At 72.7% G+C, this 55,476-nt stretch carries 54 protein-coding genes and 1 pseudogene (1 of these 55 only partly in view); 19 read left to right on the forward strand and 36 right to left on the reverse strand.

Annotation, left to right across the window (positions count from 1 at the left end; genetic code table 11):
- From J4709_RS37690 to J4709_RS37705, 4 genes are all read right to left on the reverse strand, one after another.
- On the reverse strand, positions 1-811 hold an 811-nt coding region (locus tag J4709_RS37690; protein ID WP_372442203.1), incomplete at its 3' end, for a DUF6801 domain-containing protein.
- Positions 812-1,307: 496 nt separating this feature from the next.
- The gene (locus J4709_RS37695; RefSeq protein ID WP_208248395.1) at positions 1,308-2,312 is read right to left on the reverse strand and encodes a cupin-like domain-containing protein; all 1,005 of its coding nucleotides are present in this window, start codon (positions 2,310-2,312) and stop codon (positions 1,308-1,310) included.
- A gap of 53 nt (positions 2,313-2,365) precedes the next feature.
- Entirely contained in the window at positions 2,366-3,757 is a 1,392-nt protein-coding gene (locus tag J4709_RS37700) for a DUF6801 domain-containing protein (RefSeq protein ID WP_208248397.1), read from the reverse strand.
- 44 nt (positions 3,758-3,801) lie between these two features.
- Positions 3,802-5,409 (reverse strand): dolichyl-phosphate-mannose--protein mannosyltransferase, encoded by a 1,608-nt coding sequence (locus tag J4709_RS37705; protein WP_208248399.1) that lies wholly within the window; start codon positions 5,407-5,409, stop codon positions 3,802-3,804.
- Positions 5,410-5,819: 410 nt separating this feature from the next.
- On the opposite strand from J4709_RS37705, the gene J4709_RS37710 reads away from it, so the two are divergent.
- The 4 genes from J4709_RS37710 to J4709_RS37725 all read left to right on the forward strand — a co-directional run bounded on the left by J4709_RS37710 (position 5,820) and on the right by J4709_RS37725 (position 8,550).
- Entirely contained in the window at positions 5,820-6,434 is a 615-nt protein-coding gene (locus tag J4709_RS37710; RefSeq protein WP_208248401.1) for a DUF6801 domain-containing protein, read from the forward strand.
- A 54-nt stretch (positions 6,435-6,488) separates the two neighbouring features.
- The gene (locus tag J4709_RS37715; RefSeq protein ID WP_208248403.1) at positions 6,489-6,737 is read left to right on the forward strand and encodes an RCC1 domain-containing protein; all 249 of its coding nucleotides are present in this window, start codon (positions 6,489-6,491) and stop codon (positions 6,735-6,737) included.
- A gap of 203 nt (positions 6,738-6,940) precedes the next feature.
- Complete coding sequence (locus J4709_RS37720) at positions 6,941-7,321, forward strand: SSI family serine proteinase inhibitor (RefSeq protein ID WP_208248405.1); 381 nt, start codon at positions 6,941-6,943, stop codon at positions 7,319-7,321.
- A 50-nt stretch (positions 7,322-7,371) separates the two neighbouring features.
- On the forward strand, positions 7,372-8,550 hold the full coding sequence (locus J4709_RS37725; protein WP_208248407.1) for a DUF6801 domain-containing protein: 1,179 nt from the start codon (positions 7,372-7,374) through the stop codon (positions 8,548-8,550).
- A gap of 38 nt (positions 8,551-8,588) precedes the next feature.
- Here the strand turns inward: J4709_RS37725 and J4709_RS37730 are convergent, their stop codons facing one another.
- On the reverse strand, positions 8,589-9,545 hold the full coding sequence (locus J4709_RS37730; protein WP_208248410.1) for an alpha/beta hydrolase: 957 nt from the start codon (positions 9,543-9,545) through the stop codon (positions 8,589-8,591).
- A gap of 213 nt (positions 9,546-9,758) precedes the next feature.
- Here J4709_RS37730 and J4709_RS37735 point away from each other — a divergent pair, with 213 nt between their 5' ends.
- Positions 9,759-10,019, forward strand: coding sequence for a DivIVA domain-containing protein (locus J4709_RS37735; RefSeq protein WP_208248412.1), 261 nt, complete (start codon positions 9,759-9,761; stop codon positions 10,017-10,019).
- Between the two features lie 5 nt (positions 10,020-10,024).
- On the opposite strand, the gene J4709_RS37740 is transcribed toward J4709_RS37735, so the two are convergent.
- The 3 genes from J4709_RS37740 to J4709_RS37750 form a co-directional block, all read right to left on the reverse strand.
- Positions 10,025-11,161, reverse strand: a complete 1,137-nt coding sequence (locus J4709_RS37740; RefSeq protein ID WP_208248415.1) for a hypothetical protein — start codon at positions 11,159-11,161, stop codon at positions 10,025-10,027.
- Between the two features lie 144 nt (positions 11,162-11,305).
- Positions 11,306-12,628, reverse strand: coding sequence for a histidine--tRNA ligase (gene hisS / locus J4709_RS37745; protein ID WP_208248418.1), 1,323 nt, complete (start codon positions 12,626-12,628; stop codon positions 11,306-11,308).
- 161 nt (positions 12,629-12,789) lie between these two features.
- Complete coding sequence (locus J4709_RS37750; protein ID WP_208248422.1) at positions 12,790-13,131, reverse strand: ATP-binding protein; 342 nt, start codon at positions 13,129-13,131, stop codon at positions 12,790-12,792.
- Between the two features lie 12 nt (positions 13,132-13,143).
- Here J4709_RS37750 and J4709_RS37755 point away from each other — a divergent pair, with 12 nt between their 5' ends.
- Complete coding sequence (locus J4709_RS37755; RefSeq protein ID WP_208248423.1) at positions 13,144-13,512, forward strand: putative endonuclease domain-containing protein; 369 nt, start codon at positions 13,144-13,146, stop codon at positions 13,510-13,512.
- 52 nt (positions 13,513-13,564) lie between these two features.
- Here J4709_RS37755 and J4709_RS37760 read toward each other — a convergent pair whose 3' ends face one another.
- The 5 genes from J4709_RS37760 to J4709_RS37780 all read right to left on the reverse strand — a co-directional run bounded on the left by J4709_RS37760 (position 13,565) and on the right by J4709_RS37780 (position 18,673).
- On the reverse strand, positions 13,565-14,710 hold the full coding sequence (locus tag J4709_RS37760; protein ID WP_208248426.1) for an RNA polymerase sigma factor: 1,146 nt from the start codon (positions 14,708-14,710) through the stop codon (positions 13,565-13,567).
- A complete protein-coding gene (locus tag J4709_RS37765; protein WP_208248429.1) occupies positions 14,707-15,114 on the reverse strand; it encodes a YciI family protein in 408 nt (135 codons plus the stop codon). Before J4709_RS37765 ends, J4709_RS37760 begins: the two co-directional genes overlap by 4 nt.
- Positions 15,115-15,160: 46 nt before the next feature.
- A complete protein-coding gene (locus J4709_RS37770; protein WP_307801900.1) occupies positions 15,161-15,712 on the reverse strand; it encodes a pyridoxamine 5'-phosphate oxidase family protein in 552 nt (183 codons plus the stop codon).
- 97 nt (positions 15,713-15,809) lie between these two features.
- Positions 15,810-17,447 carry a multicopper oxidase family protein gene (locus J4709_RS37775; RefSeq protein ID WP_208248432.1) on the reverse strand — a complete coding sequence of 546 codons (1,638 nt, stop codon included), beginning with the start codon at positions 17,445-17,447 and terminating at the stop codon, positions 15,810-15,812.
- A 380-nt stretch (positions 17,448-17,827) separates the two neighbouring features.
- Positions 17,828-18,673 (reverse strand): NAD(P)H-binding protein, encoded by an 846-nt coding sequence (locus J4709_RS37780; protein ID WP_208248435.1) that lies wholly within the window; start codon positions 18,671-18,673, stop codon positions 17,828-17,830.
- A gap of 120 nt (positions 18,674-18,793) precedes the next feature.
- On the opposite strand from J4709_RS37780, the gene J4709_RS37785 reads away from it, so the two are divergent.
- Positions 18,794-19,186, forward strand: a complete 393-nt coding sequence (locus J4709_RS37785; RefSeq protein WP_208248437.1) for a winged helix-turn-helix transcriptional regulator — start codon at positions 18,794-18,796, stop codon at positions 19,184-19,186.
- Positions 19,187-19,196: 10 nt separating this feature from the next.
- Here J4709_RS37785 and J4709_RS37790 read toward each other — a convergent pair whose 3' ends face one another.
- From J4709_RS37790 to J4709_RS37800, 3 genes are read right to left on the reverse strand one after another with little or no spacing between them, the layout of a single operon-like run.
- Positions 19,197-19,601: a PPOX class F420-dependent oxidoreductase gene (locus J4709_RS37790; RefSeq protein WP_208248440.1), complete on the reverse strand. Its 405-nt coding sequence runs from the start codon at positions 19,599-19,601 to the stop codon at positions 19,197-19,199.
- A 58-nt stretch (positions 19,602-19,659) separates the two neighbouring features.
- Positions 19,660-20,499 carry a metal-dependent hydrolase gene (locus J4709_RS37795; RefSeq protein ID WP_208248443.1) on the reverse strand — a complete coding sequence of 280 codons (840 nt, stop codon included), beginning with the start codon at positions 20,497-20,499 and terminating at the stop codon, positions 19,660-19,662.
- Positions 20,496-22,016, reverse strand: coding sequence for a flavin-containing monooxygenase (locus tag J4709_RS37800; protein WP_208248444.1), 1,521 nt, complete (start codon positions 22,014-22,016; stop codon positions 20,496-20,498). The genes J4709_RS37795 and J4709_RS37800 overlap by 4 nt, the downstream gene beginning before the upstream one ends.
- A 176-nt stretch (positions 22,017-22,192) precedes the next feature.
- Here J4709_RS37800 and J4709_RS37805 point away from each other — a divergent pair, with 176 nt between their 5' ends.
- From J4709_RS37805 to J4709_RS55115, 3 genes are all read left to right on the forward strand, one after another.
- Entirely contained in the window at positions 22,193-23,320 is a 1,128-nt protein-coding gene (locus J4709_RS37805) for a serine hydrolase domain-containing protein (protein ID WP_208248447.1), read from the forward strand.
- A gap of 419 nt (positions 23,321-23,739) precedes the next feature.
- Positions 23,740-25,011, forward strand: coding sequence for a PucR family transcriptional regulator (locus J4709_RS37810; RefSeq protein WP_208248451.1), 1,272 nt, complete (start codon positions 23,740-23,742; stop codon positions 25,009-25,011).
- Positions 25,012-25,115: 104 nt separating this feature from the next.
- Entirely contained in the window at positions 25,116-25,724 is a 609-nt protein-coding gene (locus J4709_RS55115; protein ID WP_208248453.1) for a DUF4232 domain-containing protein, read from the forward strand.
- Between the two features lie 4 nt (positions 25,725-25,728).
- On the opposite strand, the gene J4709_RS37820 is transcribed toward J4709_RS55115, so the two are convergent.
- A complete protein-coding gene (locus J4709_RS37820) occupies positions 25,729-26,913 on the reverse strand; it encodes a DMT family protein (RefSeq protein WP_208248456.1) in 1,185 nt (394 codons plus the stop codon).
- A 191-nt stretch (positions 26,914-27,104) separates the two neighbouring features.
- Positions 27,105-28,316 carry an acyl-CoA dehydrogenase family protein gene (locus tag J4709_RS37825; RefSeq protein ID WP_208248458.1) on the reverse strand — a complete coding sequence of 404 codons (1,212 nt, stop codon included), beginning with the start codon at positions 28,314-28,316 and terminating at the stop codon, positions 27,105-27,107.
- Between the two features lie 316 nt (positions 28,317-28,632).
- Here J4709_RS37825 and J4709_RS37830 point away from each other — a divergent pair, with 316 nt between their 5' ends.
- Entirely contained in the window at positions 28,633-29,034 is a 402-nt protein-coding gene (locus J4709_RS37830; protein ID WP_208248737.1) for an ATP-binding protein, read from the forward strand.
- On the opposite strand, the gene J4709_RS37835 is transcribed toward J4709_RS37830, so the two are convergent.
- The 3 genes from J4709_RS37835 to J4709_RS37845 form a co-directional block, all read right to left on the reverse strand.
- Positions 29,018-30,622, reverse strand: a complete 1,605-nt coding sequence (locus tag J4709_RS37835; protein WP_208248461.1) for an AMP-binding protein — start codon at positions 30,620-30,622, stop codon at positions 29,018-29,020. The genes J4709_RS37830 and J4709_RS37835 overlap by 17 nt on opposite strands.
- 104 nt (positions 30,623-30,726) lie before the next feature.
- Positions 30,727-31,944 (reverse strand): PucR family transcriptional regulator, encoded by a 1,218-nt coding sequence (locus tag J4709_RS37840; protein ID WP_208248464.1) that lies wholly within the window; start codon positions 31,942-31,944, stop codon positions 30,727-30,729.
- Between the two features lie 226 nt (positions 31,945-32,170).
- Positions 32,171-33,775, reverse strand: a complete 1,605-nt coding sequence (locus J4709_RS37845; protein WP_208248466.1) for an MDR family MFS transporter — start codon at positions 33,773-33,775, stop codon at positions 32,171-32,173.
- 165 nt (positions 33,776-33,940) lie between these two features.
- Between J4709_RS37845 and J4709_RS37850 the strand changes: the two genes are divergently transcribed.
- A complete protein-coding gene (locus J4709_RS37850) occupies positions 33,941-34,534 on the forward strand; it encodes a TetR/AcrR family transcriptional regulator (protein ID WP_208248468.1) in 594 nt (197 codons plus the stop codon).
- Between the two features lie 20 nt (positions 34,535-34,554).
- Positions 34,555-35,220: a pentapeptide repeat-containing protein gene (locus tag J4709_RS37855; protein ID WP_208248471.1), complete on the forward strand. Its 666-nt coding sequence runs from the start codon at positions 34,555-34,557 to the stop codon at positions 35,218-35,220.
- A gap of 11 nt (positions 35,221-35,231) precedes the next feature.
- On the opposite strand, the gene J4709_RS37860 is transcribed toward J4709_RS37855, so the two are convergent.
- The 4 genes from J4709_RS37860 to J4709_RS37875 form a co-directional block, all read right to left on the reverse strand.
- Entirely contained in the window at positions 35,232-35,645 is a 414-nt protein-coding gene (locus J4709_RS37860; protein ID WP_208248473.1) for a VOC family protein, read from the reverse strand.
- Positions 35,646-35,693: 48 nt separating this feature from the next.
- Entirely contained in the window at positions 35,694-36,032 is a 339-nt protein-coding gene (locus tag J4709_RS37865) for a helix-turn-helix domain-containing protein (protein ID WP_208248741.1), read from the reverse strand.
- 169 nt (positions 36,033-36,201) lie between these two features.
- Entirely contained in the window at positions 36,202-37,938 is a 1,737-nt protein-coding gene (locus tag J4709_RS37870; protein ID WP_208248478.1) for a pyruvate dehydrogenase, read from the reverse strand.
- Positions 37,939-38,042: 104 nt separating this feature from the next.
- A complete protein-coding gene (locus tag J4709_RS37875) occupies positions 38,043-38,825 on the reverse strand; it encodes a DUF6585 family protein (protein WP_208248481.1) in 783 nt (260 codons plus the stop codon).
- A 172-nt stretch (positions 38,826-38,997) separates the two neighbouring features.
- Here J4709_RS37875 and J4709_RS37880 point away from each other — a divergent pair, with 172 nt between their 5' ends.
- From J4709_RS37880 to fahA, 4 genes are all read left to right on the forward strand, one after another.
- On the forward strand, positions 38,998-39,528 hold the full coding sequence (locus tag J4709_RS37880) for a MarR family winged helix-turn-helix transcriptional regulator (RefSeq protein ID WP_208248484.1): 531 nt from the start codon (positions 38,998-39,000) through the stop codon (positions 39,526-39,528).
- A 118-nt stretch (positions 39,529-39,646) separates the two neighbouring features.
- Entirely contained in the window at positions 39,647-40,843 is a 1,197-nt protein-coding gene (locus tag J4709_RS37885) for a homogentisate 1,2-dioxygenase (protein WP_208248488.1), read from the forward strand.
- On the forward strand, positions 40,840-41,682 hold the full coding sequence (locus J4709_RS37890) for a hypothetical protein (RefSeq protein WP_208248491.1): 843 nt from the start codon (positions 40,840-40,842) through the stop codon (positions 41,680-41,682). Before J4709_RS37885 ends, J4709_RS37890 begins: the two co-directional genes overlap by 4 nt.
- A complete protein-coding gene (gene fahA, locus J4709_RS37895) occupies positions 41,679-42,860 on the forward strand; it encodes a fumarylacetoacetase (protein ID WP_208248494.1) in 1,182 nt (393 codons plus the stop codon). The genes J4709_RS37890 and fahA overlap by 4 nt, the downstream gene beginning before the upstream one ends.
- 189 nt (positions 42,861-43,049) lie before the next feature.
- Here the strand turns inward: fahA and J4709_RS53940 are convergent.
- A pseudogene (locus J4709_RS53940) lies at positions 43,050-44,039 on the reverse strand (MFS transporter); the annotation flags it as partial.
- On the reverse strand, positions 44,018-44,878 hold the full coding sequence (locus J4709_RS37900; RefSeq protein ID WP_208248497.1) for an MBL fold metallo-hydrolase: 861 nt from the start codon (positions 44,876-44,878) through the stop codon (positions 44,018-44,020). The gene J4709_RS37900 and the pseudogene J4709_RS53940, both read right to left, overlap by 22 nt.
- Before the next feature lie 107 nt (positions 44,879-44,985).
- Between J4709_RS37900 and J4709_RS37905 the strand changes: the two genes are divergently transcribed.
- On the forward strand, positions 44,986-45,414 hold the full coding sequence (locus J4709_RS37905) for a MarR family winged helix-turn-helix transcriptional regulator (RefSeq protein WP_208248500.1): 429 nt from the start codon (positions 44,986-44,988) through the stop codon (positions 45,412-45,414).
- Here J4709_RS37905 and J4709_RS37910 read toward each other — a convergent pair.
- From J4709_RS37910 to J4709_RS37930, 5 genes are all read right to left on the reverse strand, one after another.
- Positions 45,391-46,200: a hypothetical protein gene (locus J4709_RS37910; protein ID WP_208248502.1), complete on the reverse strand. Its 810-nt coding sequence runs from the start codon at positions 46,198-46,200 to the stop codon at positions 45,391-45,393. The genes J4709_RS37905 and J4709_RS37910 overlap by 24 nt on opposite strands.
- A 32-nt stretch (positions 46,201-46,232) precedes the next feature.
- Positions 46,233-48,380 carry a DUF4132 domain-containing protein gene (locus tag J4709_RS55880; RefSeq protein WP_208248504.1) on the reverse strand — a complete coding sequence of 716 codons (2,148 nt, stop codon included), beginning with the start codon at positions 48,378-48,380 and terminating at the stop codon, positions 46,233-46,235.
- 54 nt (positions 48,381-48,434) lie between these two features.
- Positions 48,435-49,052, reverse strand: coding sequence for a hypothetical protein (locus J4709_RS37920; RefSeq protein WP_232384671.1), 618 nt, complete (start codon positions 49,050-49,052; stop codon positions 48,435-48,437).
- 92 nt (positions 49,053-49,144) lie between these two features.
- On the reverse strand, positions 49,145-49,966 hold the full coding sequence (locus J4709_RS37925) for an alpha/beta fold hydrolase (protein ID WP_208248506.1): 822 nt from the start codon (positions 49,964-49,966) through the stop codon (positions 49,145-49,147).
- A gap of 103 nt (positions 49,967-50,069) precedes the next feature.
- Positions 50,070-51,080 (reverse strand): nitronate monooxygenase, encoded by a 1,011-nt coding sequence (locus tag J4709_RS37930; protein ID WP_208248508.1) that lies wholly within the window; start codon positions 51,078-51,080, stop codon positions 50,070-50,072.
- A gap of 171 nt (positions 51,081-51,251) precedes the next feature.
- Here J4709_RS37930 and J4709_RS37935 point away from each other — a divergent pair, with 171 nt between their 5' ends.
- Positions 51,252-52,160 carry an NAD(P)-dependent oxidoreductase gene (locus J4709_RS37935; RefSeq protein WP_232384672.1) on the forward strand — a complete coding sequence of 303 codons (909 nt, stop codon included), beginning with the start codon at positions 51,252-51,254 and terminating at the stop codon, positions 52,158-52,160.
- Positions 52,161-52,169: 9 nt separating this feature from the next.
- Here J4709_RS37935 and J4709_RS37940 read toward each other — a convergent pair whose 3' ends face one another.
- The 4 genes from J4709_RS37940 to J4709_RS37955 form a co-directional block, all read right to left on the reverse strand.
- A complete protein-coding gene (locus tag J4709_RS37940) occupies positions 52,170-53,264 on the reverse strand; it encodes an NAD(P)-dependent alcohol dehydrogenase (RefSeq protein WP_208248509.1) in 1,095 nt (364 codons plus the stop codon).
- A gap of 12 nt (positions 53,265-53,276) precedes the next feature.
- Positions 53,277-54,524: a cytochrome P450 gene (locus J4709_RS37945; protein ID WP_208248511.1), complete on the reverse strand. Its 1,248-nt coding sequence runs from the start codon at positions 54,522-54,524 to the stop codon at positions 53,277-53,279.
- Positions 54,525-54,660: 136 nt separating this feature from the next.
- The gene (locus J4709_RS37950; protein WP_208248513.1) at positions 54,661-55,443 is read right to left on the reverse strand and encodes a crotonase/enoyl-CoA hydratase family protein; all 783 of its coding nucleotides are present in this window, start codon (positions 55,441-55,443) and stop codon (positions 54,661-54,663) included.
- A gap of 1 nt (position 55,444) precedes the next feature.
- A protein-coding gene (locus tag J4709_RS37955) for an acyl-CoA dehydrogenase family protein (protein ID WP_208248517.1) crosses the window boundary here: on the reverse strand, positions 55,445-55,476 show its end. 1,735 nt of this gene lie beyond the right edge of the window; 32 of the gene's 1,767 nt are visible here — the last part of the coding sequence; its start codon lies beyond the right edge, outside the window — the gene reads right to left on this strand; the stop codon is at positions 55,445-55,447.

Consider the following 55,476-nt stretch of genomic DNA (forward strand, 5'->3'; position numbering starts at 1 on the left):
GGAAGATGTGTGGATGGCGGAGCGTGACGTGAGCTATGTGTTTTTTGGAAATGGTCGGCAGCACACGGAGTACTATACTCAGCTTTCCCCTCCTCTGCTCCCCGCCGCTCTGCCGATCTGGCGTGGGGGTGGGGGTCGGGGTGGGCGTCGGGGTGGGCGTCGGCGTCGGCGTCGGGGTGCCGTCGGTGATGGTGAAGGACGCGAACGGGTCGGTCTGACCCGGGTCCTTGGTGCACTTGACGTCCTTGCCGCCGGCCCACACCTCGGTGCCGTCGGCCTTCTTCGGGTCGATGTGCTGCGTCAGACCCTCGATGGTGATCTTGCCCGGGCCCGCCTCGGTGAAGGTGAGCTGCGGGGCGTCGCCCTCGGAGACCAGGTCCCAGGTGGCGCCCGCCGCCGCCGGGATGTCGGTCTTGGCGATCACGACGTCCGTCGAGACGTCCAGGCTCGGGTCCTCGGGCACCGAGACCGTCGAGTCGGCCGAGGCCGTCCCCTCCAGGGTGGTGGCCTTGACCGCGTGCAGCCCGTTGGTGATCGCCGCGGTGATGTGCGCCGTCGCCTTGATGTGGAACGGCGGCGAGAGCTCGCCCACCGCGATCGTCTTCGGGAAGTCCGAGTCGATGTCGATCGCGAGGGGCTGGCTGCCGATCAGCGGGAACGTGCAGTGGAAGTTCAGCGACTGGTGGACCGGGTCCGCGAAGGCCGGGCCGGCGCCGACGATGCCGAACATCGAGAGGCCGAGTCCGCCGACGGCCGCCACGGCCAGTCCCTTGGCGCCGAGACGCTTGCGCTTGCTGAGCTTGTCTTCCAACTTTCTGCCTTTCATCTGGAAGAGACCTGGTGTGCCTGCGCCGAAGCACTGTCGGATCGAGCGACCCCCGAAGCTTCGATTCACCTCCGTGAGGGGCGTGGACACGCGGGCCGCGAGAGGCCGGGGACTTCGCTGGCCCTGGGAAACGGGGGGCGAGATCGGCAGGGATGTGGATCTTTATCGCCGCCGTGCGAGCCGGCTGGAGTGATCCAGATCTCGTCCGTTTCGTGGGGGTAAACTATCGGCGCCCGTGAGAGGTGTCTCCACGATTCACTGACAAAAAGCAGGGCGTTCCTGCTCACCGGTTCAACAGAACTCCGGAACTACGTGAGAAATGCTCACAACCGGCCGCCGGCCAGCAATAACGATCAATTTCCTATAAAACTCGCCGGACCTTGCTCAACCGATGACAAGAAAAGGCGCGGCGCGGTTCCCCGCACCGGAGAACTGTCATCCGGTGATGGGATTCCGCGCCGCGCCGTTCCCGCGGCACCGCTCAGAGGTGCTGGTAGGTGGTGTAGTCCGAGGCGAAGTCGTTGTACCGGAGGAAGTTGGTGAAGCTCATCGTGACCGTGGCGTCCAGGCCCTCGACGTAGTGCCACCAGCCGATGGGGATGAACAGCAGCTCCCCCGGCGCGAGCGTGCACTCCAGCACCTGCGCCTTGCGCATGAGCGGGAAGCGCTCGTAGTCGACCGCGCTCGCGTCCACCTCGGAATAGCAGTGCAGGTTGTTGTAGATGTAGGCGGTGTCGTGCAGCGGCACCATCTTGACCCGCTTGCGCCCGATGACCTGCGCCATGAAGTTGTTCGTCAGGTCATGGTGGTAAGGCGTCTTCGTGCCGGCCGGGCCGAGCCAGAAGAACCCCTTGTCCGGCGAGTCCCCGTCCAGGTACTCGGTGACCGGGTCGATGTCCCGCCACAGCACGTCGAGCGCCTCCCGGTTGCGGGAGGCGTTGTTCGCCGTCATGTAGAAGTCGTTGGTCGTCCCGGCGTTCTCGACCATGTCCACGTAGTCGCGGAACCGCATCATCCGCTTGTGCTGCGGCCCGTTGATCTCGTAGTTCTCGTCGGACTCCCGGCCGAACTGCACCTCGACCTCCTCGGCGCCGCAGCGCTCCCGGAAGTAGTCGAAGTCCCACTTCGTGCACGCGGGCCACGCCTTCAGCATCCCGGTGATGATGACGGGCCGGTTCTGGAAGTAGTACTGCTCGAAGAACTCGTCGCGGGACAGCCGCTCGCGGCGCTCGATCGTCCCGCCGTTCGCGCGCATCCGGTTCAGCCGCCCGTACACGGTCAGCGTCCACTCGCGCTTGCGCAGCCGGTTCGCGACCCGCGAGCCGCCCTGCACGTAGGGGCTCGCGAGCGCCGCGGAGACCTCCGCGGCCGCCTCCTCGGCGGTGAACTCCGCCCTCGGCATCGCGTCGCGGATCGCCTCCGGCGGGTTGCCGAGCAGCAGGTTCTCGGTGATCCAGCGTCGCCAGTCGTCCTTCGGTCGCGCCACGGCGGCCTCCTTGTCCATCTGATCGGAACCCCGCGGGAGCGGGGACGGGCGTCTCAGCCGGCGGGTGCGGCCGGCGGCACGGTCCGCGGCGGGTCCGGGACGGCCGGCGGGCAGTTCAGCTCGGCGTCGGGGATGCAGGTGGCCGACAGCCCCATCCGCAGGAGGTTGCCGGGCCCGGCCACCGAGCCGTTGAACAGCGGGTCGAGGTCCTCACCGGTCCCGCAGCCGGTGAACTTCGGGATCGTGAAGGAGCCGTCCAGCACCCCGGCGTCGAGGATGCTCGGCATCTGGCCCTTGAGCCGCAGGTCCGCGTCGGTCGCCGTCCGGCAGCGCGCCCCGACGTCGAGCGGGGTCCCGTTGACCTTGACGTCGTAGATGCGGATGGACATCCGCATGTGCGCCTCGACCTTCTGGATCCCGCTGCCGTCGTCGGTGGCGACGAACGTCCCGTAGTCCTGCGGGTCCTTCGGGTCGCCCGGGTTCAGCGGCCGCTGGGTCATCTCCATCGTCGCGGTCGTGGGCATGAACCCGAAGGTCAGGAACGTCGACCGGGACCGCAGCGGCCCCAGGAACCGCTGCCTGACCTGCAGCCCCGGATCGGCGATCGTGTAGATGACGTTGGTGGCCACCGGCGCGGCGAACGTCGCGTCGTTGACGATCGTCGCGCCGTTGACCTTCTTCACGTTGGAGAAGCCGCTCAGGTACGTGCAGCCGCTGTACCAGTCGTCCGTCGGCCCCTTGTACTTCCCGCAGTCGGGCGGCGTTCCGGCCGCGGCCTTGGGCGCGGCGGCCTTCGGAGCGGCCGGCGCCTTCGCCGCCGGGGCGCCCGCCGCCGCGGAGATCGGGACGGTGGCGAGGACCGGCGTGCCGCCCTCCGCCGGCGCGCACTTCAGCGCGAGCGTCTTCGGGGCCTTCGGTTCGGTGCCGTCGGCCTTGCGCGGGCTGAGCGCCAGCGCCAGGTCGCCGGCGGCGAAGGTCAGGTCGCCGGCGGCGGCCGGCGTCACCGCCGGGACGTCGCCGGACGCGGCGAGCACGAGATCGGTGCCGGCGGCGACCCGGGTCGCCGGGGTCGTCAGGCCGGGCCAGGACGCCTCGGTGGCCTTGCCGTTCTGCGTCACCGCGGCGGTGAGCCGGGCCGTCCCGACCACCGACGCGCCGCCGAGCGCGGTCACGTCGTCCAGGGACGCCTTCGGGATCGTCACGGTCGCCGTCACCCGGCCCGGCTGGACGGGCTTGCCCGCCGTCCCTTCGGCCGGGAACGTCCCCTGGACCCGGACCGCGACCTTCTCCGCCGTCCCGGCGGGGAACGTGCAGGTGTAGTTCAGCGCGGAGTCGGCCTCCTGCGCTCGCGCGGGCGCCGCGCCGCCGGGCGGCGAGGCGGCGACGGCCGCCCCGAGCCCGATCGCCGCCGCCGCGCCGAGCGCCCAGCGGGCACGGATCCTCATAGTCGGCCACCTCTCCTGGTACTGCGCTGTCGTGTGCTCACGGGTCACGTCCATCCGGGCAGCCACAGCCGGGCGTGCCACGCGGACTCCGGCACGGCCTCGGCCGTGAGGATCGGATAGAGGTAGAGCAGGTTCACCGCGACGGCCGCGACGTAGGCGCCGCCGCACGTCCAGATCAGCGCCCGTCGCACAGGCCGGTCGCGGTACGGGGCGACGATCCCGTCGAACAGCAGGACGATCGCGAGGACGGCGAACGGCAGCATCGGCAGCGTGTAGGTGGAGTACATCGTCCGGTCGGCGAGCGCGGCGGGGAACCAGGGCAGCCAGCTCGCGAGGTAGCCGCCGACGGCCGCGGTGGCCCGCCAGTCGCGGAAGAGGACCGCGTACAGCGCCATCGAGACCAGCGCGGCGATGGAGAACCACCAGATGGCGGGCGTCCCGAGGTGGGAGATCTCGGCGACGCACTTCGTCGCGTGGCAGCCGTCCTGCCCGGCCTGGAGGTTCGTGCGGTACATGACGGCGGGATGCCCGAGGTAGGGCCATTGCCATGGCCAGGACTGCGCCGGGTTGGGCTGCGTCACGCCGTCATGGAAGTCCAGCGTGATGGCGTGGTAGTGCCACAGGGAGCGGACCGGGTCGAGCCACGAGGGCCAGATCCCGCTCGGGTGCCGCTCCGCCCAGTTCCGCTGGTACCCGGGGACGACCTGCCCGAACAGCGTCTTCTGCAGGCCCGTCCCGGACACGAACCAGCCCCACCAGCTCGCCACATAGACGGCGCCCGCGAGGACCCAGAACCCGAGGAGCGACGGCAGCAGATCCAGCTTCAGCATGCCGCGCCAGGGCCGTTCGACGCCGGCGGCCTTGCGGACGTTGCGGTCCCACAGCATGGCCAGCAGCCAGAAGACGGCCATCACGTACAGGCCGGACCATTTCGTCCCGCAGGCGAGCCCGAAGCACACGCCCGCGCCGATCCGCCAGCCGTGCCGGACGAACGGGCCGTTCTTCGATTCGTAGACCGCACCGGTGAGGCGGGCGGCGAGCACGGCGCGCGTCCGGTCGCGGTCCACGACCAGGCAGCCGAACCCGGCCGTCACCCAGAGCAGCAGGAACACGTCCAGCATGGACACCCGGCTGGACACGAGCCATGAGCCGTCCAGCGCCATCAGGAGGCCGGCGGCGCAGCCGAGGACGGTCGATCCGGTCATCCGCCGGGCCGTCCGCGCCAGGATCAAAACAGCCAGGACACCGGCGACGCCCGCCGCCGCCCGGTACCCGAACGGGCCCGCGCCGAACACGGCGATGCCCGCGGCGATGAGCCATTTGCCGACCGGCGGGTGCGCGGCCCACTCGCCGCCCTCCGCGAGCCCCGCGACGGGATGCCCGGCAAGAAAGTAGGCGTTGGTGGGGTCGCCTTCGCGGCCGACGTGCCAGTTGTGCTCGACGCCGTAGTGCAGGTACGACCAGGCGTCCTTGGCGTAGTAGGTCTCATCCCACACGATCGCGTGCGGCGACCCGAGCCGGTGGAAGACCAGCAGCCCGGCGAGCGCGGACACCGCGAGCGGCCCGATCCAGCCCCAGGGCAGCGCGGCGAGCCGCCGGCGCCTCGGCTCGTCGAGGGCCGGCGGATCGTTCACCGCTACCGAGGCGGTCACATGCTCCACCCTTCGCTACGGCGCGGCCGGAGAACACGGTCGGCACGGCTCGGACCAACGAACGTATTGAACGGGCAGAGGCGGCTGAACCAACTTTCCGACGAAAAAGCCGGCGCACTCGCTCACTCAAGTGAGACACCGCACCGCATGGCCCTTCACCAGCACGAATACTTATCAGTGAATGACAAGTTCTTCGGGCAGGCATATATGCGTTCGCGCACGCGACCGCCTGCGGCAGCGCGAGACGCCAGGTGCCGCCGTGACCACTTCAGGTCCTGTCGAAGGAATTACGTTAATGCTCTAATCGAAGCGAAACGCAGCCCGGGAAAACGTACAGCTCATTCGTTTCAAGGCATCGATGAGAGGCGGACATGAAGTCGACCAGGCGTATCTGGAGGTCGGCGGCGGCGATGGCGGTCGTCGCCGCTGCCGCCGCCGGCATGGTCGGAGGCACCGGTGCGGGCACCGCATCGGCGGCCCCGGTGGCGCTCACCGTGAACTACACCTGTCTTGTGCCGCTGCAAGGCGACCATCAATTGACCGTGCGGCTGAACAGCGACGTACCGGCGAGCGTCAAGGTCGGTCAGCCGCTCCCCACCATCAAGTTCACCGCGACCCTCGCCTTCGACGACGACACCGCACTGTGGTTCTTCGTCCCGGATCTCAGTTACTCCATCGAGGGCAGCACTCGTGTCCGGTTCAGCCTGGCGGCCCCGGAGTTCTCGTCCAGCGTCCCGCTGTACTCCGACTTCACCATGACCCGCGCGCCGTTCCCTCCGGACGGATCCAACCCGGTCATTCCGGCGAACGGCCTGCTGCACCCCATGACGTTCAGGAAGCCCGGCACCGCGAGGATCTCGCTGGACAAGGATCTCGAGCAGTTCACGCTGCGGTTCCGGGACCCGAACGGAAACCTGCTCGACATCCTGGGCGACGGCAAGTACGCCCTCCCGTTCGATGCGCCCTGCACCTTGAATCCGGGGCAGAACACCCTGCTGGCGAGCTTCGACATCCTGCCCGCCTGACCACCGCGCGGACCCGGCACCCGGGGCGTCAGGGCGTCCCGGTGCCGGCCCGGGATGATCGCGGCCGGCTCCTCCCACACGCTGATGGCCCGCGACGCCGACACGCCGGGCGTCTGGACCTGGGGCGACAACGCCCACGGGCAGCTGGGGGACGGCAGCACCACCCGGCGCACGGCACCGGTCACCGTCACGGGGCTCGCGAACGTCGCGAGCGTCGGTGCGGGTGTGGCGCACAGCCTGGCGGTGCGCTTCAACGGCACCGCCGACGCCACGGCTGCGGGCCGGGTTAGCGGCACGCCCTGACCTGCCCGGTACGCCCCCGGCCGACGGCCGGCGCCCGCCTTTGCCTTCGGCCGACATATTCTCAACGAGAGAATTCACAAATTAATCATTTTCCATGAAAGACACCCTCCGCATCCGGCCATGTCCGGATCAGGCCCGTCGGGCAGGAGGGCGAGAATGCTCTAATCGAGATGCACCAATCGCTCCCGGAAAGGGGATCAGTCATGCGCAAGGCATTCGGTTCGGTCGCGGTCGCATTCGGTGCCGTGGCCGCTTTCGCCGTCCCCGCCAATGCGGCGATCACATCTCATCTCACCGTGAGCATGGTCGCCGTGTCCGACGGCTACACCGAATCGGTGACGCTCGACTGCGAACCGACGGGCGGCACCCACCCGGACGCCGAGGCGGCCTGCAAGGACTTGATCAACGCGAACGGCGACTTCCGCCGGATCCCGCCGGAATTCGCGGCGTGCCCGACGTACTACTTGCCGGTGACCGCATCGGTGAAGGGCACCTGGCACGGCGTCCCCGTCTCGACCAGCGCGCGCTACACCAATGGCGCCTGCGCGAAGGTCGAGACCGGCGGCCACGTCTTCAATTTCTGATGGGCATGGGCACCGTCGGACGGGCGGCCGCCACGGCCGTACTCGCCGCAATGGCCATCGGTTCTCCATCGGCGGCCTCCGCCGCGGGCACCCGGCACGCGTTCACCGTCACGGCGAAGGACGCGAAGGGCCGTGTCTCGCCACCGAGCGTCCCCTACTCGGCCGAGACGCCCCGCGCGGCCGACGGCTCACTGTCGCAGTCCTACACGTGCGACGTCCCGCGGATCGGGCGGCAGGCGCTCACCCTGGAGACCGGCGCCGTCTTCCCCGCGTCGTTCTACGCGCCGTACTCTCCCGCCGAACCGGCGCCGGTCGACGTGCACTCGCTCACCGGACTGAGCGCGGACACGGCCCGCGCGCTGACCCGGTGGGGCGCACGGTCCGTGGACGGGCAACTCGTCCTCGACACCCGTTTCAGTGCCTATGGCGAAAGCCGGCCGGTGCCGGTCTGGAGCAGGTTGGGCGCCACCACCGTTCCCGAGCGGAGCGCCTTCACCGTGCAGTCGACGGGTGAATGGCAGCTTCCGTACAGATTCCCGGGCCAGTGGCGCGACGTCGCCGCCACCGTCGACGTCGAAGGGCTGGACCTGACGCTGACTCCGCGGGACGCGGCGGGCCGGCCGACCGCGCTCGGCACCTTGCGGGCCCACTGCGCGCCGCTGCCCGGCCTGCCGACCCGCCTCGCCGACACCCGTATCGGATACCCGCCGTGCGATCACTGCCCGGGGCCGTCCGACCATTCTTATTCGGCCGTCGTCGGCGGTCCGTCCCGGCTCGGCGCGCTGGGCGCTTCGGTGCCGCTGAACGGACGGTTCGATTTCGTCCACCGATGGGACACCGACACCTACGACGGCGACCTCGCGCTGGATCCCGTCGCGTTCGACTTCGACCTGCTGGGCTTCCTGCCTGGCAGGGTGCGGCTCCAGTTCGTCCAGGAGGGGAAGGCGACGGCGCCCGCAGGATCCGGTGGGGTGGCCTTCCACGTGCCGATGCGCGTCGAAGTGGCCGACTTCTCGCTCTTCGGCGTGCGGATCGGCGGAGGGGCGGACTGCCGGACAGGGAGGCCCGCCGATGTCCGGCTCGAACGCCCGGGATCGTTCACCTACGATCCCCTGTTCGGGGCCTATCAGATGCCCGCGCTCAGCGGCTGCGGCCCGTACACCGACGTGCTCAATGGCCTCTTCGCGTGGTCGGGCGGCACCATCGGCCTGTCGCTCTCCCCGGCCTGAACACCGCGCGGGCCCCGGGGGGCGTCAGGGCGGCCCGGTCAGGCGGCGGCGTCGGCGGGGCGGGGGGTGGTTTCGCGGATGAAGGCGGCCACCTCGTTGATGGCTTCGTGGCCTTCGGGGATGGCGCCGGCGAAGGCCGCGAAGACGTGGATCTGGTTCTCCCAGATCTGCAGCCGGTGCGGGACGTCGGCGAGCGCGAGGCGTTCGGTCATGAGTTCCGCGTCGTACAGGAGCGCCTCGCGGGACCCGGCGATGATGAGGACCGGCGGCAGGCCCCGCAGGTCGCGGTCGCAGGGAGACGGCAGCGGGCCGGGGTCCATTCCGGCGAGGAGGAGGCGGTTCAGTTTCTTCAGGCGGTGGACGGGGACGTAGGCGTCGCGGCGGGTGAATTCGTAAGACGCGCGGCCCTCGTGGTCGAGGTCGACGAGCGGCGAAAGAGCGACGATACCGGCGGGTTTCGGCAGTCCGTTCTGCATTGCGGTGAGTGCAGTGGTGAAAGCGAGGAAACCGCCTGCGGAGTCACCCGCGATGACGATGTCGTCCGGCGCATGACCCTGTTTCAGGAGCCATTCGTAGGCGTTCAGGGCGTCCGCCATCGATATGGCGAGGGACGAGCCTGGAAGCTGGCGGTAGGCGACGGAGAACGCGACCGCGCCGGACCGGGACGCGATCCGGGCGACGAGGCCGCGGTGCGTCCGCAGGCCGCAGCAGAAGAAGCCGCCGCCGTGCAGGTACAGCACCACGCGTCCGGAGTCGCCGCCTTCGGGGCGGATCCATTCGCCGTGGCAGCCGTCCAGGTCGACGCGCTCGACGCGGGTGCCGCGGGCCGGGCGCATCAGCAGCGGGGCCGCCCAGTCCAGGACGGCGGCGAGCCTCAGCATGGAGCGCGTCAGCGGGCTGTAGAAGAACACCGGCCGGATGACGACCTTCATGAAAAGCGCGAACCTGCGCGCCTTCCCGCTGGTGCCGGGACGATGCTCGATAACACGTTCCATGCGGACTCCTCAGCGCGCGGCGCCGCCCACCCGGCTGCCCGGGAAATGGACGCTGCGCAGCGTACAGCAGGAATCCCGCCTTTCAAGATCCACTTCGCGGCTTCCCGGAAAATGCTCATCCGCGGTCAAGAAACCGGTTCGGAATCAGCACCGCCGCAACACCTTCGAGGAAACGCTCGCCCCGCCCGGCGGGGGCTGTGTTAAGTGGTGCGCATGAGCGAGAAGAGACCGGCGTGGCAGAGCCGGCTGACCGGCTTCGTGCGGGGCCCGGGAGGGACGGGCGAGGAGCGGCGGCTCACCCCCGAGGCCGTCCGGGACCGCAAGTTCGCGACGACCCGCCTCACCCAGGGGTACGCGGTCGCGGAGGTCGACGCGTTCCTCGACCAGGTCACCCACGAGCTGGCGCGGCTGATCCGGGAGCGCGACGAGGCGCGGGCCGCCGCCCGCCGGCCGCGCGAGGACCGGCTCCCCTGACGGGTTCAGCCGGGTTCGCCTGGATGGGCCGCCTCGTTGCGCATCGCCGCGTACCGCATCGCCGCCGCGCTGCGCGGCACCGGCTGCGGCGGCCGGCCGACGGGCCGCGGCTGGACGACCGGGGCCGGCAGCATCGGCGCCCACGACGGCTCGGCGACCCCGCGGGGATGCTCGTTCAGCGGCGCGAACGGCGTCCGGGCGGGCGCGACCGCCTTCTCCTCCGCGACCGTCTTCTCCTCCGCGACCGGGTCCTCGCGCTCGTGCCGCGGGATCAGGAAGACCGACGCCGCCGACAGCACCAGCCCGACCGCCGACAGGACGAACTTGCGCGGCGTCTCCGGCCACGGCTGCCCGTACACCATGATCCCGCCGAGCCACAGCGACGCCTTGGACCCGACCGCCAGCATGATGATCACCACGGACAGCCGGCAGCGCTGCAGCCCGATCTGCGCGAGCCCCGCGCCGAGCAGCCCGGCGACGACGACGATGTAGAGGTGCGGCGTCCGCACCACGTGCTGCCAGTCGGTGAGGTCGTGCCGGAGCAGCCGGGCGAGGGCCGCGCCGGAGCTCTCCGCGCACCCGACGAGCACGCCCGCGCCGAGGCCGAACGCGACACCGGTCACGCGCTTGGCATGCCGTCCGTCCACCGGGCTGTCGCGGACGACGAACAGCCACAGCGGGAACAGCAGCGACGGGCCGATGAGCAGGGCGATCCGCCACAGCGGCGCGTCGGGGTTCCACGACCCGGCGGGGCCGGCGGCGGGCGTCTCCCGCAGCAGGCCGCCGGCGGCGGCGAACGCCAGCAGCGCCAGCACCAGGACGGCCAGCGCGCCGAGCTCGCCGGGCGTCACCCGCTCCCGGAAGTTCGTGATCGCGATGAGCAGCAGCACGACCATGACCGGCCCGTACATCGGCACCACCGCGCTGACCGGGATCCGGGTCAGCACGATGCTCTGGACGACCATCCCGCCGATCAGCAGCGCCAGCCCGAACAGCCAGGCGGGGCTGGACGCCAGCGTCCACGTCGTGTGCAGGAACCGGGCCCCGGTGAGCCGCGGCATCCCGCGTCCGGTGAGTTTGAAGACCGTGAAGCCCGCGACATAGGCGACCGGTGCCGCGATGGCAAGAGCAAGCGCCCCCATGGCCGCTCCCTAGAGTTAGGCCGATATTCAGCCAGTGTGCTTGTTAACACAGGCTTCTCACAAGGGACTCGCAGGTGAAATCGCTCCCGCGACGGAATCCATACTGCTTTTTATAATAAAGCGATAAAACCTCACTCACCGAACTCAGTGCGCCGCCGCGCACCTCCCGGAGAGATACGCCTCGAGCCCGTCGACCGGAACCCGGGCCTGCTCCCCGGAGTCCATGTCCCGCACCGTGACCGCGCCCGCCTCCCGGTCGGACGCTCCGTAGATCAGCGCGTACCGCGCCCTGCGGTCGGCGGCCCACTTGAGCTGCTTGGCCAGCTTGCGGCTGCCCGCGAGGTACACCTCCGTCCGCAGGCCGGCGTCCCGCAGCCGCGCGGCGAAGCCCATGACGTCGGACGCGGCGTCCTCCGCGATCACCGTCACGGCGGCGTCGAGCCGGTGCGAGGCGCCCTCGTCGTCGCCGAGCAGCCCGATGATGCGTTCGACGCCGAGCGACCCGCCGCAGGCCGGGACGTCCGGCCCGCCCAGCGCGGAGATCAGCCCGTCGTAGCGGCCGCCGCTCGCGATCGACCCCGGCATCCCCTCGGCGACCACCTCGAAGATGACGCCGGTGTAGTAGTCCAGGCCCCTGACCAGGCTCGGCGTGAACGCGATCCGCTCCGCTCCGACCTTCGGCGACGCGAACCGCAGCAGCCGGCCGATCTCCGCCAGCCCCGCGCGCCCGGCCTCGCTGTCCTTCAGCGCCGCCCGCATCCGCTCCTCCGCGTCCGCCGCGGTCAGGTCCCCCACCAGCGCCTCGGCGATCCCGGACGCCAGTGACCGCGCCTCGACCAGCTCGGCGGCGACCTGCTCCGGCGCCAGCTTGTCGAGCTTGTCCAGGGTGATCAGCACCCCGCCGCCCAGCTCCGCCGGGACGCCGTAGACCTCCAGCAGTCCCGACAGCGCCCGCCGCGAGTTCACCAGCACGCGGTAGCCGCGCACGCCGACCGCGTCGAGCGCGTCCGTCAGCGCGCACACCACCTCGGCGTCGGCCAGCGGCGACGCGGACCCGACCACGTCCACGTCGCACTGCGCGAACTCGCGGAACCGCCCCTTGCCCGGCCGGTCGGCCCGCCACACCGGCCCCATCGCGTACCGCTTGTACGGCGCCGGCAGCCGCGACCCGTGACCTGCGACGACACGTGCGAGCGGCACCGTCATCTCGTAGCGGAGCGCGAGATCGGCCTCGCGCTCCGCCTCGCGCTCGCCCCGCCGCAGGATCTTGAAGATCAGCTTGTCGCCCTCGTCGCCGTACTTGCCGGTCAGCGTCTCCAGCCGCTCGAACGCCGGCGTCTGCAACGGCTCGAACCCGTACCGCTCGAACACCTCGCGGATCCGCGCGAAGACATGCTCACGGGTTCGCAGCGCGCCCGCGAGAAAGTCGCGGGTCCCCGACGGAGGCTCGAACTGCCGTGACGCCATGCCGACTCCTGAAAAGCAAAGGAAGAAAGCGAAACTCTATCGACGCGCCCACCGCCCCCGCCCTTCATTAAATGGGCCCCGCCCGCCCGGCGGTGTGGGGGAACGAGGCGCCGCCCCTGGGGGGACACGAGCGGCGCCGATCCGCCGGACGGGCGGGGTGCTCAAAGGGCTAGCCGCGCCCAGACGACCTTGCCGGGGCCCCCGTCCATGAGCCGGTAACCGCACCCGCCCGATGCGAGCAGCCGCACCATCATCAGGCCCCGGCCGTCCTCGGCCTCGAAGTCCCTTTGCGGGACGACCGGCGGCGCGTGCGACGGGTCCCACACCCGGAACTCGATCGCGCCGGCGAGCCGCGTCACCCACGCCTGGACCTCGTGCCCCTCGACCGTGTGCACCACGGCGTTCGTCGCCAGCTCGGACATGATCGTCCGCCCGACGTAGTCGTACCGCGCGAGCCCCCACGCCTCGCACGCCTCCGTGACGAGTTCCTGCGCGACTGCCATCGGCGCCGGGGAGTGCGCAAGGCCAGGCTCGCCATGCCGCACCTGGAGCCGCGCAGCGACTCGCCGCCCGAGACGCGGCTGCGGATGCTCATCGTGGACGCGAACCTCCCGCGGCCCGTCGCCAACCAGGACGTCTTCAACGACTGGGGCGTCTGGCTGGCGCGGCCCGACCTCTCCTACCCCGCACGGAAGATCGCGATCGAGTACGAGGGCGTCCACCACCAGCGGGACCGCATCCAGTACAGCCACGACATCGAACGCGACGGCCGCCTGATCGACCACGGCTGGCTCGTCATCCGCGTCGACAAGGAGGGCCTCTTCCGCGCCCCCCGCATCGTCGTGAACCGCGTCCGCAAGGCCCTCGCGCAGTCCTCGCGTTGACTTGCGGCGTGTCGGCCTTAAAACGGTCTCCATAAGGCCGACACGCCGCAAGTCAACGGGGGAGGGACTGGCGGACTCGCGCGGCCTCGCGGGTGAGGTGGTCGCGTTCGGGGACGCTGGTGGCGGCGCGGGACGCCTCGGCGTACAGGTCGGCGGCCTGTTCGAGGTCGCCGGCGCGTTCGAGGAGGTAGGCGCGGACGGCGGTGTACCGGGGCAGGGCGGGGTCCACCTCGCTCAGCTCGGCGAGGCCGGCCTGCGGGCCGTCGGCCTCGCCGACCGCGACCGCGCGGTTGAGCCGCACCACCGGGCTGCCGGTGAGGCCGAGCAGTTCGTCGTACCACTCCACGATCTGCACCCAGTCCGTCTCGGCGGTGCTCGGGGCGTCGGCGTGCAGGGCGGCGACGGCGGCCTGCGCCTGGTACTCGCCCAGCCGGTCGCGGGCCAGCGCCGCCTGCAGGATCGTGACGCCCTCGGCGATGAGGCGGGTGTCCCAGCGGGACCTGTCCTGTTCGGCGAGCGGCACCAGGCGGCCGTCCGGGCCGCGGCGGGAGGCGCGCCGGGAATGGTGCAGCAGCATCAGCGCCAGCAGGCCCGCGACCTCGGGCTCGCCGGTGGCGGCGGCGAGCTGGCGGGTCAGCCGGATCGCCTCCGCCTCCAGGTCGACGTCGCCGCTGTAGCCCTCGTTGAAGACGAGGTAGAGGACGCGCAGCACCGTCGGCAGGTCGCCGGGCCGGTCGAGGGGCTGCCCGGCGATGCGGCGCTTGGCCCGGCTGATGCGCTGCGCCATGGTCGCCTCGGGGACGAGGTAGGCCGTCGCGATCTGCCGCGTCGTCAGGCCGCCGACCGCGCGCAGCGTCAGCGCGACCGCCGAACCGGGCGGCAGCGACGGGTGCGCGCACAGGAAGTACAGCCACAGCGAGTCGTCCGTGCCCGGCACCGGGCCCGCCGGCGGCTCGTCCTGCACGGCCAGTTCCCTGCCGCGCCGCGACGACTCGGCCCGCGCGGCGTCGAGGAACTTGCGCCATGCGGCGGCGACGAGCCAGCCCTTCGGGTCGCGCGGCGGATCGTCCGGCCAGTGCTCCAGCGCGCGGATCAGCGCCTCCTGGACGGCGTCTTCGGCCGACGCGAAGTCGGCGCCGCGGCGGACCAGGACGCCGATCACCGCGGGCACGAGCCCCCGCAGCAGCGCCTCGTTCACCCGGTCGCCGCGGGCGCCATGGTGAGGAACGGCCGCACCTCCAGCCACTCCTGGACCGGCCGTCCGCCCGCGCCGGGCGCCGCGGACAGCTCGGCGGCCAGCTCCAGCGCGCGCTCGTAGCTCTCGACATCGATCACCATCCAGCCGGCGATCAGGTCCTTGGTCTCCGCGAACGGGCCGTCGGTGACCGGCGGGCGGCCCTCGCCGTCCGAGCGGACGAACGCGCCCTGCGGGGAGAGCGCCTGCTTGTCGACGAACTCGCCGGTCGCCTCGAGCCGCGCGGCGAAGTCCTCCATGTACCGGATGTGCGCCGTGACCTCCTCCGGGGCCCACTGGTCCATCGGCACGTCGTTGACCGAGGCGGGCGCGCCCCGGTAGTGCTTGAGCAGCAGGTACTTCGCCATCGTTCGCTCCTTGGAAGTGATCGGGTCCATTGTGGCCGCGTCGTCCTCAGCCGCGCTCGCGTTCGGCCCGCTGCAGCATCAGCTCCTCGACCGGGCTGGGCAGCGTGGTCTCGAAGTCGATGAGCTTCACCCAGGTCGGGGTGACGACGATCCGGACCATGCCGTCGTAGAGCGAGCGGACCTCGGCCTCCCACTCGACGCGCTGCTCGGCGGTCATCTTGTAGCTGCCGTTCATCTGGAGGAACTCGTCCGGGATGCCGTCGACGACGTCGAGCTCGGCGCGGCCCCGGATGAGCAGGATCTTCGGCGGGTGCACCTCGGTGTCGATCGTCAGCGCGACCGCGGGACGCTCCCGCAGGGACCGCAGCTTCGGCGCGTTCTTGGTGGTGCACAGGACGACCTGCGAGCCGTTCCAGGTGAACGAGATCGGGACGTTGCGGGGCGTGCCGTCGCCCGCGACGTAGGCCAGGCGGGTCACGTCGCGGGCGAGCAGCTCCCGGCTGAGCGGGCGGGCGAGGATCTCGTCGATCCGGTGCTGTTCCATGGTCGGCGCTCCCGTGTCGGTGTCGTCGAGCCGGCCGTTCTCGGCCGCTCGCACCCCTGGGACGGAGCCGGTCCCGGGTTCTCGACATCGGCCGGGAGGAATTTTCCCGCGCCTCGTCGCGGGCCCGCTCCACGAACCGGACGAACAGCCCCTAGTCGTGGTCCGTGACGATCGTCCAGGGGCGCATGAGGTCGTCGTCCTCGTGTTCGAGGATGTGGCAGTGGTGGACGTACGTCGCCGGAAGTTCGGCGCCGCTGGCCGGGATCGACGCGATCCGGGCGGTCGGCGGGTCGAACTCGTCGATGATGATCCGGGTGACCGACTCCGGATAGACCCGGACGGTGTCCTTCCAGGAATGCGCCTCGTCCGGGTCCGGCGGGCTCGGCGGGCCGGTGACGTACCGGTCCAGTACCGGCCTGTCCGCGGGTCTGCGGCCGCCGTCGAGCCATTTCTGGAAGGCGGCCTGGTAGGCGGTCGCGTCGATCGGCTGCCTGTTCAGCACCTGGAAATTGACGAGGTGGACGTGCATCGGATGGGCGTCGTGGTTCGGGTTGATGTACTCCCAGATCTCGGACGAGCCCGCCTTGACGAAGTCTTCGGACGGCGCCATGAACGGCAGGCCGTTGAAGGTCATGCTCTCGAAGATGCCCTTCTGGTACACGACCCATTCCCGCCGGCGGGTCCCGGGCTTCGGGCGGACCAGTTCGACCGGGGGGAGGGCGAGTTCCTTGGGCGGGGTCGTCGGGTCCCCGCCTCCCGTCAGCTGCTCGGTGACCCGGAACTGCATGATCTCGGAGATCTCCGGCCCGCCGCCGTCGGGGAAGTGGACCGGCGCGTTGTAGTTCGTCAGCGTGACCTTCGCGCCCATGGGCAGCCGGCCGAAGTCGATGACCAGGTCGTACCGTTCGGCCGGCGATATCAGGAAGTTCAGCATCTGCAGCGGGCGGCGGAAGCCGCCGTCGGTGCCGATCAGCCAGAACGGCAGGTTCTCCTCCGGGACCACGGTCCGGTCGGCCTGGAACCGCAGCCGCCAGAAGCGCTCGTTCGAGCCGTTGAGGAAGCGCAGCCGGTAGCGCCGTGGCTGGACGGCGAGGAAGGGGTACGCCTTACCGTTGACGACGGGCGTGTCCGCGCCTTCCACCTGGGTCATGGTGTAGGCGAGCGAGCCGTCCTCGTCGAAGGTCCGGTCCTGCAGGATGAGAGGGACCTCGAACTCGCCGCCCGGCAGGCCGAGCCGCTCGTCGGCGGGGTCGCCGACGCGCCAGAGCCCGGCGAGGCCCGCGTAGACGTTGAGGCTGGTGATCCCCATGGCGTGGTCGTGGTACCAGAGCATGGCCGAGCGCTCGTGGTTGGTGTACGCGTAGATCGCCTCATTGGGCGCGACCTTGCCCGGGTCCAGGGTGGTGTAGGACGGGCCGCGGACCCCCTTGGGGCTGAACCACTGCAACGGCATGCCGTCGGACTGCGGCGGGGTGAAACCGCCGTGCTGGTGGACGACGTTCCACACGTTGATGTTCGGCGGAAGGGGCGGCATGCCGTGGTAGGGCGGAGGGGTGAGCTGGGGGTCGCCCTTGCGGATGCGGTCGAGCACGAACTGGAACATGTGCGGGCCGGCCGGCAGTTCGTTGCGGTACTTGACGACCGTCGGATGGTCCCTTGTCGCGGCGATGGTCGGCCCTAGATAACCCATGCCGAGCGGCTTGCCGGGGTCGTTGGGATTCTTGGCCCAGTAGCCCCATACCTTGGCCGGGCCGAGGTCCCGGTGGAAGCACCATTCGTGCTGCCGCATTGTGATCTCGTAGTAATCGGCGCCCGGATAGACGGATGTATCCGGAATGGCCGTCGCCGGCCGGGGCAGCGGGTCGACGTACTTCCTCAATGGCGGGGTCACCGTTACCTCGGTGCCCCCGGACCCGGCTCCGTGGGCCGGCGCCGCGTGGGCCGGTGACTGCCGGAAGACCCGGGGCAGAAGCATTCCCGATCCTCCGACGGCACCGGCCATGAGGAAATCCCGCCGCCCGACGACCTTCTTCATCCGTCCGCCCTTTCAGCGTCGCGCCGCACGCTGAAATTCTCGCCAGGAAGGTAGATCTCAAACTCACGGATGAAAAGATCCCCAGAGCGGGCTGATGTGCGTCAATAGCATTGTTTAAGGCGGTTTGCCGGCGGTCAGCGGAAGGCGGGGGCGTTGGCGCGGGCCCAGTCGGCGTAGGTCCGGGGCGCCCGGCCCAGCACCTTCTCGACGTCGGGGCTGACCCGCTGCTCGGCCGGGGTCGGCTCGCCCAGGATGGCCAGGGTCGTCTCCACCACGTCCGCCGGCATGAAGTGCAGCATCTGCGCCCGCGCCTCGTCCCGGGTCTGCTCCACGAACCGGATCGGCTCGCCGAGCGCGGCGCCGATCGCCTCGGCCTGCTGGCGGGGCGTCACCGGGACGGGGCCGGTCAGCTCGTAGATCCGCCCGGTGTGGCCGTCCTCGCGCAGCGCCGCGGCGGCGACGGCGGCGATGTCGCCCGGGTCGATCGCCGGGAGCGCGACGTCGGCGAACGGCGCGGCGACCGTCCGCTCGGCGCGCACCGACGCGGCCCAGGCATAGGTGTTGGAGGCGAAGTTGCCCGGCCGCAGGATCGTCCAGTCCAGGCCCGACGCCCGAACGGCCTCTTCGAAGGACAGCCCCAGCACGCCGTGCGAGGCCGACTCCGGGCGGGTCGCCACGCCCAGCGAGGACAGCAGCACGACCCGCCGGACGCCGCCCGCCTTGGCCGCGTCGAGGATGTCGCTCACGTTCAGCGTGTGCGCGCTGGCGCCGCCGTTCTGCAGGAACAGGGCGTCGGCGCCGTCGAGCACCGGGCGCAGGCCCGCGGCGTCCGCGAGGTCGGCCCGCCGGTGGTCGACGCCTTCGGGCACGTCCGCTCCGGTGATGTTCCTGGACGTGGCGATCACCTTCTCGCCCGCCTCCGCGAGCGTCCGGACGAGCGCGCGCCCGGTGTTCCCCGTGGCCCCGGTTACAACGATCATGACGGTCTCCTGCCGTTTCCGCCGCTCGGGCGAGCGGTCCGTTAGCAACGCAGGCGACGCTAACATCCTGGATATAGTAGGTACCTAGAGGAAAGTGACTACCTCAGAGGGGACCTCCGCATGGACGACACGGCGTGGAAGGCCGCGGCCGCGACGGCCGCCCCGGAGCAGGCGTGCCCGATCGCGCCGGTCGTCGACATCGTGTTCAGCCGCTGGACGACCCCGATCCTGTGGACGCTCCACCACCACGGCCGGCAGCGCTTCGTCGAGCTGCAGCGCCGGATCGGCACGATCACGCCGAAGGTGCTGACCCAGCGGCTGCGGCAGCTCGAACGCGACGGGCTGATCGTCCGGACGTACCACCCCGAGGTCCCGCCCCGGGTCGAGTACGAGATCAGCGAGCTCGGCCGCAGCCTCGCCCCGCTGTTCGCCCACCTCGCCGAGTGGGCCGCGGCCAACCTCGACCGGGTGGACCGCGCCCGCCACGACTACGACGACGCCCCGGCCCACTAGGGGCGGACGGTCAGGGGGTGTGGACGGTGCGGCGGACCTGGCGGTCGCCGGTGAGGGGGCGGCCGTCCAGGTTGCAGCTCCACGACAGCAGCGGCGTGATCTTCATGCAGGGCCGGGCGCCGGCGCCGGACGGGCGCTCGACCAGCTCCGCCTCGCCGTAGACGCGCAGGTACCGCGGCGACCACGGGTCGGTGCACGCCACGTCGTCGATGACGATCGCGATCTTGGTGTGGCCGGCCCGCACGTTGCGGAACTTGCGGGTCCTCACCGGGTCGCCGCCGCCGACGAACAGGTGCGTCCCGTCGAACTCGAACCCGACCGGCGACACGTCCGGCTGCCCGTCCGGCCCGACGGTGGCGATCCGCGCCAGCCGCTGCGACCTCATGTAGGCGATCTCTTCCTCGCTGAACGACACCGCTGGTCTCCTCGCCGTGATTCCGGGGTTGGATCAACGATTGTCGTGCATGCGGCGGCTACTTGAGCTTCGCGGTGAGGTCGCCGTCGGCGCCGAAGAGCTCCTCGCGCCAGCGTTCGAGCAGTTCGGTGTTGTCGAGGTCGTCGGGGTGGAAGCCCGGCTTGTTGTACGCGCGCAGCCGCCGGACGACGTGGGGCGCGAGGAACGGCGAGCGCCGCAGCGCGGCGATGCTGCGCAGCAGCCGTACCGGGTCGTAGGCGGCGCGGTCGGTCGCGAGGGAGACGAGCGTGCCGGTGACGACCAGCAGCAGGAACCCCGCGCTGATCCACCGCATCGTCCGGATCCGGGTGCGCTCGCTGCCGCCGACCTGCCGGAACACCTCGAACGCGACGGCCTTGTGCTCGGACTCCTCCAGCGCGTGCCACAGCAGCACCGACCGGACCTCGGTGTCGCCGAGCAGCGCCTGCGCGCGGGGGCTGGTGAGCAGCACCTCGGCGAGCGTGGCGGTGTAGTGCTCCAGCCCGGCGGTGAAGCCGAGGCGGACGATCGGCGGCAGGAACCGGTCGGCGAGCGCGAGGTCCCGCTTCACGACGTTGGAGAAGTGCCGGGTCGGGTACCCCATCGCGCGCAGCGCCCGGTTGAGCCGGTCGTGCTCGCGGCCGTGGATCACCTCCTGCCCGATGAACCCGCGGACCTGCGCGGCGAGGTCCGGGTCGGTGATCCGGTCGCCGTAATGCCGGACGGACCGGACGAAGAAGTCCTCGCCCGGCGGGAACGTCGCCGACAGCAGGGCGACGATATGGCTCATGACCAGGTCGCCGTCCACGTAGTGGCGGCGCAGCGAGCCCTTGGGGTGCTCGAAGGCGATCCGGCGGGCGCGGATGGCGTGCTCGGTCATGCGGACCTCGTCTCGGACGCGGGGGACGCCGGCGCCGTGTAGGCGTAGTCGTCCAGGGGGAACGTGCGGGCGGCGCGGGCGGCCTGCGCGGCGCTCGTCGGCCGCAGGTAGGGGGTGTCGCCGTGGTGGTCGAAGTAGTAGCTGTTCGCGGTGGCGCAGCCGTTGGTCGCCCACAGCGACCCGGCGAGGCGGTCGCGCATCCGGTCCGTCCAGCGCTCGGTCGGCTCCGGCCGCACCTCGACGGCGGTCGCGCCGCGCCGGCGGGCCTCCCGGATCACCCGGACGACGTGCGCGGACGTCGTCTCGACGAGCTGGTGCCAGGTGCCGCCGACCCAGCCGTACGGCCCGAACATCATGAAGTGGTTCGGCAGGCCGGGGATGCTGATGCCCTCATAGGAGGCGAGCCGGTTCTCGGTGTAGAACGTCGCGAGGTCGAACCCGCCGCGGCCGCGCACCGGCGTGCGGCGGAACACCTCCGGGTCGCTGGCCAGCCGGAACCCGGTGGCGAGGACGATCGTGTCGACCTCGCGCTCGCGGCCGTCCGCCGTGCGGACGCCGGCCGGGGTGACGCGGTCGATCGCGTCGGTGACGAGCGCGACGTCCGGCCGGTTGAACGTCCTGAGGTAGGTGTTGGAGACGGACGGGCGCTTGCAGCCGAGGCCGTAGCCGGGCGTGAGCCTCCGGCGGGTCTCGGGGTCCTTGACCTGCGTCCGGTACCAGACCGACCGGGCGAGGCGGGCGCCGCCGCGGGCGACCCACGGCGCCCTGCCGTGCCCGACGACCAGGTCGATCAGCACCATCTCGACGCCGCGCGTCGCGACCCGGCGCACCGCCTCCTGGACGCGCGGCGCCCGCCGGAACAGCCGCCGCAGCGGGCGCGGGATCGGCGCGTCGAGCTTCGGGCCGACCCAGATCGGGGTGCGCTGGTAGACGTCCAGCCGCGCGGCCCGCGGCGCGATCTCCGGGACGATCTGGACGGCGCTGGCGCCCGTCCCGATGACGGCGACGCGCTCGCCGGCGAGGTCGTGGCCACGGTCCCAGCCGGACGAGCGCAGGACTGTGCCCTTGAAGTCCTCGATGCCGGGGATGTCGATCGGCTTGGGGTCGACGAACGCGCCGATCGCGCTGACGACGAACCGCGCGGTGACCTCGCCGGCGGGCGTCGCGAGCCGCCAGAACCGGCCGTCCTGGTCCCAGGTCCGCTCGGTGACCTCGGTGTTCAGCCGGACGCGGGCGCGCACGCCGTACCGGTCGGCGAGGCCGTCGAGGTAGTGCTTGACCTCGTCGCCGGGCGCGAACACCCGGCTCCAGCGCGGGTTGAGCGCGAAGCTGAACTGGTACGCCTGCGCCGGGACATCGACGGCGACGCCGGGGTAGACGTTGTCGCGCCACGTCCCGCCGATGTCGGCGGCGCGCTCCAGGATGACGAAGTCGGCGATGCCCGCGCGCTGGAGGGCGATCGCCATCCCGATCCCGCTGAGCCCGGCGCCGATGATCGCGACCTCGGTGTCCGGCACGGCCGACCTCCCCGTTATTGGAACCACTGTCGAATATAGCTCGCGGGCACCGCCGGCGGGAGGTGTCGGTAGGTGTCGGTAGGTACACCTCCGGCATGGTGTTCAGGGCCAGTGCGGGCCGCCCGCGGCACCGGAAGTCTTGATCACGTCAGCTTCCGAGCCGTTGAGGAGCCCCCATGGCACGCATGATGGTCCGCGTCCTGTCCACCGCGCTGGCCGGCGCCGCGCTCACCGCCGCCGCCGTGCCCGCCGCGAGCGCCGCCGCCCGTCCGGGCCCCGGCAAGGGCCTGGACGCGAAGGTCCGGGAGCGCGCCGGCAGGCTGGTCGCCGACGGCGCGCCCGGCGTGATCGTCATGACGCGGCGCGGCGGGCACGTCTCACACGTCACCGCCGGGGTCTCCGACAAGGCGACCGGCGCGCCGATGGACGCGCGGCTGCTGTTCCGCATCGCCAGCGTCACCAAGACGTTCACCTCGACGGTCGTGCTCCAGCTCGCCGCCGAGCACCGGCTGTCCCTGGACGACACCGTCGACCGGTGGCTGCCCGGCCTCGTCGAGGCCAACGGCAACGACGGCTCGAAGATCACCATCCGGCAGCTGCTCGGGCAGACCAGCGGCCTGAACGACTACACGCCGGACCCGCGGGTGATGTCCGACCCGGCCCGCTCCTGGAAGCCCGCGGAGCTGATCGCGATCGCGACCGAGAAGCCCCCGCTGTACGCGCCGGGGACGAGCTGGAACTACTCCAACACCAACTACATCCTCGCCGGGATGATCATCGAGAAGGTCACCCGGCACCCGGTCGGCACCGAGTTCCAGCGGCGGATCTTCACGCCGCTGCACCTGCGGCACACCTACTACCCGACGACGAACCCCGGCTTCCCCGGCCCGTACGTCCACGGCTACTACTACGACTACGGCGACGTCAGCACGGCGATCAGCCCGTCGAGCGCCCGCACGTCCGGCGGCATCGTCAGCACGGTCGACGACGTCGCGCGCTTCCACCGCGCCCTGTTCACCGGACGGCTGCTCCCGGCGAAGCAGATGCGCGAGATGCGGGCCGTCCGGCCCGTCAACGACGACGGCGTCGTCGAGGACTACGGCCTCGGCGCCGCCCGCATCAAGTTCTCCTGCGGCTACGCGTGGGGCCACGACGGCGGCTTCCCCGGCTACCGGACGTGGACCTACACCAGCGCCGACGGCCGCCGCCAGGCGATCGTCACCTACAACGAGTCCAAGTACGAGTACGACAAGGGGTTCCGCGCCGACCTCGCCAAGACCACCGAGACCGCCTTCTGCGGCTGACCGCGCCCGGGCGATCCGCGGCGGCCGTCTCGTTCGTTCGAACGAGACGGCCACTGAAGGTGAATCTTCTTCTAACAATTGACGATAAATAATCCGGGAATCGCCTGATATTCGGCACTTTGCCGACGGCCAGCAGGTCAGGCGCCTACCGCACGGCCCGCGCGTTCGGTTATAAGCAGATGAGCAGCGCGCCCCATGATTTGTTCTTTTGCTCTACAGAACGCCCCCGGTGCCCCTGCGTACCGTCGAAACGTCCTGGACCGCGGACGGACGGCGCGCGGGGGTCCCCGCTCGGCGCGTCCCACCCCCGCCCGCGGTCTCGAACTACCGCCGCCCGCGCCCGCCGGGTCGGGAGGGGCGACCCCCACCCCGACCCCCCGCTCCCCGGCCCGCGCGGAACGCGGTGACGGAGGTGCCCGATGACCAGAACCCTCGACCCTGGAGGTCTCGCCGAGCGCTCGGCCGCGCTCCCGCCGCGGCTCGCCCGGATCATGCGTCCCGAACTGCCCAGCCTCGCCGAGGAGATCGTCGCCGAGATCCGCCGCGCGATCCCCGAGTACGCCCGCCCGATCGACGGGCCGTACGGGCACGTGCTGCGGATCAGCGTCGAGCACAGCCTGGCGGCGTTCGTCGACCGGGTCGCCGCGCCGCCCGGCGCGCCCGCCGTGATGAGCGACGGGTCCGCCGGCACCGCCCGCATGCTCGGCCAGTACGAGGCGCACGAGGGCCGCAGCATGGACAGCCTGCAGGCCGCCTACCGGATCGGCGGGCAGGTCGCGTGGCGGCGCGTCATGAAGGTCGCGCCCCGCCACGACATCTCCTCCGCCGTCATGTCCCGCCTCGCCGACGCCCTGTTCGTCTACCTCGACGAGCTCGCCGCGCTGTCGCTGGAGGGCTTCCTGGAGGCCCGGGCCCGTCCCATCCCCGCGATGGACGACCGGCGCCGCCGCCTCCTGCACCGGCTCGTCGCCGAACCGGGCTGCGACGTCGCCGAGGCGGCCGAGGCCGCGGGCTGGACCGTTCCGGCGGAGGTCACCCTGGTCGCCGTCGAGCCCGAGGCCCGCTGCGTCTGGACGGCGCTGGACGCCGACGTCCTCGCCGACCTGGAGTGCGCCGCCCCGCACCTGCTGGTGCCCGGCCCGTTCACCCCGGCGCGGCGCGCGATGCTGGACGCGGCCGTTCCCGGCCGCCGCGTCGCGGTCGGCCTCACCATGCCGCCCGCGCAGGCCGCCGACTCGCTGCGCTGGGCGCGGCAGGCCCTGTCGCTCGCGCTCGACGGCGTCTTCGACGACGACCCCGTCGTGCTGTGCGAGGAGAACCTCGTCACCCTCTGGCTGCTGTCGGACCCGGCGCTGGTCGAGCAGCTGACCCGGCGCCGGCTCGGCATCCTGGACGGGATGACCCCCGGCCAGCAGGACCGGCTCACCGAGACCCTGCGGACCTGGCTGGTCACCCGCGGCACCGCCGCCGAGATCGCCGAGCTGCTGCACATCCACCCGCAGACCGTCCGGTACCGGATGCGCAAGATCGAGCAGACGTTCGGCGAGGAGCTCGACGACCCGGAGGCCCGGTTCGGGATCGAGGTGGCGCTGCGCGCGGCGTTCCTGCGCTCGCGCCGGCCGTCCCCCGGGCCGCGGCGGGCGGCCGCGGTGTCGCATCCGGCGCCGCCGCATCTGCGCCGCCTGAAGTAGCGGCCGCTCATCGCGGGCACCGGCCGGTGGAGGGCCGGTGCCCGCGATGTGCGGATCTCGTGCTGATCGGCGGCGCTGCGGCGTTCTTCTGCGATGATCTGCGGGTGAACGTGATTCCGGGGGGTTTGTGGCGGTTTGCCGTGGCGGCGGGCGCGCTGGGCACCGTGCTCGGCGCCGGAGCCTGCGGCACCGAGAACGGCGTGGCGTCCGGCGACCCGGCCGCGTCCAGCACCGCGACGCGCGCGCCGTCCCCTCTGCTCACCCCGCCGTCGCCCACGCCGACCCCGTCCACGGCCTGCTCGGCGCAGGGCATCAGCCTCTCGATGGACCAGGTCGACGCGGCCATGGGCCTGCGCGCGACCTGGGTCCGGCTGCGCAACTGCGGCACGCGCCCGTACCGCCTGAACGGCTACCCGGCGCTGCGCGTCCTCGGCAAGGACCGGCAGCCGTTCGACGTCCACGCCATCCGCGGGACGCGCCAGATCAAGGACCCGGGGCCGAAGCCGATCACGGTCGCGCCCGGCAAGTCCGCGCGCATCGGGATCGTCTGGCGCAACCTCGTGACCGAGTCGAGCGTCCCGGCCGTCAACGGCACCTACCTGGAGGTGCGCCCGGCGGCCGGGCGGCCCGTCGTCGTCCTCCCGGCGAACGGGCCCCTCGACCTCGGCAACACCGGCCGCCTGGAGACCACCGCCTGGGCGCGCGTGCCGTGACCGCTCACCCGCCCGCGGGGAAGCGGGCCGGGGCGTCCGGCGGCTGGGCGGGCCGGACGATCGGGTGCCCGGCCGGCGGCGGGCTCGCGAGCGGCGAGTCCGGGTAGGCGGACGGGCCGTCCGGGAACCGGGTCACCGTCCGGGCGTACCGCCCCACCGCGCGCGGCGCCGTCCACGCCACCGGCCGCTCGACCACCGGCCGCTCGGCGGGCTCGGGACGCGCGGGCGCGGGGCGCTCCACCTCGGGACGGCGCGCGCGGCGCGGCGCGGAGCGGCGCTCGTGCCGCGGGAACGCGAGCAGCGCCAGGACGGCCAGCAGCACCCCAGCGAGCCGCAGCAGGAACAGCGCCGGCGCGTGCGGCCACGGCTCCCCGTACAGCAGCGTCGCCGACAGCAGCAGATGCGTCTTCGCGGTGACGGTCACGACGGTGACGATGATCGTGAGCCGGCAGCGCTGCAGGCCGATGGACAGCAGCCCCAGCCCGATGACGCCCGCCAGCACGAACAGGTACGGGTGCGGGGTGGAAAGGACCGCCGCCCCGCGGTGCCCGGCCAGCATCATCGCCATCCCCTGCCCGAACACCTCCGTCGCGCCGAGCAGGACGCCCGCGCCGAGCCCGTAGGCGATCCCGGTGATCGGCCGCGCGTGCCGGCCGGCGACCTGCCGGTCCCGGACGAAGAACATCCACAGCGGCAGGCCCAGCGACGGCACGAACACGAGCCCCGCCTTCCACAGCGGCAGCGCCTGCGCGGCCGCGGCGCCGTCCGGCCGGTGCAGGGCCTCGGCGAGCGTCTCGCCGCGCGCGGGCAGCACCGACAGCGCCGCGGTGAGCATCGCGGCGACGACGATGACGACGGCGAGCCACTCGCGGGACGTGGGCCGCTCCCCGAACCCGCTCATCCCCACCACGAGGAGGAGCGCGAGGCTCGCCCCGTAGGCCGGCAGCGACGCCACCACCGGCAGGCTGGTCAGGCCGCCCGCGAACAGCGCGAAGCCCGCGAGGACCACCGCGACGCCGGCGACCCAGCGGGGGCTGCGCAGCAGCAGCGCGGCGCCGTGCAGCGGCCGCCGGCCGCCGATCGGGCCGATCCGCCCGACGGCCGTCTTGAACAGGACGAAGGCGATGAAGTAGACGGCCTGCGCGACGCACGCGAGGACGCCGGCCCACGCGATCTCACTGGTGTTCACGGGTGCACCTCCGGGGGTGGGCCCCAGCCGGAGCCAGAGGCGGCCACCGGCGGGCGGTCCCCCTGTGCGGCCGCTCACCGGGCAGCAAACGCTGACGATTCGGATGGTGACACGGCGAGGGCGTCCCGCGATTGGACCCCGGACACGGAGAATCTTCCGCTTTTACGCGCCCGGGTGAGTGGTGGCGCCCGTCAGCGGACCGGCAGGCCCGTCACGGCCCGGCCGATGACGAGGCGCTGGATCTCGCTGGTGCCCTCGAAGATCGTGAAGATCTTCGCGTCGCGGTGCATGCGCTCGACCGGGTAGTCGCGGGTGTAGCCGTTGCCGCCGAGGATCTGGATCGCCTCGCCGGTCACCCGCACCGCCGTCTCGCTCGCGACCAGCTTGGCCATCGAGCCCTCGGCGTTGTCGAACGGCAGGCCCCTGGCGGCCATCCACGCCGCCCGCCACACCAGCAGCCGCGACGCGTCGATCGCCGTCTTGCAGTCGGCGAGCTTGAACGCGATGGCCTGGAAGTCCCCGATCTTCTTGCCGAACTGCTCGCGCTCGCGCGCGTAGCCCAGCGCGTACTCGTAGGCGGCGCGCGCGATCCCCACCGCCGACGCGCCGACCGCCGGACGGGTCGCCTCGAACGTCTTCATCGACACCTGCCCGCGCCCCCGGCGGCCCTCGCGTGCGCGCGCGAGCCGCTCGTCCAGCCGGTCCTTGCCGCCGACGAGGCACCGGCCCGGAACCCGGACGTCTTGCAGCACCACCTCCGCGGTGTGCGACGCCCGGATGCCGTGCTTGCGGAACTTCTGCCCCTGCTCCAGCCCCGGCGTGCCCGGCGGGACGACGAAGCTCGCCTGCCCCCGCGACCCCAGCTCCCGGTCCACCGACGCGACGACCACATGGACGCGTGCGATGCCGCCGTTCGTCGCCCACGTCTTCGTGCCGTTCAGCACCCACTCGTCCTTCGCCTCGTCGTACACCGCGGTGGTGCGGATCGCGGACACGTCGCTGCCCGCGCCCGGCTCCGACGAGCAGAACGCCGCGACCGCGACGTCGTCCGGGGTGCCGAACATCGCCGGCAGCCACTCCTCCGCCTGCTCCGGCGTCCCGCTGGTCGCCACGGCCGCGGCGGCCAGCCCCGTCCCCGCGATCGCCTCGCCGATACCGCCGTCGCCCCAGAACAGCTCCTCGAACGCGACGGGGATGCCGAGCCCCGTCGGCGACAGCGACTGCGTCGCGAAGAAGTCCAGCGAGTACAGCCCGATCCGCGCGGCCTCCTCCAGGATCGGCCAGGGCGTCTCCTCCCGCTCGTCCCACTCCGCCGCCGCCGGGCGGATCACGTCCTCCGCGAACCCGTGCACCCAGTCGCGGACCTGGAGGAGTTCCTCGTCGAGTTCCAGAGAGAACGTCATGAGCCGGCCCCTTCGCCATCCGTCGGTGGCGATGACGCTAGAACGCGCCCAGCGCGCGCGCCGTACGTTCGAACGATCTCTTCGACCCCCCGTTGTGCGGACGGGTGAGTGGCGCAGGCGCCGCCGTTCAGCATTTTCGCAAGGCGGCGATGGCATGGTGATCCATACCGTAGGCTCCCGCGAAGGGGTCGATGGCCGGGCTTTGGACCGGTCCCGGAAGGTACGGATCGACTCGTCCGGCGCATTGCCCGATCACGCACCGCAGGTGGATGATCGCAGTGCGCTTCCGACTCGATGTGGTGATGCGGTGACTGCGATGCAACGGCTCGGCGAACCGTTCGGGTTCGCCGGCGACCCGGCGGAGGGCCGGCGCGCGCGGCGGGCCGTGCGCGAGCTGGCCGCGAAGGTCGTCGCGCAGGACGAGCTGCTCGACGACGTCGAGCTCATGGCCGCCGAGGCGATCGCCAACGCCGTCCTGCACGGCAGCGGCGCCATCACCGTCGCCGTCGAGACCGACGGCCGCCGGCTGCGCGTCGAGGTGTCCGACGAGGGCCCCGTCCAGGACGACCTGCACGGCCGCCGCCGCATCGACCACGGCCGCGGACTCACCGTCATCGACGCCCTCGCCGACGAATGGGGCCTCGACCAGTCCCCCCGCCGCACCCGCCTCTGGTTCGAAGTCTCCCAGGAGGAGGACGCGGTCAGCTCGGTGGGGTGAGGGCGCGGCGGAGGACTTTGCCGGTGGCGTTGCGGGGGAGGGCGTCCAGGAAGTGGACGTCGCGGGGCACCGCGAAGCGGGCCAAGCGGTCGCGGACGTGCGCGCGGACGGTGTCGGCGTCGAGGGTCTCGCCGTCGCGCAACACGACGTAGACGGCGGCGCGCTGGCCGAACTCCTCGTCCGGGACGCCGGTGACCGCCACCTCGCGGACCTGCGGCAGCGTCGCGACGGCCTCCTCGATCGCGCTGGGGAACACGTTCTCCCCGCCGGAGACGATCATGTCGTCGTCGCGTCCGTGCACGAAGAGGCGCCCCTCGCGGTCGAGGTTGCCGAGGTCGCCGAGGCTCATCAGGCCGTCGCGCATCTCCTTGGTGTCGCCGCTGGTGTAGCCGGCGAAGAGCAGCTCGTTGGCGGCGAAGATGCGGCCGGTGGTGCCCGGCGGGACGGGACGGCCGTCGTCGTCGTAGATCGCGACGCGGGTGCCGGGCGGCGGCTTGCCCGCGGTGTCGGGGAAGGCGCGCAGGTCGGCGGGGTCGGCGATGGTCACCCAGGACGCCTCCGTCGACCCGTACAGGTTGTAGAGGACGTCGCCGAAGGCGTCCATGAACGCGGTCGCGAGCGTGGGCGGCAGCGCGGAGCCGCTGACGGCGGCGATCCGCAGCGCGGACGTGTCGTGCTTCGCGCGGGCCGCGTCCGGCAGGTCCATGATCCGCTGGAGCATGACGGGGACGGCGACGAGCGCCGTCGCGCCGGTCGCCTCGACGGCCCGCAGCGTCAGCTCCGGGTCGAACCGGGCGCGCAGCACGATCGTGGCGCGCAGCGACACCGCGATCTGCAGCATCGCGTATCCCCAGGTGTGGAAAAGCGGCGCCTCGATGAGCATCCGCTCGTGCACCCGGTACGGGATGCGGGACAGGATCGACGCGAGGGGCCGCAGGCCGGGGCGGGAGCGGCGGTCGGCGCCCTTCGGGCGGCCCGTCGTGCCGGAGCTGAGCACGATCGTCCGGCCGGTGCGCGCGGGCGGCTCGACCGGGCCGGCGGGCGCGGTCGCGATGAGCGTCTCCAGCTCCGCGTCCGGCGACCCGGCGGTGACGGCCCGGACCGTCTTCGGCAGCGCGGCGAGGAACGCGCCGAACCCCTCGTCGGCGATCACCACGTCGGCCTGCTGCTGCCGGACGACCGCGACGAGCTGGCCGGTGCTCATCCCGGTGTTCAGCATGACGAGGTCGGCGCCGGCCTTTCCGCACGCGGCGAGCGTCTCGACCATGCCGCGGTGGTTGCGGCACAGCACCGCGACGCGGGGCGCCTCGCTGATCCGGCGGAGCGCGGCGGCGAGCCGGTCGGTGCGGGCGTCGACCTGCGCGTAGGTGAGCGTTCCGTGGTCGTCGACGATCGCGACGGCGTCCGGGTCGCGGGCGGCGGCGGACGCGACCGTCCCGCCGAGCAGGGTGCCCCAGCGGCGCAGCGCGCCGAGCTGGCGGGCGACGCGGAGCGGCGGTCCGGGGCGCCACAGCCCGCTGCGGACGAACATCTCGCCCGCCCGCGCGACCGACGCGGTGCGCCGCCCGAACTCCGAAGGTCCGCTCATCTGCCGCTCCCGGTCCGACGCGTGCTCCAGTGGGGGCTTCGACCGTACGGACGGGCGCCCGCGCGGCTCTTGCGACTCAACCCAGGTGTTCGGGCGGGCGGTTGTCAGGCGCCTGACAACGCTCCGGTGCGGGCGCGGGCGTTGAGGATCATCTCCAGTTCCAGGCAGCGGCGCGGGTCCTGCAGGTCGGCGCCGAACAGCTCCTCCAGGTGCCGCAGCCGGTAGCGGACGGTCTGCGGGTGGACGTGCAGCCGGTTGCCCGCCTCGGTGGCGTTGAAGTTGTTCTCCAGCAGCGACAGCAGCGTCTCGGCGAGCCGGTCGGCCTGCGTGCGGGTGAGGGCGCGCAGCGGCGCGAGCCGCGAGTCGGCGGCGTGCGCGATGAGGTCCTCCGCCGTGAAGATCACCAGCAGCGGGACGTGGTCCATGCAGCGGACGACCGCGTCGCCGTCGATGTGGCCGCGCCGGGTGACGGCGAGCGCGTGCCGGGCCCAGCGCATCGACTCGGCGGCCCGCTGCGGCGGGACGGTCGGGCCGATCACGACGATCCAGTCGCGCAGCAGCGCCTCGGTGAGCCGGCCGCGGCCGGGGCCGTCGGGGTCGGGCAGGACGAGGGCGGGCTCGGGGCCGGCGAGGTCGGCGAGCACGTCCGGCGGCGGCGCGGGGAACGGGTCGTCCGGTCCGGGGTCGGCGCGGGGGTGCAGGGCGACGGCGGCGACGCCGCGCGGGACGCGCCAGCGGGCGGCGCGGGCGGCGTCGGCGATCTCCTCGTCGCCCGCGCCGGCCAGCAGCAGGCCGAGCAGCCGGGCGCGGCGGCGGCGCTGCGCCTCGCCTTCGCCCGCGCCGCGGTCCGGCCGTTCGGCCTCCCAGCCGCGGACGGCCTCGGCGGCGACGGCGTCCATGTAGGCGAACTGGGCGTCGGCGATCAGGCCGAGCGTCTCCCGGTCGAGTTCGAGGGACTCGGCGAGCGCGGTGAGGGCGCGCCAGGCGGCGCGCGCGCTGCGGCGCAGCGCCCGGTGCGCCTCCTCCAGGTCGCGGCCCCGCACCGCCATGTCGCGGCCGAGCGCGCGGTGCGCGGCGGCGACCCGTCCCCAGGCGCCGCGGGGGTCGTCGACGAGGTCGAGGAAGTGCCCGAGCCCCGCGACGATCTCGGCGCGGATCCGTTCGGCGCCGCGCCCGTCGCCGGGCGGGACGCCGCCGGGCCCGCCCCGGCGCACGTCGGCGAGGACCCCGTCGGCGGCGCCGGCGGCCAGCGGCCGCATCCGGCGTGCCAGCCCCGCGGGGATCTGCTCGAACGGGCGGACGTCCAGCACGGCCTGCGTCATCGAACGCTCCTCGGCTCGATGGAACCTTGTGATACCCCAAGTCCCACAAGGATGGCGCATCGGCCCGTTCATTGGTTGTCACGATGGTGAGCAAATGCCCCGGCGACCCCGCGCCGTCTTGCTAACGCCTTGGAAAACCCCCATGTCACAACAACGAACACTGGGATCTTAAGCGGAACCGCCGCGTGGAACGCGGCGGCCCGTCGGCCCTTGACCCTTGCGGGAGCTAGCGGCTTGCTGAACTTCCCGTCTCACTGGCGGCGGCAGCGGGCACCGCGGCCCCGACCGCGACGGCGGTCTCCCCCGCCGCCTCCGCGGAAGGCGCGTCGTCCGGCAGGTCGAGGCTGTCGCGCAGCGTCACCGGCTTGAGGAACGCCGCCGCGACGATCCCGACCACCGCGATCAGCGCGGAGAACAGGAAGATGTGCCCGGTCGCGTCGCCGTAGGCGGCCCGGACGATCTCCCGGATGGGGCCGGGCAGCGCGCTGACGTCCAGGTTGCCGGTGTCGCCGCCGCCCGCCGCCGGGTTCACGCCGATCCGCGACAGGCCGTGCGCGATGTTGTCCGACACCCGGTTCGCCAGGACGGCGCCGAGGACCGAGACGCCGATCGTCCCGCCGAGCGAGCGGAAGAACGTGACGGTGCCGCTCGCCGCGCCGATCTCGTTCAGGTGCACCGAGTTCTGCACGACGAGGACGAGGTTCTGCATCGCCATGCCGACGCCCGCGCCGACCAGGAACATCCCGGCCCCGACGAACACCAGCGAGGTGCTCTGGTCGATGGTGGCCAGCGCCGCGAACCCGGCGGTCAGCACGATCACGCCGGCGACGATGTAGGACTTGACCTTGCCGGTCCGGGTGGTGAGCCGGCCGACGATCGTGGACGAGCCGAGCACGCCGACCATCATCGGGATGGTGAGCAGGCCGGCCTCGGTGGGGCTGTAGCCGCGGCCGATCTGGAAGTACTGGCCGAGGAAGACCGCGCCGCCGAACATCGCCATGCCGACCGCGAGGCTGGCGAGGATCGCCAGGGCGGTGTTGCGGCGGGCGACGATGCCGAGCGGGACGATCGGCTCGGCCACCCGCGACTCGACCCACACGGCGACGGCCAGGATGAGCAGGCCCGCGCCGACCATCGCGCCGGTCTGCCAGGACAGCCAGGCGAACTTGTCGCCGACGAAGGTCACCCAGATGAGCAGCAGGCTGACGCCGCCGGCCAGCAGCGCCGCGCCCCAGTAGTCGATCTTGACGTCGCCGCGCCGGACCACCGGCAGCTTCAGCGTCTTCTGCAGCAGCGCGAACGAGACGACGGAGAACGGCACGCCGATCAGGAAGCACCAGCGCCAGCCGAGCCAGGAGGTGTCGACGATCAGCCCGCCGAGCAGCGGGCCGCCGACGGTGGCGACGGCCATGACGGCGCCGAGGTAGCCGTAGTAGCGGCCCCGGTCGCGGGGGCTGATCATCGCGGCCATGACGATCTGGACGAGAATCTGCAGCGCGCCGACGCCGAGGCCCTGCAGGGCGCGGAACGCGATGAGCTGCGCGCTGTTCTGCGCGAACCCGGACGCGATCGACGCGACGACGAAGATGACGATCGAGGCCTGGAGCAGCCGCTTCTTGTCGTAGAGGTCGGCGAGCTTGCCCCAGATGGGGGTGCTCGCCGTGGCGGTCAGCAGGGTCGCGGTGACGACCCAGGTGTACTGCGACTGGGTGCCCTTGAGCGTGCCGATGATCTGCGGCAGGGCGGTGGACACGACGGTCTCGCTCAGCATCGCGACGAAGAGCACCAGCAGCAGGCCGCTGAGCGCCTCGAAGATCGATCTGCGCGACATGGTCGCGGACGGCGCCGGCGGGGCCGGCTGATCGGCGGACACGGTCAAGGGACGCCTCCGGGTGGTGAGTGGGAACGCCGTATAGAAGGCGTCAGCGGCCCACATTATTCCCACTGGGCAAGTTTTCGCATCGGGAAAATTTGCGCCCGCTAGGGTGAGGTCATCATGGACACCACGGCCGGCGGGCTGCGCGAGCGCAAGAAGGAGGCGACGCGCACGGCCCTGCACGAGGCCGCGGTGCGCCTCGCCGTCGAGCACGGGCTGGACGACGTCACGGTCGAGGCCATCGCCGACGCCGCCGGCGTGTCCCGCCGCACCTTCTCCAACTACTTCGGCGGCAAGGAGGACGCGCTCCTCTACGGCGACGAGCAGCGGATGCGCGGCATCCTCGACCGGTTCGCCGCCCGCCCGCCCGGCGAGACGTCCTGGACCGCGCTGCGCGCCGCGTTCCACGAGCTGTCCGGCGAGATCGGCGAGCCCGACCCGCGCTGGGCCGCGCAGACCCGGCTCGCCCGCGCGCACCCGACCGTCCTCGCCCGCCAGCTCGCGCACTACGCCACGTTCGAGCGGGCCCTCGCCGACCTCATCGCGGCCCGCGACGGCCTGCCGCCCGGCTCCACCCGCGCCGTCGTCATGGCCGGCGCGTTCATGACCGCGCTGCGCATCGCCGCCCTCGCCTGGACCGAGCAGGACCCGCCCCGTCCCATGGCCGAGGTCACCGACGAGACCCTCACCGCGATGGCCGCCCCCTTCGCCTGACCGCCGATAGGGTCGGGTGGATGCCGGCCACCACGCGCGCGACGCGCCCCAAGGAACCAGCCGCCCCCAAGCTCCCCGGCACCCTCGCGCCCGGCGACGACGTCCTCGAAGACGACGGCGTCCACCTGTCCGCGGACTACGGGCCGCTCGACCTGACCGGCCGCGACGCCGAGGACGTCGAGTTCGACCGCTGCCGCTTCCGCGAGACCCGCCTCGCCGGCACCGCGCTGCGCCGCCCCGAGTTCACCGACGTCGAGTTCACCGGCTGCGACCTGGCGAACCTCCGCCTCACCGACGCGCGGCTGCACCGGACGGCGATCGACGGCAGCCGCCTCACCGGAACCGCCATGACCGGCTCCGCGCTGCGGGACGTGCTGTTCAGCGACTGCCGCGCCGACCTGTCGTCCTTCCGGTTCAGCCGGTTCAAGAACGTGGTGTTCCGCGACTGCAACCTCACCGACGCCAACTTCCAGGAGGCCGACCTGTCCGGCGTCCGCTTCGAACGCTGCCGGCTGACCGGCGCCCAGTTCAGCAACGCCGTGATGAAGGGGACCCGGCTGTCCGGCTGCGACCTCTACGGGGTCCGGGGCGTGCAGAGCTTCGCCGGCGCCGCCGTCCCCGCCGCCGACGCCCAGGGCCTGCTGTTCGCCCTGGCCGCGGCGATGGACATCACCATCGAGGACTAGCGCTCCCTGGGCTAGGACTCCTTCAGCTGGGTGAAGCGGATGCTGTTGCCGAACGGGTCGCGGAGCGCGGCGTCGATCCCGTACGGGCGCTCGGTCGGCTCCTCGGTGAACTCGACGCCCCGGTCCCGCAGCGTCTCGTAGGTCTTGCGGCAGTCGTCCACGCTGAAGATGAGGTGGCCGCCCGTCGCGCCCTTCGTCAGCAGCTCCCGGACCTGCCCGGCGGTCTCGTCCGACAGCGACGGCGGGCCCGGCCGCTCCAGCATGATCTGGCGGTCCGGGTCGCCCGGGACGTTGACGGTCAGCCACCGCATGGGGCCGAAGTCGACGTCGGCGTTCACCTCCAGGCCGAGCTTGCCGACGTAGAAGTCGAGGGCCTCGTCCTGGTCCAGGACGTAGATCTGGGAATGCGTGATCGCGTTGAACATGCACGTCACGCTACTGAGCGCGCGGCGAGAAGACTTATCCGAAACTGCTCAGTCGGCCGGTCTCGTCCACGCCCTCGTGAAGCAGCTCGGGACGTCCACGGCCGCCGCCTCCCGCCGGTACTCGCGCGGCGACCGGCCGACGATCGCGCGGAACGTGCGGCTGAACGTGCCGGGGCTGCCGAAGCCGACCTCGAAGCAGATGTCCGTCACGCTGCGGCCGGTCTCCCGCAGCAGGAACATCGCCCGCTCGACGCGGCGGCGCTGCAGGTAGCGGTGCGGCGTCTCGCCGAAGGCCGCCCGGAACGCGCGGGAGAAGTGCGCCGGGGACACGTGCGCGATCCGGGCCAGGGCCGGGACGTCGAGCGGCTGCGCGTAGGCGCGGTCCATCGCGTCCCGCGCCCGCAGCAGCCTGCGGTTGCTGTCCTCCACGGCACGGCTCACGCCCCCATCCCACCACGTCCGGCGGGGCGGGGGCGGCGGAGCTCTCAGCGGTCGGCGAGGGTGCGGGCGAGCAGGCCGGTCACGACGGCGTCCGGGTGAGCGCGGGCGAGCGGGCTCAGGGGCGGGGGATGTTGCGCAGGTTGCTGCGTGCCAGGTCGAGCATCTTGCCGACGCCGCCGGTGAGGACGGTCTTGCCGGCGGCGAGCGCGAAGCCCTTCACCTGCTGCGGCGTGATGTGCGGCGGGATGGACAGCGCGTTCGGGTCGGTGGCGACGTCCAGCAGGTAGGGGCCGGGGGCGGCGAGGGCGGTGGCCATCGCCGCGCGGACGTCGGCGGGACGCTCGACGCGCGCGGCCTCGATCCCGGCGGCCTGCGCGATCGCGGCGTAGTCGACGGCCTCGTGGTCGGTCTCGTAGGACGGCAGGCCGTCCACCAGCATCTCCAGGCGCACCATGCCGAGCGACGCGTTGTTGAACACGATGATCTTGACCGGGACGCGGTGCAGCCGCACGGTGAGCAGCTCGCCGAGCAGCATGCCGAGGCCACCGTCGCCGGAGACGGAGATGACCTGCCGGCCCGGCGCGCCGTACTGCGCGCCGATCGCGTGCGGCAGCGCGTTCGCCATGGAGCCGTGCACGAACGAGCCCATCACGCGGCGGCGGCCGTTCGGGGTGATGTAGCGGGCGACCCAGACGTTGCACATTCCGGTGTCGACGGTGAATATCGCGTCGTCGTCGGCGAGGTCGTCGAGGACGTCCGCGACGTATTCGGGATGGATCGGGATGTGCTTCTCGATGTCGCGCGTGTAGGCGGAGACCACGCCCTCCAACGCACGCGTGTGCCGGTGCAGCATTTCGTCGAGGTACGACTGGTCGCGTTTCTGCTCGACCTTGTCCATGACGAGCCGGAGCGTTTCACCGACGTCGCCGTGGACGGCGAGCGTGAGCGGTGTCCGGCGGCCCAGCTTTGCGGGATCGTCGTCCACCTGGATGGTGTTGCGGCCCGGAAGGAACGGGTCGTAGGGGAAGTCAGTGCCGAGCATCAGGACGAGGTCGGCGGCCTGCATCGCCTCGTAGCAGGCGCCGTAGCCGAGGAGTCCGCTCATTCCGACGTCGAAAGGGTTGTCGTACTGGATCCATTCCTTGCCGCGCAGCGCGTGCCCGATCGGCGACAGCAGTTTGTGGGCCAGCTGCATCACTTCGGCGTGCGCGTTCTGGACGCCGGACCCGCAGAACAGCATCGGCTTCCGCGCCCGGTTGAGGGCGTGCGCCAATTGGTCGACCTGGTCGGCGGGCGGCTTCACGATGCCCTTGCGGAACAGGAAGTCGTGCTCGCCGGTCGGGTTCTCGGCGTCCTTGCTCGCGACGTCCCCGGACAGCGCGAGGACGGCGACGCCGCCGAGGCCGACGGCGTGCTGGATCGCGGTCCGCAGGATGCGCGGCATCTGCCCCGGCGTGCTGATCAGCTCGCAGTAGTGGCTGCACTCGGTGAACAGCCGCTCGGGATGCGTCTCCTGGAAGTAGCCGCTGCCGACCTGCGTGCTCGGGATCTGCGAGGCCAGCGCGAGGACGGGCGCGCCGGAGCGGTGCGCGTCGTAGAGGCCCTGGATCAGGTGCGTGTTGCCGGGTCCGCAGCTGCCCGCGCAGACCGCGAGCCGCCCGGTCGTCTGCGCCTCGGCCGCGGCCGCGAACGCGCCCGCCTCCTCGTTGCGGACGTGCACCCACTCGATGTCGCCGCCCGTGCGGCGGACCGCGTCCACGACGGGGTTGAGGCTGTCGCCCACCACGCCGTAGATCCGCCGGACGCCCGCCTGGCGGAGCACCTGGATGAACTGGTCCGCGACCGTCGCCATTGTTCCCCCCACTCGCCGTGCCTGAGAGGAACCTGCCCATGATCGTCCGGACGACACGTCGCGCGCCGTCCGGTCGGGCCGCGGACCGCAGCTAGCGGGCGGAGCTAGCGGGCGGGGCCGGCGGCGGACTGGCGCAGGCGCTCGGCCAGCGCGTGGAAGACGAAGAAGTTCGGGATCGAGCGGACCATGGTGGTGGTCAGCGACAGCCACCTGCCCTCGACCCGCAGCGAGACGCGGCCGTCCTTGACCTTGATCTCCTGGATCTGCGACCACGGGACCGTCTTGCCGGACGCCGACACCGTGTGCAGCGCGAGCGTGATGTCGCCGAACTGCACCGCCCCGCCCGCCCGCACCGTCGCCATCGCGTGCGGGAACTGGACGTCGGTCACGGCCTGCTGGATGGCCTGGCCCCATTCGGTGGGCCGCGCGAACCCGCCGGCCAGGGCGATCTCGTGGCCGGCCTGGTCCACCAGCCGGTAGTGGTACGAGGTGTGGGTGTAGGCGCCGTTGCGGTAGTGCCGGACGATGTTCTGGTAGACGGCGCTGGAGTCCCACCGCCGCACGGTGATCTGCCCGTTCCGGCCGACGCAGACGAGGCCCTGCTCGTACAGGTGGAGCTGCTGGCCCTGCTTCTGCCGGTTGAGCAGCGCGAGCCGCACGACGCGCACGCCGAAGACGACCGCGAAGATCCCCGCGAAGGCCCACAGGAGGATGGTGCCGGTGGCGAGGCCGATCAGCACGAGCAGGACCGCGACCCCGGTCACCGCGTAGCCGACCTTCAGCCGGGACTCCGGGAACATCGTCGCCGGATAGGCCGCGCGATGGCCGCCGAGCCCCGCCTGGTGCGCCGCCGATCCGATCATCGCGGACATGTCCACGGCTTCCATCGGCTGCTCCACGGCTCCGCTCGTCATGATCCCGACGGGGACAATATTGTCTGCTTGGGCGGGTACGGCAAGTGCGCGGGTCAGCGGCCCGTCCGGAGGCGTCCCCGCACTCCCGGCACGTTGGTCAAACCATGAATCACTTTCCCCGCCCGTCCGGGCTAGGGTGGCGCCCATGGACGACGAGCGCGAGGACCTGGACTTCTGGTCGTTCGTCGACCTCGCCGGCGGCCGGCTGGCGGACGAGTTCGGCTTCCCGCACCGGCTCGCGACCCGGCTGCTGCTCACGCTGAACCGGGCGTCCGCGATCGTCACCTACGACCTGGAGTCCACCGTGCACCGGCCGCGCGGGCACTCCTGGGCCGGGTTCCGGCTGCTGTTCGTGACCTGGCTCGCCGGGCCGCTGGAGCCGGGCCGCGCCGCCACCCTCGCCGGGATGAGCCGCGCCGCCGTGTCGAACCTGGCCAAGACGCTGGTCGCGGACGGGATGATGGTGCGCACGCCGGGTGAGCGGGACGGCCGCTCGGTGATCCTGTCGCTGACCGACGACGGCCGCGACCGGATGCTGGAGATCTTCGCCGGCCAGCACGAGCGGGAGCGGCAGTGGGCGGGCGTGCTCACCGAGACCGAGCAGAAGATGCTGATCATGCTGCTGGACAAGCTGATCGCGAACCGGCACCGGTTCGACGTCCGCGAGCGCAGCTAGCCCCTCACCCCGCCGCCCGGTCCTCGACCGGTCCAGGGCCTTTTCTCCGCCCGCCGCGGGCCGTAGTGTCGCGGGGAGATAGTAAACGCATTAATCATCTGCGGGAGGCGAGGGACCCATGGCGCACTATCGGCGGGTCGGCGATGTGCCGCCGAAGCGGCACACCCAGCACCGGGACGCATCGGACCGGCTCTACTACGAGGAGCTGATGGGCGAGGAGGGCTTCTCCTCCGACTCCTCGCTGCTCTACCACCGCGAGATCCCCTCCGCGATCGTCGACGCGCGGCCCTGGGACGTCCCCGACCCCGCGACGACGCCGAACCACCCCCTCAAGCCGCGCCACCTCAGGCTGCACGAGCTGTTCCCGAAGGAGACCTGGGCGGGTACCGACGCCGTGACGGGCCGCCGGCTGATCCTCGGCAACGCCGACGTCCGGCTGTCCTACGTCGTGGCCGCCGCCGAGTCGCCGCTGTACCGCAACGCGACCGGCGACGAGATCGTCTACGTCGAGTCCGGCGCCGCGACCGTCGAGACCGTCTTCGGCGCGCTGGAGGCGAAGGAGGGCGACTACGTCGTCATCCCGACCTCCACCACGCACCGCTGGCTGCCCGCCGGGGACGAGCCGCTGCGCGCCTACGCCATCGAGGCCACCGGCCACATCGCGCCGCCGAAGCGGTACCTGTCGCGGTTCGGGCAGTTCCTGGAGAACGCCCCGTACTGCGAGCGCGACCTGCACGGCCCCGGCGACCTCCTCACCGCCGGCGGCACCGACGTCGAGGTCCTCGTCAAGCACCGCACGTCCCGCGGCATCGGCGGAACGCGCTACACCTACGCGAACCACCCGTTCGACGTGGTCGGCTGGGACGGCTGCCTCTACCCGTTCACGTTCAGCGTCCACGACTTCGAGCCGATCACCGGCCGCGTCCACCAGCCGCCGCCCGTCCACCAGGTCTTCGAGGGCACCAACTTCGTCGTCTGCAACTTCGTGCCGCGCAAGGTGGACTACCACCCGCTGTCCATCCCTGTGCCGTACTACCACTCCAACGTCGACTCCGACGAGATCATGTTCTACTGCGGCGGCGACTACGAGGCCCGCAAGGGCTCCGGCATCGCGCAGGGCTCGGTCTCGGTGCACCCCGGCGGCATCGCGCACGGCCCGCAGCCCGGCGCCTACGAGCGCAGCATCGGCGCCGAGTTCTTCGACGAGCTGGCCGTCATGGTCGACACCTTCCGCCCCCTCGAACTCGGCGAGGGCGGCCTGGCCTGCGAGGACCCCGCATACGCGTGGACCTGGGCGGGAAGGCGGAACCCATGAGCGACCTGCCCGCCTTCGCGCGCGGCCTGTGCGACGACGCGTCGGTGTTCCCGCCCGGCCTCGCGCCGCTCGCCGACGCCGTCCCCGCGCACCGCCGGCACCGCGCCGCGCCCTACGCCGCCCTCGTCGGGCCGCTGGTGCTGCCCGCGACCGCGCTGGACCAGCTGTACCCGCTGGTCACCAGCGACCCGCTCGACCTGTCGGTCACCGCGCCGAACGGCCCCGCGCAGGCCGCCAAGGCGGTCGCGGCCGCCGCGGACCTGCCGGTCGACGTGCACGCGGTCGAGGTCGCCGTCCCCACCGGGATGACGGCCGCCGACCTGCTGTGCGGCCTCGAACGCGTGCACGTCCCGGTGTTCGTGGAGGTGCCGCGCGACGAGCGCCGCCCCGCGATCATCGAGGCGCTCGCCGACGCCGGCCACCGCGCGAAGTTCCGCACCGGCGGCGTGCACGCGAACCTGTACCCCGAGCCGGACGAGCTGGCCGCCGCGGTCCGCGCCGCCGTGCGCGCCGGCGTCCCGTTCAAGGCGACCGCGGGACTGCACCACCCGGTCCGCAACACCGACCCGGAGACCGGCTTCCACCAGCACGGATTCCTCAACCTGCTGCTCGCCACCGACGCCGCGATGCACGGCGCCGGCACCGCCGAGATCAGTGCGGTCCTCGCCGACCGGGACGCCCCGTCGATCGCCGCCCGGGTCGCCGGCCTCGGCGACGCCCGCGCGTCCTTCGCCCGGTCCCGCTTCCTGTCGTTCGGCACGTGCAGCATCACCGACCCGCTCACCGAGCTCGCCGCCCTCGGCCTCCTCCCCACCTCGCTCATCAAGGAAGACGCATGACCCGCATCTCGATTCCCGCCGGTTCCCCGTACGGCCTGGCGAACCTGCCGTACGGGGTGTTCTCGCCGGACGGCGGGGAACCGCGCGTCGGCGTCCGGGTGGCCGGCTCGGTCGTGGACCTCGCCGCCGTCCTCGGCGACGACGTGTTCTCCCGGCCGTCGCTCAACGCGTTCATGGAGCAGGGCCACGAGCGGTGGGTCGAGGTCCGCGAGCACATCATCGACGCGGTGTCGGACGACCTGCCGGACGAGGCCGTCCACGACCTGGACGCGGTGACGCTGCACCTGCCGTTCGAGGTCGCCGACTACGTCGACTTCTACGCCTCCGAGCACCACGCGTCCAACCTCGGGCGGCTGTTCCGGCCGGACTCCGAGCCGCTGATGCCGAACTGGAAGCACCTGCCGGTCGGCTACCACGGACGCGCGGGCACCGTCGTGCCGTCGGGGACGGAGATCGTGCGGCCGAGCGGGCAGCGCAAGGCGCCGGGCGAGGCCGCGCCGTCGTTCGGGCCGTGCCGCCGGCTGGACATCGAGGCGGAGGTCGGGTTCGTCGTCGGCACCGGCTCGCCGCTCGGCGCGCCGGTCGCGGTGGACGAGTTCGCCGAGCGGGTCTTCGGGGTCGTGCTGGTCAACGACTGGTCGGCGCGCGACGTCCAGGCGTGGGAGTACGTGCCGCTCGGGCCGTTCCTCGGCAAGAGCTTCGCGACGTCGGTGTCGCCGTGGGTGGTGCCGCTGCTCGCGCTGGAGGCGGCGCGCGTCCCGACTCCGCTGCAGGACCCCGAACCGCTCCCCTACCTGCGGGAGAAGAACCCGTGGGGCCTGGACCTCGACCTCGTCGTGGAGTGGAACGGGCAGGTCGTGTCGCGCCCGCCGTACCGGGAGATGTACTGGTCGCCCGCGCAGATGCTCGCGCACATGACGGTGAACGGCGCCTCGTCGCGCACCGGCGACCTGTTCGCGTCCGGGACGGTGTCGGGCCCGGAGAAGGACCAGCGCGGTGCGTTCATCGAGCTGACCTGGGGCGGGAAGGAGCCGCTAGAGGTCGGCGGGGAGCCGCGCACGTTCCTGGAGGACGGCGACACCGTCACGATCTCCGCCACCGCGCCGGGGCCGGGCGGCGCGCGCCTCGGCCTCGGCGCGGTGACGGGCCGCGTCCTGCCCGCCGCGCCGCTCGGTTGAGCCGGCTCGGGCGGTGGTCGCCATGAGGGCGGCGGCGGTGAGGGCTGCCGCGGCGGCGAGGAGCGCCGCCGCGGCGAATCCGAGCGACGTCGACAGGGCGCCGAACGTGAACGGGGCGATCGTCGCGCCGGTGTAGACGCCGACCTGGACGGTGTGGCCGGCGCTCTCGGCGCGGTCGGGCAGCAGGCGGAGCGCCGCCGACAGCAGCAGGCCCGTCCAGCCCCAGCCGGCGGAGAACGCCAGGACCGCGCCGGCGAGGAACGTGATGGGCGAGCCGGCCGCGATCAGCGCGAGCCCGGCGGCGCCGCTGAGCATCATCACCGCGATGACCGTGCGGTCGCCGCGGGGCGCCCGGTCGGCGAGCGCGCCCGCGGCGAGCCGCACCGCGATCGCGATGACCGCGCTCATCGCGAGCAGGTCGCCGGCCAGGCCGTCCGGCACCCCGGAATGCGTGCCGAGCTGCACGAAGTACGAGGCCACCGCGTTGTTGCCGGTCGCCGACAGCGCCGCCGCGGCGGCCCACAGGACCAGCGTCCGCCGGACGGCGGGCGGCATCGGCGCGGGCGCCGGCGCGGTGCGCGGCCGGTCCGCCGCGGGCGTGCGGGCGAGCGGGGCCAGCGCCGCCGGGACGAGCGCGAGCAGCCCGGCGATCACCATGGCGGCGCGCCATCCGTACGGGTGGACGACCAGCGCGACGAGCAGGCCGGGGACGAGGGTGCCGGCGCCGAGCGCGGCGCCGATCGTCCCGGCGGCGAGGGCGCGGCGGCGGGCGGGCGCGCGGGCCGCGATGAGCCGTCCGGCGGCGGGCTGGACGAGCGCGTTCGCGAACCCCGCGGCGACCAGCACCGGGAACAGGACCGCGACGTGCCCGGCGCGGGAGAGCGCCAGCATCGCCAGCGACGCGCCCACCGCCGCCGAGGCGAGGGCGGCGGGGACGGGCAGCCGTGCCGCCAGCCGCTTCGCGGCGGGCGAGCCGAGCGCGCTCGCGGCGTAGAACGCGCTCATCGCCAGGCCCAGCGTGGTCCGCGTGGTGTGCAGGTCGTGCTGCATGGACGGGGCGAGGGCGCCGACCGTGAAGCCGGGCATCACCGCCGCGGTCGCGGCGAGCGCGGCGGTGACGACGGCGGGCCAGTGCCCGGCGCGCGGCGCGGGCCGGTTCACCGGGGCTCCGGCAGCCACGCGGGGGTGCCGGGGGCGACGCGGCCGAACTGGACGTCGGCGAAGTGGCCGCCGAACCCGATCGTGCCGGGCTCGGCGAGCTCGGCGACGAGGGCGCGGCGGACGTCGGCGGCCAGCTCGCCGTCGTGGTCGAACACGGCGGAGATCTCCGGGTGGTCGATCTGGACGGGCGAGTGCAACGCGTCGCCGAACGCGAGGAGCCGCCGCCCGCCCGAGGCGATCTCGTACACGGTGTGCCCGGCGGTGTGGCCGGCGGTCGTCCGGACCCGCACGCCGGGGAAGATCTCCTCGCCGTCGGCGACGGTCCGGACCCGTCCGGCGAACCCGTCGAGGGCGGCGGGGTCGGTGTCGGACAGCTCGCGGTGCTCCCATTCCGGACCGCTGACCAGCACGTCCGCGCCGGCGAGGGGGGACGGCGCGCCGGTGGCGGGCCACAGCCAGCCGGTGTGGTCGACGTGCAGGTGCGTGATGGCGACGGCCTCGATGGCGGCGGGGTCGCGGCCGAGCGCGGCGAGGTTCGCGGGGAGGTCGCCGACGCGCAGGACGCCGATGGGCCGGGCGGGGTCGTCCGGCCAGGCGAGCGGGCCGACGCCGGCGTCGATCAGCAGGGCGCGGTCGCCGTGCTCGACGAGCAGGCCGCCGATGCTCGCGACGAGGTTGCCGGCCGCGTTCAGGTACTCGGGGCGCTCGGCCCAGAACGCGCCGGTGGTGGCGGGGAACCAGGCGCGGGGCTTGAGCTCGACGGCGCCGTCCGGGACGTAGCTGACCGTCAGGTCGCCGAGCTCGACCGAGCTGATGCCGGCCTCGGTGGCGAGGCGGTTCCGGGTGCCGGTGGGCATAGGGGTCTCCCTTCGGGGCGCCGCACTGTGCGGCCGCCGCATGCCGGGAAACTTACAACTAGAACTATTCAAGCTGCAACTATTGCAACTTGATGTAAGCTCGGGCCATGAGCACCGATCCGGAGGCCGCCGCGACGGCCGAGCGGGAGCTGTGCGGGCTGGTGAACGGGCTGTCCCGGCAGATCGAGGAGCACGTCCGCACCCGCGCCGCGACGCTCGGGCTCACCGGCCCGCAGGCCACCGCGCTGCGCGAGCTGACCGGCCCGATGACGATGCGCGACCTCGCCGACCGGATGAGCTGCGAGCCGTCCAACGCCACGTTCGTCATCGACAAGCTGGAGAAGCTCGGCCTGGTCGAGCGCCGCCCGCACCCGCAGGACCGCCGCGCCAAGCAGCTCGTCCTCACCCCGGACGGCACCGCCATGCGCGCGCGCCTGCTCGACCTGCTCGTCCAGGGCTCGCCCCTCGGCGGACTCGGCCAGGACGAGCAGGACACCCTCCAGGCCCTCCTGCTACGCGCCCGGCAGCCGCACTGACCAGGGCTCGCGCTCCCGCCAGCCCGGCCCGACGGGGAGATGCTCCTCCTCGTGGAAGAAGTCGTCCGCGTCCTCCGGCCGGACGTCCGCGACCCACCATCCCCGGTCGAGTTCGCGGACGTTGCCGAGCAGGTGCCGATGCTCCTTGGGCACATCCGGGATCGCGTAGACCCCGTCCGCGCCCCTGCGGTCGACGGGGAACCGCACGCCCTGCACGACCACCCACGCGCAGCGCCTGAACAGCCCGGACAGCTCCTCGCGCGGAACCGTCTTCCGCACCCGCAGGCGCTCCCCGAAGCCGCTGCACGGGTCGAAGCCCAAGGCCAGGTCGGACGGGTCGGCGCTGCCGAGCAGCGCGTCGCCCTCGCGGATCACCACGTCGAGGTACAGGCGCCCCCGGTAGGTCGCCGCCCCGCGCAGGGGCCTGGCGTCCGGGCCCGGCGCGGGCAGCTCCGGTCGCGCATACGCCATGGCCGCGCGGATCTCGTCCAGGCGTTCCGGGGTCACCGGCCCCGGCGGCGGTCCCGCGAGGTGGCGGCGCATCTCCGGCTGCGGCGCCAGGCCGTGCTCGCGGACGTAGTAGGTCAGCCGGTCCGTCCACAGCCACGCGCCGTCGGTCCGGACGGTCGACGGGACGATCCGGCCCCGCGCGGGGTCCCGCTCGTCCATGTCCAGCACGTCCGACGCGAGGACGACGGCGCCCGCGGCGAGCAGCCCGGCGAACCGGGCCCGCTCGTCCGGATCGTCCAGCGCACCCCGCCGGCGGTCCTCCGGGAGCCCGGGCACGGGCAGCACCCTCGCGACCGGCGGCAGCGCGCTCACCCGCCCGTCAGCCCGGTGAGGTCGGCGAGGATCTCCGACACCGCGAGCGGGTCGTACGCCTGCGGCCCGTCCTTGCAGGTCAGCCGGACGCGGGTGATCGTCTGCTCCGGGTTCGCGGCGAGGTCGGTCAGCCGGATCCCCGGCGCGAACTCCAGCCACGCCGTGCAGTTCGCCAGCGCCCGGACGGCGTCGCAGTGGTGGACGTGGTCGGCCCCGCGCTGCCAGCCGCTGCGCTCCAGCCCGAGGATCGGGCCGTACGGAACCGTGACGCCCGCGAACCGCGCCAGCTCGCCGGTCTCGCGCTCCTCGCCGGCCAGCGCCAGGACGGGCCGTGCGAGCTGCGGGAACGGCTGCGCGATCGCGTAGTCCTCGAACACGACCGTCCACGGCTTCACGGCGTCGCCGAGCGCGACCGGGTGCGGGATGCGGATCCGCGCGTCCCCCGGGATCTCCAGCGCGTCGTCCTCGACGCTCGCGCAGGTGCCGTCCTCGGCGACGCGGAAGGCGGTCTCGCCGGCCGTCCACACCAGCCGGCGCGCGATGTGCCCGATCAGCGGCTGCTCCACGAAGAACCGGCGGAACTCCTCCGGCGACCAGGACCGTCCGGCGAGCATCGCCTGCTCCAGCCGCCTGACCTGCTCGGACGCGACCTTCCGGGCCTCCTTGCGCATCGCCGCGAACCGCTTGTAGGCGGCGGGCGCCTTCCACTGGTCGTCCTTGGCGCCGGGTTTCGGCAGCGCCTTGCGCCGCTTGCCGTCCCCGTCGACGACGTACGGGACGAGCGCCTCGTCGAACCCGACCGTGAACGAGCGCGGCCCGTAGTCCAGGACCGTCGCGCCGCCCGCGTCCAGCCCGAGGTCGGGGACGAGCCGGTCGGCGAGCTGCTCGGCGTTCAGCCCCCGCTTCTCGGCGACCGTTTCGAGCATCCGCCGCGCGAACGCACCGAACGCCTTGTACCGGGTCGTCTCGGCGATGCGGTGCAGCTGCAGCAGCGCCTCGTCGGAGCCGATCCGCACGAGCACCTTCAGCCCGTCCCGCGCCCGGCCCTGCCGGTTCGAGCCCGGCCACCCGCCGATCACCGCGACGAGACGGGGGACCGTGGTGTCGTCGCCGATCCGGCCGAGGGCGTCGAGGGCCCACGTGTGCGCGCCCTTCATGCCGTTCGCGCGCCACGCCTCGAACACGGCCCAGCCGAACCCGGCCAGCGCGGCGGGATCGAGCCGAGCGATCGCCTGGTCGACCGCCCGGCCGATCCCGGAGTGGTCGTTCCAGTCCTCGGCCTTGGCCAGCAGCAGGATGAGGTTCTTCGCCGCCGCGTCCGGCAGGACCTCACCCGTCGTGAGCCGGAGCCGCGGAAGCTGCGCGGGATCGGCCCACTTGGGGAAGGGCGGCCGCTTGCAGCCCTCGCTCCTGGTGGCGGCGTCGGGCGGACCGGCGGGGGCGGTGGCCAGCAGCGCCGCCAGCGCGGTGGCGGCCCGGTCCCCGTGGGCGCCGCGCGCCGCCTCGACGACCGCGCCGGTCCCCTCCCGCTCCGCGATGGCCCGCAGGAAGAGCAGCGCCGCGCGGTGCGGGCGGAGTGATCGGCCGAGCGCGTCCGGCAGCAGGAACGGCACCGCCGCCGCCCCGTGCCGCTCGCGCCACTCCCGCTCGATGTCGGGGAGCGCGAACGACGACGGGTCGAAACGCCGGCCGGCCATCGCGCGCGCCACGTCCGCGTCGAGGAACGGGACCAGCGAGCTGAGCGATCCCGCCGCCAGCATCGCCGCGCGGGCGTCGGCGCCGAAGCGGGCCACGAGCCCCTTCCCGTTGTGGCTCGAGCGCGGGCGCCACCCGGCGACGAGCGGGCGGAACAGTTCCTCCGGCCCCCAGGCGAGCAGCCCCTCCTGGTCCCACTCGTGCTCCTTGGCGAACCCGCGGGCGGCCGCGTCCCAGTCGGCGACGTCCGGCTCGTTCGGCCGGTCCGCGAGCCACCGGTCGCGCTCGCCGTCCGCCCAGGTGATCGTGCGGTCGTCCGGCGGTTCCAGGCCGGCGACGATGAACGGCTCGTCCTCCGCGGGCCGGTCGCGCAGCGGATCCAGCTCCCACGGCGGTTCGGCGAGCAGTCGCGGCAGATCCCCGAGCGCGGCCTCGTTCTCCTCGGTCACCCTGCACCCCGTTCGCCTGCGTCCCGATGATCACGTGATCCTAGGGAGCACGCCTTACGTGCCGATTACAGTCCGGGCACGGCGCCGGTGGTAGGCGACCGTCACGGCGGCCAGCAGCGGGCCCCAGGCGACCAGCGGGACGTAGGCGACGACGGCGAGGACGCCCTGCCAGGTCTCGACGTTCAGCGGCGAGTCGGCGGTGATCCGGTCGCCGGCCAGGGTGCGGCCGAAGGCCAGCATCACGACCGCCCACGTCCACAGCAGGGTCAGGACGGTCGCGCCGATCGCGCCCGGGACGACGGCCGCGAGCGGCGGGACGCGCCGTCCGCGCAGGAACGGCACCCAGCGCGGGAACACCTCGCCCCAGGTGGACACGAGCCCGACGGCGGTGAACGCGAGCAGTTCAGAGAGCAGCGACAGCAGCACCACGTACAGCTCGATCGGCATCCAGGGCGGCAGGTTCCCGCTCGCGTCCGGCCCGGTGTCCCGGATGATCGGCAGGTGCAGGGCGACGGCCGCGATCCGCCACAGACTGGACGGCAGCACGACGAGCGGGACGGTCAGCGCGGCGGCCCGCGCCCAGCGCGGCACCCCGGCGGCGGGGGCGTGCGCGGCGGCCCACGCGTCCCGCGGCCGCCGGGGGCGCGCGGCGGTGACGACGGAATCGGTCATGCTCCGACGGTCGCGCGCACGCCCTCTGCCGCGCCTCCCCCGCCCGCACGATCCGCCTCCCCCGCCGGGGGGAAGCGGATCGGCGGCCCGGCTCAGGACTCCTTGATGAAGTCGAGGATGTCCTGGTTGATCTGGTCGCGGTGGGTGATGAAGATCCCGTGCGCGGCACCCGGGTACTCCTTGTACCGGTTGTCCGGCACGAGGTCGACGAGCGGGCGCCCGCAGATGGCGATGGGCGCGGACGCGTCGGCGTCGCCGTGGATGATCAGCACCGGCACGCTGATGGCGGCGGCCTCCGCGCGCAGGTCGGTGCAGAACCCGGTCCTGATGACCTCGGCGGCGGCGACGGCGGAGCAGTCCAGGCACCGCTGCACCGTCCACTCGATCATCTCCGCGGAGACCTGGTTGCCGAGGTGGGTGCCGAAGAACGCCTGGGCGTTCTGGGCCATCCAGCGCGGCCGGTCCGCGGTCCGGTCGGCGAGGGAGGCGTCGAAGAGCGCCTGCGGGAGCCCGTTCGGGTTGTCCGGGCGCTGGATCGCCAGCGGCGCGGTGACCGCGATGAACACGACCCGGCGGACCCGGTCGTGCCCGTGCCGGGTGAGGTAGCGGATCACCTCGCCGCCGCCCGCCGAGTGCGCCACCAGCGTCACGCCGCGCAGGTCGAGGCGGTCGAGCAGCGCCGCCAGGTCGTCGGCCAGGGTGTCGTAGTCGTAGCCGTGGCCCACCCAGTCGGAGCGGGCGTGCCCGCGCCGGTCGTAGGCGACGCAGCGGAAGCCCTGCTCCGACAGCGGGAGCATCTGGAACTCCCAGGAGCTGCTGGCGAGCCAGGCGCCGGAGACGAACACCACGGGCTCGCCCTGGCCCCAGTCGGTGTAGAACAGGCTCGTTCCGTCGGAACCCTCGAAGTACGGCATTAGACGTCCCCTTCGCGAACGTTGCGGTCGCTTACGGAACGATCATGGCCGATGTGAGGTCACCGGGTCGATGACGCCGGAGGTAATGCTCGCCACGCGCCTCTCAGGGCACGCCCGCCAGCCGCCCGACCAGGTCGGCCGCCGGGACCTCCGCCGCGTCGCGGAACGCGGTGCCCGCCCACAGGTTGACCGCGCCCGCGTCCCCCCGCGCGGCGGCGGCCTTGCGGAGCGGCGAGGTCACGTAGTGGACGTCCGGGTACGCGGCGGGCGCCGCGTCCGAGTACTCGGTGAGGAACCGGTTGACCAGGCCGCGCGCGGGCCGTCCGCTGAACGCCCTGGTCAGCGCGGTGGACGTGAAGGCAGGGTCGGCGAGCGCGGCCTTGTGCAGAGCGCTCGCGCCGCTCTCCGGGCAGCGCAGGAACGCGGTGCCGAGCTGCGCCGCGACGGCGCCGAGGCCGAGGATCTCCGCGACGTCGTCCGGGGTGCCGAGGCCGCCCGCGGCGATGAGGGGCCGGTCGGTGGCGGCGAGGACGTCGCGGAGCAGGTCGCGGAGCGGGAGCGCGCCGTCGAGGGTGTTGGTGAACGAGCCGCGGTGCCCGCCCGCCTCGGTGCCCTGCGCGCACAGCGCGTCGGCGGCGGACGCGGCCCGGGCCTCGTCCGCCGTGGTCACGGTCACGACGACGGCCGTTCCGCGCTCCTGGAACGCGCCGATGACGGCGGCGTCCGGGCAGCCGAACGTGAAGCTCACGACGGCGGGCGGGTCGGACAGCAGCGCGGCGACCTTGGCGTCGTAGGCGTCGTCGCGGGCCGACGGGCGGCCGGGGTCGACGCCGAGCCTCCGCGCCTCGGGCGCGAGGGCGTCGCTGTAGGCGGCGACGGCGGCGGGGTCGATGTCGTCCGGCGACGGCATGAAGACGTTCACGCCGAACGGCCGGGACGTCAGCGCGCGCGTCCGGCCGATCTCGGCGCGCATGGTGTCGGCCGTCTTGTAGCCGGCGCCGAGGAAGCCGAGGCCGCCCGCGTCCGACACGGCGGCGGCGAGCTCCGGCGTGGACGGGCCGCCCGCCATCGGCGCCTGGACGATCGGCAGTTCAGGAAGCCAGGGAACCGTCATGCCGGTTCCCTATCCGGGACGCGGCGGCCCAACCGCCGCGGCGCGGCGGTGCCGCCGCAGGGGGCGCTCCAGCGCGGGCGAGGCGTATGCGTCACGATCGTGAAGGTAATGCGCGGACGCCGGGCGGCGAGACCGGGTTCAGCGATCGTGAACCGACCGAGAGGGGCCAGGATGCGGGTTCTGCTGCACTACGACATGGACCACGCCGAGCCCGGCCTGGACGTCGTCGGCTGCTCCGAGCAGGACGACGCCCGCTTCCACGGGCTGCTGCCGGACACCGAGGTCATCTGGCACGTGCTGCGCCCGCTGACCGGCGAGGACATGGACCGCGCGCCGAAGCTGCGGCTGATCCAGAAGCTCGGCACCGGGGTGAACACCATCGACCTGGACGCCGCCGCCGAGCGCGGCATCGCGGTCGCGAACATGCCGGGCCGCAACGCGCAGGCCGTCGCGGAGACGAGCCTGCTGCTGATGCTCGCGGCGCTGCGCAGGCTCGTGGCGTTCGACGCGCGGACGCGGCGCGGCGAGGGCTGGCCCGCCGGCCGCTCGCTCGTCGGCGGCGAGCTGCGCGGCCGGACGGTCGGGCTGCTCGGCGGCGGTGAGATCGCGGGGCTGCTGCGCGGGATGCTGGAGGCGATCGGCGCGCGCGTCCTGTACACCTCGCGGCGCCCGCGCCCCGACGACCCCGCCTGGCGGGAGCTGGACGAGTTGCTGCGGGCGAGCGATGTGCTGTCGGTGCACATCCCGCTGACCGGCGAGACGCACCACCTGCTGGACGCCGAGCGGCTCGCGCTGCTGCCGCCCGGCGCGGTCGTGGTGAACACCGCGCGCGGCGCGGTGATCGACGAGTCCGCGCTGGTCGCGGCGCTGACGTCCGGGCGTCTCGGCGGCGCCGGGCTGGACGTGTTCGAGCGCGAGCCGGTCGATCCCGCGAACCCGCTGCTCGCGCTGGACAACGTCGTCGTGATGCCGCACGTCGCGTGGCTGACCGGCGAGACGTGGGACCGGTACTTCGAGGTCGCGGCCGAGAACTGCCGGCGGCTCGCGTCCGGCCGCGACCTCCTGCACCGCGTCATCTAGGGGAGTCGTCTAGGGGATGAGCACCGGCTTGACGACCTTGCCGGACGCCGCGTCCGCCTCGGCCCGGTTGATCTCGCCGAGCGGGTAGTTCGCGATGAGCCGGTCGAACGGGAACAGGCCCTTGCGCCACAGGTCGATCATCTTCGGGATGAACGTGTGCGGGACGGCGTCGCCCTCGATGATGCCCTTGACCGTCCGGCCCATGAGCAGCAGGTTCGGGTCGAGCCGGTACTCCTCGGAGCCGACGCCGACGAGCCCGCAGACGCCGGTGGTGCGCAGCGACGCGACCGCGGTCGCGACCACGGACGGGACGGCGGTCGTGTCGAAGGAGTACTGCACGCCCTCGCCGCCCGACAGCGCCCGGATCCGGCCGGCGATGTCGTCGTCGGCGCCGTTGATCGTGTGCGTGGCGCCGAGTTCGCGGGCCAGGTCGAGGCGCGCGTCGTTCAGGTCGACCGCCACGATCGTGGTGGCGCCCGCGACCTTCGCCGCCATCACCGCCGCGAGCCCGACCGCGCCCGCGCCGAACACCGCGAGGCCGTCCCCGGCCTTGACGCCGAGCGAGATCAGCACGGACGCGGCGCCCGTCTGCACGCCGCAGCCGAGCGGGCCCAGCTTCTCGATCGGGACGTCCTTGGTCACCGGGACGACGTTCTGCACGGTGCCGAGCGCGTGCGACGCGAACGACGACTGCCCGAACCACCGGTTGCCGACCGCGTTCCCTTCGGCGTCGGTGGCGCGGGGCCGGCCGTCCAGCGGCACCGCGATCATGTTCAGCGCCGCCATCTGCGGGCACGCGCCGGGCACCGCGTCGCGGCAGTTCGCGCACGTCCCGCACGAGTCGAACGACATGACCACATGGTCGCCCGCGGTGACGCCGGCGACGCCCGGCCCCACCGCCTCCACCACACCGGACCCCTCGTGCCCGAGGATCACCGGCTTGGCGACCAGGTCGCCCGGCACCCGACCGATCAGGTCGGTGTGGCACATCCCCACACCCGCGATCTTGACGACGATCTCGCCCGGCCCCGGGTCGGCGAGCTCGACGCGCTCGATCGTGTAAGGGGCGTCTGCGGCGCGCAGCACCGCGGCGTCGATCTGCACGAGGGGGTCCTCTCAGGCCAGCGAGTAGCGGACGGGCAGCCGCTTCAGGCCGCCGACGAACGTGGTCGCGATGGTCTCCGCCGGGCCCGCCAGCTCGACCGAGCCGAGCCGCGGCAGCAGCTCCTCGAAGAACGCGCGGACCTCCATGCGGGCCAGCGCCGCGCCCAGGCAGTAGTGCACGCCGAACCCGAACGCCAGATGCTTGTTCGGGTCGCGGCCCACGTCGAAGGCGAACGGGTCGTCGAACACCTCCTCGTCCCGGTTCGCCGACGGGTAGGACAGCAGCACCGCGTCGCCCTCCCGGATCGTCACGCCGCGCAGGTCGTAGTCGCGGGTCGCGGTCCGCATGAACTCCTTCACCGGCGTCACCCAGCGGATCATCTCGTCCACCGCGAGCGGCATCAGGTCCAGGTTGCCGGTGAGCCGTTCGCGCTGGTCGGGATGCTCGATGAGGGCCTGAAGCCCGCCCGCGATCGTCGCGCTCGTCGTGTCGTGCCCGGCCGTGGCGATGATGACGTAGTACGAGGCGGTGTCGAAGTCGTTCAGCGGCTCCCCGTCGATCCGCGCGTTCGCGATCGCGGACGCCAGGTCGTCGGTCGGGTGCTTGCGGCGCTCCTCCGTCAGCTCCTGGAAGTAGGCGAAGAAGTCCAGCAGGACCTGCAGCTTCTCCTCGTTCGACTGGCCGCGCTGCAACTCGTCGTCGTCGCCGCCGAACAGCTCCTGCGTCAGCTTCAGCATCCGGTCGAAATCGCTCTCGGGCAGGCCGAGCAGCGACAGGATGACGTACAGCGGGAAGTGCACCGCGACCTGCCGCGCGAAGTCGCACTCGCCGCCGAACTCCACCATCCGGTCCACGTACCGCTTCGCCAGCTCCTTCACCCGCGGTTCGAGCGCCCGCATCGCGCGCGGCCGGAACCAGTCCGCGCCGATCGCCCGGATGACCCGGTGGTCGGGGTCGTCCATGTGGATCAGCGTGCGCAGCGCGATGCCCTGCTCCGCGCGCTGCCGGTTCAGCTCGTCGAACTCGGCGGTGGCGAGCAGCGGCCGCGGCCCGTTCAGGAAGATCTCGTGGTTCCGCTCGATCTCCATCACGTCGGCGTGCTTCGTGACCGCCCAGAAGGGGTTGTAGTCCGGCGCCTCCACCCACTGCACCGGCGCCTCCCGCCGCAGCAGCGCGAGCGCCTCGTGCAGCCGCGCCTCGTCCGCGTACGCCTTGGGATCCGCGAGCGCCCGGCCCGCCTCGTCCACGCTCAGGGTCATGGAGCCGAGCTTAGAGCCCCTCACCCGCCAAGGTAAGCACCGAGTTACAGGCGGCCGTTATCCCAGGTCCGACCGGCAAGCCGTTTTGCGCGGAGCGCCAGCGGAGCGGAAAACGGCTTGCCGGTCGTGACGGGGGTTACAGGGGGTCGTCCCCCTGGGGCGGCAAGGTGCCATGACGACCGTGGCCTTCGGTGAACTTCCCGGCGCCGTTGAGGGCGTCGTTGAGGGAGCCGAGGCCGTGGCGGTACTCGACGGCGAGCGCCTCGTCCTCCGGAAGGCCCTCGGCGTCCAGGACGGACATGCGGTCGTTGCGCAGGCAGGTCTGCGGGAAGCGGGCCAGGTCGGCGGCCAGCTCCTCCGCGGCCTCGCGGGACGTCCCCGGCGGGACGAGCCGGTTCGCGAGGCCGATGTCGAACGCCTCCCGCGCGCCGACCGGACGGCCCGTGAGGATGAGGTCCATGGCGCGGCTCGTCCCGATGAGGCGCGGCAGCCGGAACGTCCCGCCGTCCACCAGCGGGACACCCCAGCGGCGGCAGTACACGCCGAACGTCGCGTCCTCCTCCACGACCCGCAGGTCGCACCAGAGCGCCAGCTCCAGCCCGCCCGCGACCGCGTACCCGGCCACCGCCGCGATCACCGGCTTCGACAGCCGCATCCGGGTGCAGCCGAGCGGGCCGTCGGCGGGCGGGGCGTCCGCGCGCGGGCTCCGCTCGGTGCCGATGGACTTCAGGTCGGCGCCCGCGCAGAACGTCCCGCCCTCGCCCCACAGGACGGCGACGCTCGCGTCCGGGTCGGCGTCGAAGGCGCGGAACGCCGCCGCGAGCTCGGCCGCGGTCGTCCCGTCCACGGCGTTGCGCGCCTCCGGACGGGACATGACCACGGTCGTCACCGGCCCGCGGCGCTCGCTCCCTACCGGCATGTCACTCCCCAACGTGGACGAACGCGCCGTCCG

Origin of the sequence: Actinomadura violacea, from assembly GCF_017573465.1 — a bacterium.
Classification (GTDB): Bacteria; Actinomycetota; Actinomycetes; order Streptosporangiales; family Streptosporangiaceae; genus Spirillospora; species Spirillospora violacea.

What these genes read in the sequence shown, in the direction of transcription:
- J4709_RS37750 (WP_208248422.1), bottom strand. Translation starts at nt 13,131, where the DNA reads ATGGCAGTCGCGCAGGAACTCGTCACGGAGGCGTGCGAGGCGTGGGGG.
- J4709_RS37950 (WP_208248513.1), bottom strand. Translation starts at nt 55,443, where the DNA reads ATGCCGGTAGGGAGCGAGCGCCGCGGGCCGGTGACGACCGTGGTCATG.
- J4709_RS37930 (WP_208248508.1), bottom strand. Translation starts at nt 51,080, where the DNA reads ATGACGGTTCCCTGGCTTCCTGAACTGCCGATCGTCCAGGCGCCGATG.
- J4709_RS37710 (WP_208248401.1), top strand. Translation starts at nt 5,820, where the DNA reads ATGGCGGTCGTCGCCGCTGCCGCCGCCGGCATGGTCGGAGGCACCGGT.
- J4709_RS37855 (WP_208248471.1), top strand. Translation starts at nt 34,555, where the DNA reads ATGCCGGCCACCACGCGCGCGACGCGCCCCAAGGAACCAGCCGCCCCC.
- J4709_RS37785 (WP_208248437.1), top strand. Translation starts at nt 18,794, where the DNA reads ATGGACGACACGGCGTGGAAGGCCGCGGCCGCGACGGCCGCCCCGGAG.
- J4709_RS37880 (WP_208248484.1), top strand. Translation starts at nt 38,998, where the DNA reads ATGGACGACGAGCGCGAGGACCTGGACTTCTGGTCGTTCGTCGACCTC.
- J4709_RS37725 (WP_208248407.1), top strand. Translation starts at nt 7,372, where the DNA reads ATGGCCATCGGTTCTCCATCGGCGGCCTCCGCCGCGGGCACCCGGCAC.
- J4709_RS37720 (WP_208248405.1), top strand. Translation starts at nt 6,941, where the DNA reads ATGCGCAAGGCATTCGGTTCGGTCGCGGTCGCATTCGGTGCCGTGGCC.
- J4709_RS37935 (WP_232384672.1), top strand. Translation starts at nt 51,252, where the DNA reads ATGCGGGTTCTGCTGCACTACGACATGGACCACGCCGAGCCCGGCCTG.
- J4709_RS37865 (WP_208248741.1), bottom strand. Translation starts at nt 36,032, where the DNA reads ATGGACCGCGCCTACGCGCAGCCGCTCGACGTCCCGGCCCTGGCCCGG.
- J4709_RS37905 (WP_208248500.1), top strand. Translation starts at nt 44,986, where the DNA reads ATGAGCACCGATCCGGAGGCCGCCGCGACGGCCGAGCGGGAGCTGTGC.
- J4709_RS37730 (WP_208248410.1), bottom strand. Translation starts at nt 9,545, where the DNA reads ATGGAACGTGTTATCGAGCATCGTCCCGGCACCAGCGGGAAGGCGCGC.
- J4709_RS37835 (WP_208248461.1), bottom strand. Translation starts at nt 30,622, where the DNA reads ATGAGCGGACCTTCGGAGTTCGGGCGGCGCACCGCGTCGGTCGCGCGG.
- J4709_RS37885 (WP_208248488.1), top strand. Translation starts at nt 39,647, where the DNA reads ATGGCGCACTATCGGCGGGTCGGCGATGTGCCGCCGAAGCGGCACACC.
- J4709_RS37845 (WP_208248466.1), bottom strand. Translation starts at nt 33,775, where the DNA reads ATGTCGCGCAGATCGATCTTCGAGGCGCTCAGCGGCCTGCTGCTGGTG.
- J4709_RS37735 (WP_208248412.1), top strand. Translation starts at nt 9,759, where the DNA reads ATGAGCGAGAAGAGACCGGCGTGGCAGAGCCGGCTGACCGGCTTCGTG.
- J4709_RS37860 (WP_208248473.1), bottom strand. Translation starts at nt 35,645, where the DNA reads ATGTTCAACGCGATCACGCATTCCCAGATCTACGTCCTGGACCAGGAC.
- J4709_RS37805 (WP_208248447.1), top strand. Translation starts at nt 22,193, where the DNA reads ATGGCACGCATGATGGTCCGCGTCCTGTCCACCGCGCTGGCCGGCGCC.
- J4709_RS37825 (WP_208248458.1), bottom strand. Translation starts at nt 28,316, where the DNA reads ATGACGTTCTCTCTGGAACTCGACGAGGAACTCCTCCAGGTCCGCGAC.
- J4709_RS37780 (WP_208248435.1), bottom strand. Translation starts at nt 18,673, where the DNA reads ATGATCGTTGTAACCGGGGCCACGGGGAACACCGGGCGCGCGCTCGTC.
- J4709_RS37850 (WP_208248468.1), top strand. Translation starts at nt 33,941, where the DNA reads ATGGACACCACGGCCGGCGGGCTGCGCGAGCGCAAGAAGGAGGCGACG.
- fahA (WP_208248494.1), top strand. Translation starts at nt 41,679, where the DNA reads ATGACCCGCATCTCGATTCCCGCCGGTTCCCCGTACGGCCTGGCGAAC.
- J4709_RS37740 (WP_208248415.1), bottom strand. Translation starts at nt 11,161, where the DNA reads ATGGGGGCGCTTGCTCTTGCCATCGCGGCACCGGTCGCCTATGTCGCG.
- J4709_RS37875 (WP_208248481.1), bottom strand. Translation starts at nt 38,825, where the DNA reads ATGGAAGCCGTGGACATGTCCGCGATGATCGGATCGGCGGCGCACCAG.
- J4709_RS37840 (WP_208248464.1), bottom strand. Translation starts at nt 31,944, where the DNA reads ATGACGCAGGCCGTGCTGGACGTCCGCCCGTTCGAGCAGATCCCCGCG.
- J4709_RS37900 (WP_208248497.1), bottom strand. Translation starts at nt 44,878, where the DNA reads ATGCCCACCGGCACCCGGAACCGCCTCGCCACCGAGGCCGGCATCAGC.
- J4709_RS37830 (WP_208248737.1), top strand. Translation starts at nt 28,633, where the DNA reads ATGCAACGGCTCGGCGAACCGTTCGGGTTCGCCGGCGACCCGGCGGAG.
- J4709_RS37765 (WP_208248429.1), bottom strand. Translation starts at nt 15,114, where the DNA reads ATGGCGAAGTACCTGCTGCTCAAGCACTACCGGGGCGCGCCCGCCTCG.
- J4709_RS37920 (WP_232384671.1), bottom strand. Translation starts at nt 49,052, where the DNA reads ATGACCGATTCCGTCGTCACCGCCGCGCGCCCCCGGCGGCCGCGGGAC.
- J4709_RS37715 (WP_208248403.1), top strand. Translation starts at nt 6,489, where the DNA reads ATGATCGCGGCCGGCTCCTCCCACACGCTGATGGCCCGCGACGCCGAC.
- J4709_RS37810 (WP_208248451.1), top strand. Translation starts at nt 23,740, where the DNA reads ATGACCAGAACCCTCGACCCTGGAGGTCTCGCCGAGCGCTCGGCCGCG.
- J4709_RS37925 (WP_208248506.1), bottom strand. Translation starts at nt 49,966, where the DNA reads ATGCCGTACTTCGAGGGTTCCGACGGAACGAGCCTGTTCTACACCGAC.
- hisS (WP_208248418.1), bottom strand. Translation starts at nt 12,628, where the DNA reads ATGGCGTCACGGCAGTTCGAGCCTCCGTCGGGGACCCGCGACTTTCTC.
- J4709_RS37870 (WP_208248478.1), bottom strand. Translation starts at nt 37,938, where the DNA reads ATGGCGACGGTCGCGGACCAGTTCATCCAGGTGCTCCGCCAGGCGGGC.
- J4709_RS37795 (WP_208248443.1), bottom strand. Translation starts at nt 20,499, where the DNA reads ATGACCGAGCACGCCATCCGCGCCCGCCGGATCGCCTTCGAGCACCCC.
- J4709_RS37945 (WP_208248511.1), bottom strand. Translation starts at nt 54,524, where the DNA reads ATGACCCTGAGCGTGGACGAGGCGGGCCGGGCGCTCGCGGATCCCAAG.
- J4709_RS37700 (WP_208248397.1), bottom strand. Translation starts at nt 3,757, where the DNA reads ATGAGGATCCGTGCCCGCTGGGCGCTCGGCGCGGCGGCGGCGATCGGG.
- J4709_RS37775 (WP_208248432.1), bottom strand. Translation starts at nt 17,447, where the DNA reads ATGCGGCAGCACGAATGGTGCTTCCACCGGGACCTCGGCCCGGCCAAG.
- J4709_RS37890 (WP_208248491.1), top strand. Translation starts at nt 40,840, where the DNA reads ATGAGCGACCTGCCCGCCTTCGCGCGCGGCCTGTGCGACGACGCGTCG.